The 57671-nt window shown below is 60.5% G+C and carries 45 protein-coding genes, 2 pseudogenes and 1 riboswitch (2 of these 48 cut by a window edge); all 47 genes and pseudogenes read left to right on the top strand.

The annotated features are described in order from the left end of the window. Positions 1–281 carry the end of an ABC transporter permease gene (locus tag C1713_RS10085; RefSeq protein WP_102493831.1) on the top strand. It extends 457 nt beyond the left edge of the window, so only the last 281 of its 738 coding nucleotides appear in the window; its start codon lies off the left edge, out of view; the stop codon is at positions 279–281. Positions 282–311: 30 nt separating this feature from the next. Further along, positions 312–1139 carry a metal ABC transporter ATP-binding protein gene (locus C1713_RS10080; protein WP_061944181.1) on the top strand — a complete coding sequence of 276 codons (828 nt, stop codon included), beginning with the start codon at positions 312–314 and terminating at the stop codon, positions 1137–1139. After that, a complete protein-coding gene (locus C1713_RS10075; RefSeq protein ID WP_102493830.1) occupies positions 1130–1972 on the top strand; it encodes a metal ABC transporter permease in 843 nt (280 codons plus the stop codon). The genes C1713_RS10080 and C1713_RS10075 overlap by 10 nt, the downstream gene beginning before the upstream one ends. A 66-nt stretch (positions 1973–2038) precedes the next feature. Continuing rightward, positions 2039–2491 carry a ribose 5-phosphate isomerase B gene (gene rpiB / locus C1713_RS10070; RefSeq protein ID WP_102493829.1) on the top strand — a complete coding sequence of 151 codons (453 nt, stop codon included), beginning with the start codon at positions 2039–2041 and terminating at the stop codon, positions 2489–2491. Positions 2492–2510: 19 nt separating this feature from the next. Next, a complete protein-coding gene (gene glyA, locus C1713_RS10065) occupies positions 2511–3773 on the top strand; it encodes a serine hydroxymethyltransferase (protein WP_102493828.1) in 1263 nt (420 codons plus the stop codon). Positions 3774–3798: 25 nt separating this feature from the next. After that, positions 3799–4455, top strand: a complete 657-nt coding sequence (gene upp, locus C1713_RS10060) for a uracil phosphoribosyltransferase (RefSeq protein WP_039981014.1) — start codon at positions 3799–3801, stop codon at positions 4453–4455. A gap of 252 nt (positions 4456–4707) precedes the next feature. Further along, a complete protein-coding gene (locus tag C1713_RS10055) occupies positions 4708–6342 on the top strand; it encodes a ShlB/FhaC/HecB family hemolysin secretion/activation protein (RefSeq protein WP_102493827.1) in 1635 nt (544 codons plus the stop codon). A gap of 294 nt (positions 6343–6636) precedes the next feature. Continuing rightward, a pseudogene (locus C1713_RS12620) lies at positions 6637–7413 on the top strand (two-partner secretion domain-containing protein); the annotation flags it as partial. Positions 7414–7537: 124 nt separating this feature from the next. Next, positions 7538–15088, top strand: a complete 7551-nt coding sequence (locus C1713_RS10050; protein ID WP_245871102.1) for a beta strand repeat-containing protein — start codon at positions 7538–7540, stop codon at positions 15086–15088. Continuing rightward, positions 15003–15599, top strand: coding sequence for a hypothetical protein (locus tag C1713_RS10045; RefSeq protein ID WP_102493826.1), 597 nt, complete (start codon positions 15003–15005; stop codon positions 15597–15599). Before C1713_RS10050 ends, C1713_RS10045 begins: the two co-directional genes overlap by 86 nt. A 34-nt stretch (positions 15600–15633) precedes the next feature. Then, positions 15634–16914: a hypothetical protein gene (locus C1713_RS12010; RefSeq protein ID WP_138774485.1), complete on the top strand. Its 1281-nt coding sequence runs from the start codon at positions 15634–15636 to the stop codon at positions 16912–16914. A 253-nt stretch (positions 16915–17167) separates the two neighbouring features. After that, a complete protein-coding gene (hrcA, locus tag C1713_RS10035) occupies positions 17168–18202 on the top strand; it encodes a heat-inducible transcriptional repressor HrcA (RefSeq protein WP_102493824.1) in 1035 nt (344 codons plus the stop codon). Continuing rightward, positions 18196–18786: a nucleotide exchange factor GrpE gene (gene grpE, locus C1713_RS10030; protein ID WP_009442846.1), complete on the top strand. Its 591-nt coding sequence runs from the start codon at positions 18196–18198 to the stop codon at positions 18784–18786. The genes hrcA and grpE overlap by 7 nt, the downstream gene beginning before the upstream one ends. A 37-nt stretch (positions 18787–18823) precedes the next feature. Further along, positions 18824–20689, top strand: coding sequence for a molecular chaperone DnaK (gene dnaK / locus C1713_RS10025; protein ID WP_102493823.1), 1866 nt, complete (start codon positions 18824–18826; stop codon positions 20687–20689). 9 nt (positions 20690–20698) lie between these two features. After that, a pseudogene (locus tag C1713_RS10020) lies at positions 20699–21936 on the top strand (molecular chaperone DnaJ). 128 nt (positions 21937–22064) lie between these two features. Continuing rightward, entirely contained in the window at positions 22065–23630 is a 1566-nt protein-coding gene (locus C1713_RS10015) for a hypothetical protein (RefSeq protein WP_102493822.1), read from the top strand. A gap of 14 nt (positions 23631–23644) precedes the next feature. Further along, positions 23645–24004: a hypothetical protein gene (locus C1713_RS10010; protein ID WP_050343150.1), complete on the top strand. Its 360-nt coding sequence runs from the start codon at positions 23645–23647 to the stop codon at positions 24002–24004. A gap of 13 nt (positions 24005–24017) precedes the next feature. After that, positions 24018–24779, top strand: coding sequence for a zinc-ribbon domain-containing protein (locus tag C1713_RS10005; RefSeq protein ID WP_102493821.1), 762 nt, complete (start codon positions 24018–24020; stop codon positions 24777–24779). 123 nt (positions 24780–24902) lie between these two features. After that, complete coding sequence (locus C1713_RS10000) at positions 24903–25352, top strand: ribosome maturation factor RimP (protein WP_050749694.1); 450 nt, start codon at positions 24903–24905, stop codon at positions 25350–25352. Between the two features lie 12 nt (positions 25353–25364). Next, on the top strand, positions 25365–26498 hold the full coding sequence (nusA, locus tag C1713_RS09995; protein ID WP_061944150.1) for a transcription termination factor NusA: 1134 nt from the start codon (positions 25365–25367) through the stop codon (positions 26496–26498). Then, entirely contained in the window at positions 26499–26789 is a 291-nt protein-coding gene (rnpM, locus tag C1713_RS09990) for an RNase P modulator RnpM (protein ID WP_061944148.1), read from the top strand. Then, positions 26773–27105, top strand: a complete 333-nt coding sequence (locus C1713_RS09985; protein WP_102493820.1) for a L7Ae/L30e/S12e/Gadd45 family ribosomal protein — start codon at positions 26773–26775, stop codon at positions 27103–27105. The genes rnpM and C1713_RS09985 overlap by 17 nt, the downstream gene beginning before the upstream one ends. Next, positions 27105–29624 (top strand): translation initiation factor IF-2, encoded by a 2520-nt coding sequence (gene infB / locus C1713_RS09980; protein WP_102493819.1) that lies wholly within the window; start codon positions 27105–27107, stop codon positions 29622–29624. Before C1713_RS09985 ends, infB begins: the two co-directional genes overlap by 1 nt. A gap of 109 nt (positions 29625–29733) precedes the next feature. Further along, the gene (rbfA, locus tag C1713_RS09975; protein WP_050343159.1) at positions 29734–30105 is read left to right on the top strand and encodes a 30S ribosome-binding factor RbfA; all 372 of its coding nucleotides are present in this window, start codon (positions 29734–29736) and stop codon (positions 30103–30105) included. Next, the gene (locus tag C1713_RS09970; RefSeq protein WP_102493818.1) at positions 30102–31049 is read left to right on the top strand and encodes a DHH family phosphoesterase; all 948 of its coding nucleotides are present in this window, start codon (positions 30102–30104) and stop codon (positions 31047–31049) included. Before rbfA ends, C1713_RS09970 begins: the two co-directional genes overlap by 4 nt. A 3-nt stretch (positions 31050–31052) precedes the next feature. Then, entirely contained in the window at positions 31053–31925 is an 873-nt protein-coding gene (truB, locus tag C1713_RS09965; protein WP_102493817.1) for a tRNA pseudouridine(55) synthase TruB, read from the top strand. 120 nt (positions 31926–32045) lie between these two features. Then, positions 32046–34967, top strand: a complete 2922-nt coding sequence (locus C1713_RS09960) for an insulinase family protein (RefSeq protein ID WP_170950814.1) — start codon at positions 32046–32048, stop codon at positions 34965–34967. A gap of 76 nt (positions 34968–35043) precedes the next feature. Beyond that, positions 35044–35931: a 4-hydroxy-tetrahydrodipicolinate synthase gene (dapA, locus tag C1713_RS09955; RefSeq protein WP_102493815.1), complete on the top strand. Its 888-nt coding sequence runs from the start codon at positions 35044–35046 to the stop codon at positions 35929–35931. A 75-nt stretch (positions 35932–36006) separates the two neighbouring features. After that, positions 36007–37005 carry a homocysteine S-methyltransferase gene (gene mmuM / locus C1713_RS09950; RefSeq protein WP_102494073.1) on the top strand — a complete coding sequence of 333 codons (999 nt, stop codon included), beginning with the start codon at positions 36007–36009 and terminating at the stop codon, positions 37003–37005. Next, the gene (gene folE, locus C1713_RS09945; protein WP_102493814.1) at positions 36953–37573 is read left to right on the top strand and encodes a GTP cyclohydrolase I; all 621 of its coding nucleotides are present in this window, start codon (positions 36953–36955) and stop codon (positions 37571–37573) included. The genes mmuM and folE overlap by 53 nt, the downstream gene beginning before the upstream one ends. Next, positions 37542–38390, top strand: a complete 849-nt coding sequence (gene folP, locus C1713_RS09940) for a dihydropteroate synthase (RefSeq protein WP_102493813.1) — start codon at positions 37542–37544, stop codon at positions 38388–38390. Before folE ends, folP begins: the two co-directional genes overlap by 32 nt. 1 nt (position 38391) lies before the next feature. Continuing rightward, positions 38392–38757 (top strand): dihydroneopterin aldolase, encoded by a 366-nt coding sequence (gene folB, locus C1713_RS09935; protein ID WP_102493812.1) that lies wholly within the window; start codon positions 38392–38394, stop codon positions 38755–38757. Beyond that, positions 38757–39725, top strand: a complete 969-nt coding sequence (folK, locus tag C1713_RS09930) for a 2-amino-4-hydroxy-6-hydroxymethyldihydropteridine diphosphokinase (RefSeq protein WP_102493811.1) — start codon at positions 38757–38759, stop codon at positions 39723–39725. The genes folB and folK overlap by 1 nt, the downstream gene beginning before the upstream one ends. A 1-nt stretch (position 39726) precedes the next feature. Continuing rightward, on the top strand, positions 39727–40422 hold the full coding sequence (locus C1713_RS09925; RefSeq protein ID WP_102493810.1) for a uracil-DNA glycosylase: 696 nt from the start codon (positions 39727–39729) through the stop codon (positions 40420–40422). Between the two features lie 29 nt (positions 40423–40451). Beyond that, a complete protein-coding gene (gene msrB, locus C1713_RS09920) occupies positions 40452–41570 on the top strand; it encodes a peptide-methionine (R)-S-oxide reductase MsrB (protein ID WP_102493809.1) in 1119 nt (372 codons plus the stop codon). Positions 41571–41672: 102 nt separating this feature from the next. Next, positions 41673–41912: riboswitch (cobalamin riboswitch) on the top strand. 203 nt (positions 41913–42115) lie between these two features. After that, on the top strand, positions 42116–43078 hold the full coding sequence (locus tag C1713_RS09915) for an ABC transporter substrate-binding protein (RefSeq protein ID WP_102493808.1): 963 nt from the start codon (positions 42116–42118) through the stop codon (positions 43076–43078). Positions 43079–43091: 13 nt separating this feature from the next. Then, positions 43092–44150, top strand: a complete 1059-nt coding sequence (locus C1713_RS09910; protein ID WP_102494072.1) for a radical SAM/SPASM domain-containing protein — start codon at positions 43092–43094, stop codon at positions 44148–44150. Beyond that, positions 44147–45175: a magnesium chelatase ATPase subunit I gene (locus C1713_RS09905; protein ID WP_102493807.1), complete on the top strand. Its 1029-nt coding sequence runs from the start codon at positions 44147–44149 to the stop codon at positions 45173–45175. The genes C1713_RS09910 and C1713_RS09905 overlap by 4 nt, the downstream gene beginning before the upstream one ends. A gap of 22 nt (positions 45176–45197) precedes the next feature. Next, positions 45198–47078: a VWA domain-containing protein gene (locus C1713_RS09900; protein ID WP_102493806.1), complete on the top strand. Its 1881-nt coding sequence runs from the start codon at positions 45198–45200 to the stop codon at positions 47076–47078. 26 nt (positions 47079–47104) lie between these two features. Beyond that, positions 47105–50788: a cobaltochelatase subunit CobN gene (cobN, locus tag C1713_RS09895; protein WP_102494071.1), complete on the top strand. Its 3684-nt coding sequence runs from the start codon at positions 47105–47107 to the stop codon at positions 50786–50788. An 18-nt stretch (positions 50789–50806) separates the two neighbouring features. Continuing rightward, on the top strand, positions 50807–51619 hold the full coding sequence (locus C1713_RS09890) for a nucleotide-binding protein (RefSeq protein ID WP_102493805.1): 813 nt from the start codon (positions 50807–50809) through the stop codon (positions 51617–51619). Continuing rightward, positions 51609–52913: a nitrogenase component 1 gene (locus tag C1713_RS09885; protein ID WP_102493804.1), complete on the top strand. Its 1305-nt coding sequence runs from the start codon at positions 51609–51611 to the stop codon at positions 52911–52913. Before C1713_RS09890 ends, C1713_RS09885 begins: the two co-directional genes overlap by 11 nt. Continuing rightward, complete coding sequence (locus C1713_RS09880) at positions 52906–54183, top strand: nitrogenase component 1 (protein WP_102493803.1); 1278 nt, start codon at positions 52906–52908, stop codon at positions 54181–54183. Before C1713_RS09885 ends, C1713_RS09880 begins: the two co-directional genes overlap by 8 nt. A gap of 93 nt (positions 54184–54276) precedes the next feature. Continuing rightward, positions 54277–55242: an ABC transporter substrate-binding protein gene (locus C1713_RS09875; RefSeq protein ID WP_170950836.1), complete on the top strand. Its 966-nt coding sequence runs from the start codon at positions 54277–54279 to the stop codon at positions 55240–55242. 15 nt (positions 55243–55257) lie between these two features. Then, entirely contained in the window at positions 55258–56112 is an 855-nt protein-coding gene (locus tag C1713_RS09870; RefSeq protein ID WP_102493801.1) for an ABC transporter ATP-binding protein, read from the top strand. Beyond that, positions 56109–57131 (top strand): FecCD family ABC transporter permease, encoded by a 1023-nt coding sequence (locus tag C1713_RS09865; RefSeq protein ID WP_102493800.1) that lies wholly within the window; start codon positions 56109–56111, stop codon positions 57129–57131. Before C1713_RS09870 ends, C1713_RS09865 begins: the two co-directional genes overlap by 4 nt. A 1-nt stretch (position 57132) precedes the next feature. Next, positions 57133–57671, top strand: partial view of an energy transducer TonB gene (locus C1713_RS12485; protein ID WP_245871095.1) — the 5' portion only. It continues 418 nt past the right edge of the window; the window shows 539 of its 957 coding nt (coding positions 1–539); its start codon is at positions 57133–57135; its stop codon lies beyond the right edge, outside the window.

The following is a 57671-nucleotide window of genomic DNA, read 5'->3' as shown; positions in this document are numbered from 1 at the left end:
TCGCGGCGATGTATATCTCCACCTACGAGGAGATGGGACAGGTCAACCTCTACGTCCTCCTGCCCATGTCGTTCCTCTGCGGGACATTCTTCTCCACGGCGGCACTGCCGGATGCGGTGCGCTATCTCGTGGAGATCCTCCCACTGACACATACGAGCTACCTCCTGCGCAGCCTCAGCGGGGCAGGGGACTACTCCGTTATCTCGCTTGCCGTCGTCGTGCTCTACGCCATCCTCGGCATCGTCGCCGGTACATGGAAATTCCGCCGACTGACTGACTAAGCAATCACTCATATCACTCAGAGGACAATCATGCTCAGGCATATCTTTCATCACAGCGGCGCAGCAGAGGGCTGCGCGCACTTCTGCTGCACGCGCGTCGAGGACTTTGGCGTCTCCTACGGGACATTTGACGTCTTCTCGCACGTCAATCTGCACTTTCACTGCGGTGAGCTCACCGCCATCATCGGCCCGAACGGCGCGGGAAAATCAACCCTCCTGCGCGCCATCCTCGGCGAGGTGCCGCACACGGGACACATCCGCTTCGTCGACGCCGAGGGGCGCCATACCGGCCGCCCCGTCATCGGCTACGTCCCGCAGTACCTCCGCCTCGACGTGAGCGCACCGACCACCGTCATGGATCTCTTTATGGCGTGCATCACGGCGCGCCCCGTCTGGCTCTGCCCCGCACGTCGCTATCGTGCACGTGCCACGCAGAGCCTTGCGCGCGTGCGGGCGGAGCACCTCATCGACCGCCGCCTCGGCGCACTCTCGGGCGGAGAACTGCAGCGCGTTCTCCTCGCGCTCGCGCTCGACCCCATCCCGAACCTGCTCCTCCTCGATGAGCCCGTCTCGGGCGTTGATCAGCGCGGATTGGCACTCTTCTACGAGATCGTCGCGGAGCTGCGCGCCAAGGAGGATCTCGCGATCCTCCTCATCTCGCATGACCTCGGCATGACGGCACGCCATGCGGACAAGGTTGTCCTGATGAACCACGGCATCGCGGCGGCCGGTACGCCCGAGGAGGTCTATCGCTCTCCGGCGATGGAGCAGATCTTCGGCATTCTGCCCGACCTCAGCAGCCTGCGCGCGCCGACGGAGAAGCGCACGGCAGGAGAGGAGGGGACGGCATGGAACTGATCTATCACGTCATGGACACACTCCTGCCCTTTTCGTGGACAGAGTATACCTTTATGAAGAATGCGCTTCTCGCCGTCCTACTCATGACGCCGCTCTTCGGGCTCCTCTCGACCATGGTCGTCTCAAGCCGCATGGCGTTCTTCTCGGACTCGCTCGGCCACGGCGCATTCACGGGTATTGCCGTCGGCGCGCTCGTCGGCATCGTCTCGCCGCTCACCGCGCTCATCACCTTCTCGATCGCCTTTGCCCTCCTCATCACCTACATCAAGCATCGGACGGCGGCATCGGCAGACACCGTCATTGGCGTATTCTCCTCGACTGCCATTGCCGTCGGCCTCATGGTCATGAGCCGAGGCGGCGGTTTCTCGAAATTCTCCCCGCTCCTGATCGGCGACATCCTGAGCATCACGCCGTCCGACCTCGCGGGACTGCTCGCCGTCGACCTCCTCGTCGTACTGGTCTGGGCCGTCCTCTTCAACCATCTGCTCCTGCTCTCCGTCAACCCGTCACTCGCGCACAGCCGCGGCATCTCCGTCGTGCGCATCGAGGCGGCGTTTGCCGCCCTGCTCGCCGTCGTCGTCGCCGTCAGCATCCAGTGGGTCGGCATCCTCATCATCAATGCACTCCTCGTCCTGCCGGGGGCAGCCGCGCGCAACGTGGCGCGCAGCGTCAAGGAGTACCACCTCATCGCCATCCTCACCGCCCTCGTTGCGGGCATCGTCGGGCTCTTCTCCGCCTACTACCTCGGCATCGCGGCCGGCGCGGCCATCGTCGCCGCCGCCGCCCTCATCTTCTTCCTCTCGCTCGCACTCCGTACACGCGTGCAGCGGTGATCTGTTTTTTTTTATCAAATTATGCTAAAATGGGCAGAAATAAAACATCTAAAGGAGGCCGTTCGGATGAAAATAACGATTGGCAGCGATCATGGGGCAGTGGAGCTGAAAGAGGAAGTCAAGATGGTGCTCCACGAGTTTGAGGATGTCCGCGTCACGGACGTCGGCACCTTCGGCACGGAGTCGGTCGACTATCCCGACATCGCGGAGAAGGTCTGCGCTGATGTCGTCTCCGGCAAGGCGGATCGTGGCATCGTCCTCTGCGGCACGGGGATCGGCATCTCCATCGCGGCAAACAAGATCGACGGCATCCGCGCCGCACTCTGCGGCGACGTCTACTCGGCGATCATGTCGCGGAAACACAACGACGCAAACGTCCTCGCCATGGGCGGACGCGTCACGGGCATCGGCCCGGCGGGTGAAGTCGTGCGCGCATGGGTCTGCACGGAGTTCGAGGGCGGCCGCCACGCCCGCCGCGTCGACAAGATCATGGCACTTGAGCAGCAGAAAGACAGCTAACAGCTAGGGGAGAGCACACATGAGCATTATGGACACGCTGAAACAGTCAGACCCGCAGGTCGCGGAGGCAATTGATCACGAGCTCAACCGTCAGCGGACAAAGCTCGAACTCATCGCCTCGGAGAACATCGTCAGCCGTGCCGTCATGGAGGCACAGGGCAGCGTCCTCACCAACAAATACGCCGAGGGCTACCCCGGCAAGCGCTACTACGGCGGCTGCGAGTACGTCGATGTCGCAGAGCAGCTCGCCATCGACCGCGCAAAGGAACTCTTCGGCGCGGCATGGGCGAACGTTCAGCCCCACTCGGGCGCACAGGCGAACATGGCGGTATTCTTCGCCCTCCTGCAGCCGGGCGACACCATCCTCGGCATGAACCTCACGGACGGCGGACACCTCACGCACGGCAGCCCCGTCAACATCTCCGGCACCTACTACAAGGTCATCCCCTACGGCGTTGACCGCGAGACCGAGCGCATCGACTACGACGCCCTCGAAAAACTCGCTGCCGAGCACCATCCGCGCATGATCATCGCGGGCGCATCGGCGTATGCACGCATCATCGACTTTGAGCGCATCGCCGCCATCGCCAAAAGCGTCGATGCCATCTTCATGGTCGACATGGCACATATCGCGGGGCTCGTCGCAGCGGGGCAGCACCCCAGCCCCGTCCCCTACGCCGACATCGTCACCACGACCACGCACAAAACCCTGCGCGGCCCGCGCGGCGGCCTCATCCTCGGACGCGACGAAGAACTCGGGAAAAAGATCAACAAGGCCGTATTCCCCGGCATCCAGGGCGGCCCTCTGATGCACGTCATCGCGGCCAAGGCCGTCGCCCTCGGCGAGGCACTGCAGCCCTCGTTCAAGGAGTACGGCGCACAGGTCGTCAAGAACGCCGCCACGCTCGCCGACGAACTCACGAAGCTCGGCTACCGCATCGTCTCGGGCGGCACGGACACGCACGTCATGCTCGTTGACCTCACGAACAAGGACATCACGGGCAAGGAAGCGCAGACCCTCCTCGACGAGGTCAACATCACAGCGAACCGCAACACCATCCCGTTCGAGCCGCGCAGCCCGTTCGTCACGAGCGGCATCCGTCTCGGCTCGCCCGCACTCACCACGCGCGGCTTCCGCGAGGAGGACATGCGTGAGGTCGCACGCATCATCGCGCACGTCCTCGATGCACCGACGGACGAGAGCCGCCGCGCAGAGGCACGCCGCCGCGTCGATGCATTCTGCAAAAAATATCCGATCTATGAACATCTCGGGGAGAACTGACCTCCCCGTGGAAAGGAAACATCCCATGGCTGACACATTCCGCCCGTCCGACATACCGACACTCCACCTCGTCGATCATCCGCTCATCCAGCACAAACTGACCATCATGCGCCGCAAGGAAACGGGGACAAAGGAATTCCGCGAACTGCTCTCGGAGATCGCCATGCTCATGGCATACGAGATCACGCGCGACTTCCCCCTGCGCGACGTGGAGATCGAGACCCCTGTCGCACATTGCCATGCAAAAATGCTCGCAGGCAAAAAACTCGGCATCGTCCCGATCCTACGCGCAGGCCTCGGGATGCTCGACGGCATCCTGAACCTCATCCCTGCGGCACGCGTCGGACACATCGGACTCTATCGCGACCCCGAGACACTTGCCCCCGTCGAGTACTATGCAAAGCTCCCGCGCGGCATCGAGGATCGCACACTCATCGTACCTGACCCCATGCTCGCCACGGGCGGCAGTGCGTCGGCAGCACTCACCATGCTCAAGGACAAGGGCGCGCGCAGCATCATCCTCATGTGCCTCGTCTCCGCTCCTGAGGGCATCCGCCGCGTCGCGGCAGACCACCCCGACGTACCGATCTACGTTGCGGCAGTGGACGACTGCCTCAACGAGCACGGCTACATTGTACCGGGGCTCGGCGATGCGGGCGACCGCATCTTCGGAACACTCTAAGCTGCCCACCCTCGCGCGCGAGCGGTGGAGGGGGCGCCTGTCGGATAAGACATTAAAGCCTGTTGCATGAAGCTTTTTAGCTTCGTGTAACGGGCTTTTCTATTGTTATCTGATTCATTAAAAAGCGGAACCGTAACATTTGTTTCTAGGAATAAAGTCATGAATGTGTTAATATAAAGTATAAACTGGCGATAACTATATTAAGAGTATCTATAAGGACAGCAATACGCGCAGACAGAAGGAAATGTGCGAATGAATCAGATGAACATAAAACATGTAACGAACGCGCATCGCGTGAAAAAACGACTGCTGACCGCAGGTCTTGCCGCCCTCTGTGCCGTGAGCTGCACCCCCGCCGCGCACGCCGCCGAAAAGGCAGCAGAGAAGACGACAGAGAGTATATGGGTCGCACGCTATACATTTGACGGAGAAAACCCCGTGACCGATGCGGAGCTGCGGGACATCCTCGCGCCGCATCGCCACCATGAGGCGACGCTCTCCGACCTTGAGGCGCAGGCGGAGGAGATCACGAAGTATCTGCGGGACAAGGGCTACTTTGTCGCGTTTGCCTACCTCGCACCGCAGGAATTTCGCGACGGCGTCGTCACCTTTACCATCGTGCCGGGACGCTATGGCGAGATCATCGTCAACAACGAGACCTACGTGCACGATCGGGCGATCCTGCGCGAGATGGGCGTCGCACCGGGGCAGATCATCGACAAGAATAAACTCAGCCGCGGCGTCTGGCTCACCAACGACATGAACCGCATCGAGGCAAACACCAAACTCAAGGCGGGCAGCGAGCCGGGGACGACCGACCTCATCGTCAACGTCAAGAACAAGGGACACCGCATGTGGGGCTACCTTGGCGTGGACAACGGCGGCTACCGCTACACGGGGCGCTATCAGTACAGCGCATTCTTCAACTACGCGAGCCCCTTCCGCGAGGGGGACATCTTCTCCATCGGCGGCGTCATGTCAAACGGCAAAATGTGGTCGGGCTCCGTCTCCTACAGCACGCCGTTCTGGCGGCAGGGCGAGCGGTTCGGCATCAGCTGCACACGATCCTTCTACTCTCTCGGCGGCGCATTTTCCTCCATGGATTTCGTGGGCTCGTCACAGAGCATCGGATTCAACTGGCAGCACAACTTCCGCCGCAGCCGTGACCTCAACCTCTACGGCTCCGTGCGGCTCGACTTCAAGAGCTTGGGCAGCGAGGCACGGCAGATGTCCTTCCGTGACCCGAAACACGCCCGCAACTGGGTGTTCGGCATCAATGGGGACAACCTCGACCGCTTCCTGACGGGAGGGCGCAACACCTTCTCGCTCTCCTATACGCGCGGCAATGTCATGATCGACGAGCCCATGCAGCGGCTCAACGACGCGGTGACGGGGCGCACGGCAGGGCATTTCGGCAAGTGGAACCTCGACCTCACGCGGCTCCAGCACATCGACGATCGGCTTGCCCTCTACCTCAGCTACAGCCGCCAGTGGGCGGAGAAAAACCTCGACTCCTCGGAGAAATTCTCCCTCGGCGGGCCGAGCGGCGTACGCGCCTATCCCGTCAGTGAGGCGTCGGGCGACGACGGCTGGAAATGGACGGCGGAGCTGCGGTGGAACGTACCGACGCGCGAGGGCGATACCAACGTCTGGCAGATGATCGTATTCGTCGATGGAGGACATGTGAGCATCTACCATGAGGGCTATCCCGGCTATACGGGACCGGACAGCCGCAGCCTGTATGGGGCAGGCCTCGGCGTCAACTGGAGCAATGATGATAACTGGGTCGCTCGTGTAAACTACGCGTGGAAGCTTGGGCACGAGCCTGCGGTCTCGGACAGTGACCGCAGCGGACGCTTCTGGTTTCAGGTCTATAAATTCTTCTAAACGGTGATCTTCCTTGAGATTTCACCAGCCCCCATAGCCTCCTCGTTCGACGGGAGAAGCTAACGGCAACACCACAGCCTCTCCCGTTCGATGGGAGGCAGAACGGCAAACACACCCATAGCCTCCCCCGTTTGACGGGAGGCAGCACGGCACACCACAATAGCCTCCCCCCGTTTGACGGGGGAGGGGGACCGCTTGCGGTGGTGGGAGCACCATAAGGAAGAATCAACAGAGGACAGAGTATAGGGATTCCGACGCACGTCGGACGGTCTTTGGGATAAAGGGGATACGACAATGAGCATCATGAACAGACACCGTCGCGGACGCCTGCGACACGCCCTGCGCAGCGGCGTCAGTTTCTTTGCAGCAGGGACATTATTGGCGAGCACGGCAGAGCCCGTACTTGCCCTTCCGCAGGGCGGACAGGTCGCGGCCGGCGACGCACAGATCGCCTCGAACGCGGCAGAGATGGCGATCCATCAGAACTCGCAGAATGCCGTCATCAACTGGCAGAGCTTCAACATCGCAGCGGGCGAGCGCGTGAGCGTCCTCCAGCCGAACGCACAGGCGGCCCTCCTGAACCGTGTCCTCGGCAGCAACCCGTCCGAGATCTTCGGACAGCTGCAGGCGAACGGACGCGTCTTCCTCGTCAACCCGGCGGGCGTCTACTTCGCCCCGGGCGCACAGGTCGATGCGGGCGCGATCATCGCCTCCACCATGAACATCACGAATGCGGACTTCATGGCGGGACGCTATAACTTCGTCGGCACAGAGCACGGCGGCAAGGTCATCAACAAGGCATCACTCGCCGCCCAGAACGGCGGGCTCATCGCCCTCCTCGGCAAGGACGTCGTCAACGAGGGCGTCGTCGTCGCGAAGAAGGGCACGGCAGTCCTCGCCGCGGGCGAGGCGGTCACACTCGACTTTGGCGGCGACGGCAAGGTCGAGGTCGTCCCCACCAAGGCGGCACTGGAGCAGGCAGTCACGAACAAAGGTCTCGTCGAGGCAGACGGAGGCCTTGTCTTTATGTCTGCGGCGACGGGCGAAATGCTCACGCGCTCGGCGGTCAATCAGGACGGCGTCGTCCGTGCCTCCTCCCTCGCAGACGCACCGGGCGCGATCCGCATCACGGCGCATGACGTGAACCTCGGCACGGGCAGCTTGACGGATGCGAGCGGCATGCAGGGCGGCACGATTGAGATCGGCGGCGGCTGGCAGGGCTCGGGGACGCTCGCACACGCCCAGAACGTCAATATCGAGCACGGCGCGGCTCCTGACGGGCGGCGCGGCGGCGCTCAAGAACGGCGCGGGCGCACTGAAGCTCAAGGCGTCGGGCACCCTCGCCGTAGAAGGCGGCGCCCAGATCGCCTCGACCGGTGCGGCTCAGACCGCCTTCGAGGCGAACAGCGTCTCCCTCGGCACGGGGGCGAAGGTCAAGACCGCCGGCGGAACGATCAATGTCAAGACGGATGCGCTGTCTCTCCCTGCGGGAGAGACCGGCGTCCTTTCGAGTGCGAACGGCGCGGTCACGATCGAGACGCGGACGGCGGGCAAGACGATGTCGGTCAATGCGCCGGCGGCGTCGCCCGCGGCGGATATCGCCATGGCGGACCTCTCCTTCATCGACTCGGGCACGGGCACAGTGCAGATCGGCAATGCCCAGACGGGCAACATCGAGATCGGCACGACCACCGTGCAGGCGCCGCTCGCCGTCATCTCCCGCGACACGGTCAAGGTCACGGGCGCGGTCACGAACACGAACAACAAGGACATGGCGTTTACGGGAAGCACCGTGAACTTCGATGCGGGATCGTCCCTTGCCGCAGGATCGGGCAAGACGAAGATCACCGCCGATGCCGTGAATCTGAATGGCACGTTCTCCGGAACGGGCGTCTTTGCTGTGCAGAAAAAGACGGCGGGCAACTTCACCGTCGGCGGCACGAGCGCCTTCCTCTCGGATGCGGCCATCGGCAAGCTGGCGGCAGGCAACTTCTACAACGTCGCCATCGGCTCGAAGGACAACGCGGGCACGGCGACGATCGGCGAGATCACGGCTCTGCCGAAGTATACGAGTATCCTGACGAACGGCGCCCTCGCCTTCACCGGCACGGTGCATGGCGCGGCGACGGACACGCTAGCCGTGCACGGCGTCGGCTTGACACAGACGTCGGCGGCGGGCTTCGAGGTCGGCAAGCTCCTGCTCTTCGGCAAGGGCGACATGGTGATCGACTCGCAGCACAACAAGATCGGGGGCATTGCCGCCGACCTCACGGACACGGGAACGCTCACGCTGACCAACAAGACCGATATGAAGGTCACCAAGATCGAGAACCGCAACGTCGATCCCAAGAAGGACGTCGAGGGCATCGAGGCGAAGTCCACGCATATCAAGCTCGACGCGGGCAAGAAGCTCAACGTCGAAGAGAAGATCAAGACGAAGGACGATGCAAAGCTCGAAGCCGACGACATGAACCTCGGCAGCAAGATCAACGTCGGCAAGACGCTCACGCTCGAAAAGAGCGACAAGACGCAGGCGGTCAGTGTCGGCACGGGCCCGAACGACTGGAACGTCAACAACGCCCAGTACGGCAATATCAAGATCGGCGGCAACGGCCAGAGCGGCGACATCAAGGTCAAGGACACGACCTTCAAGAATCCGTCGGACATCGAGACGACGGGTCATGTCAAGCTCGAAGGAACGAACAAGGCGGGCGCGGACGGCAAGTCCGACATGGTGATCACGGCGCAGACGGCGGAGCTGCCGAATGCAACCGATACGCTCGCCGTCAAGAACCTCGACCTCGACCTCTCGGGCGGCATCGACCTCGGAAACGGCAAGGTCAAGGGCGCCGAGGGCGGCAAGATCACGACGAAGGGCGCGTCGAACTCGCAGGACATCGTCATCAGCGACAATGCTGCGCACGCATCGCACGGGGAGTATCGTATCTCCTACCGCACAATCAACGAGACGCTCGACGGCTTCAGCAGCTTCGACGTCGCGGGCAATCAGCACCTCTATTTCTACGGCGGCACCGTCAAGAAGTCCATTAACGCGGCGGGCAGGCTTGGCGTCGTGGTAAAGGATGATGTCACCATTGTGGGGCAGGGGACGAAGCTCAAAATCGGTGCGGACACGTCGAAGGCGGGCTACGATCCGGATACGGTCATCACGGGCGGCTTCACCGTGGAACAGGGAAAGACCGTTCACGTCAAGGGCGATGGCGGCACATCGAAGGACAACGGTGCGGAGATCAACATCCAGACGGACGGCGATATTCACCTGGAGCAGGGGGCTGCACTCAAGGTCGAGGGCAACTACGCACAGGCGACGCTCAACTCGCGCGGCGGCAATGTCATTCTGAATGAGGACGCCAAGGTAAAGGTTGTTGATGGCTCTACGCCTGTCTGGGTCGATGTTACGGGCAACAACGTGCAGCTTGACGCAAGGGCGCAGCTCGACTCCGGCACGGACACGGTCGGCGCTCTTCGCGTGCACACGGACAAGATCATCACGCCGACGGCGGACGACAATACGACGAACATCGTCGGCAAGAGCGGCCTCGTCATCACGCGAAAGACGCAGGGCGACCTGACGCTCAATAGCACCACGTCGGGCGCGGGGCTCCACATCACGAGCGAGCAGCTCAACGGCAAGCTCTTCGGCAACGAGTTCTCGGAGCTTGTCCTCGGCGACCAGAGGAGCGACACCGTCACGATCGACGGCCTTAAGGCGAACAACCGCGTCGTCGTCAAGACGGCGGAGTCGGGCAAGGCGGTCATCGGCGCGGGCGGCCTCAAGGTCGGCACGGGCTACAAGGTCACGCTCACGACGGGCGCGATCGAGAACACGGGCGGCGCGGGCAAGATGGAGATCGCCACGGGCAGCGCGCTGAACCTCTACACGAACAATATAGCGAACCTCGTCGCGGGTGCGTCGGGCCCCTCCGTCACCGGCGCGGGCACGCTCGGCATCGGCACCTACAGCGGGGCGAAGTCCATCGGCGTCGGCGACGGCGCGGCGGGTGACCTGAAGCTGACGAACGACAAGATGACGAACGTGTTCGGCCCGAACTTCTCGCATTACAGCATCGGCAACATCGATCCAAAGGGCGGGGCGACCACGCAGGATACGATCAACGTGGCAGGCTCTTCGCTCGGGCAGAACACGACCCTGCAGGCGAAGCACATCAACTTCACGGGCGACATGACGCTTGCCTCGGGCAAGATCCTGACCGTGAACGCATTGCAGGACGCCAGACAGACGGCGGGCAAGATCAAGACGGACAATCTCGCCGTGATCTCCTCCAGCCTGAACCGCGACAACACGGTGGCTGCCGCAGCCAGCAGCATCACCCTCGACAAGGACAACGAGATCGGCACGCTTGCGGCGGACGCCTATGCGGTCAACGTGAAATCGAACAAGCTGACGATCGGCACGATCACGACGCCCGCGGGGGCGCCGGTTCCTTCGCGTACCATTTCGGGCGTCAAGGCGGGTTCTGTCACCTCGGGCGGGACGACGAACAACGGCAACATCAAGCTCGCGGCGGACGAGATGACCTTCAATGCAGCAGTCTCCGGCAAGGGCGCGCTGGAGCTTGAGCAGGCGACGGCGGGAACCGACATCAACATCGGCAAGTCCGGCACGGGGCTGACGGGGCTGACGCTCGGCGCGGACCTCTTCGGCGGCAACAAGATCAAGGACGGCTTCGAGCACGTCTACCTCGGCAGACAGGACGTCTCCGGCAAAGTCAATGTCGGCGGCACCCTGAACTTTGTCGATGCGACGACGATCCGCACCAAGCCTGACGCGGGCACGGTCGACCTCGACGCTTCGACGAAGATCAATACGAACGGGAATGCGCTGAATCTGGAAGGGAACAAACTGAACACGGCGGAGGGCAGCGAGGTCAACACGGGCACGGGCGCTCTCACGCTCAAGGCGGACGCCGTCGACCTCAACGGCAAGATGACGGGCAGCAAAGCCCTGAACATCCTGCCCGCGACGCATGGTCGCGACCTCAAGATGGGCGGCAATGTGAATGACCCGGCGAAGCTCTCCCTGCTCGACAAGTATTTCAGCGGCAACAACCGCCAGTTCTGGGGCTACGAGATCATCAACATCGGCGACCGCGAAGGCGGTGGAAGGTTATGGCAGAGCGGCTCGATCGATATGCCGTTCCGCGTGAACATCCAGCAGGCGGTCAACAGCAGCTCGGGCAGCGTCAATCTTGCAGGCAATATCAATACGCATGGGCGGGACTTCACCATCGGCAGCCGTGAGGTCAATCTCGACGATACGCATATCAATGCGGACGGCGCAGATCGGAATCATGACGGCAATGTCTCCATCCAGGCGGATACGCTCAATGTGACGAACGGCAGCAGCATCTCGGGGCACGGCGAAGTCTCCTTCGACACCTATACGCCGGGCAAGAGCATCTCCTTCGGTACGCCGGGGGCCGGCGGTACGCCGTCCGGCCTCGTGCTGGGCAACGATGTCTTCGGCCCGAACGGCCTTTTGAAGAACACGGACGGCGCGAAGTTCAAGAAGATTCGCGTCGGCGGCGACAATGCAGGAAACATCAGCGTCGGCAATGTCGATATTCCCGATACGCTCACGGACGGCCTTGAGATCAAGACGGGGGGCGACGTGACTTCGACGGGCGTCATGAAGAGCGTCCCCGTTCTCGACGTCACGGCGAACAACGTGAACCTCACGGGCGCGAACGAGATCAAGAAGATCGGCAATGTCACGTCGAAGCACGGCGTCAACATCGAGACGGCGAAGGGCACGACGATCTCGGGCAAGGTCACGGGCGAGACGACGCCCATCAGCATCAAGAACTCGGGCGGCGGCGATGTGACCATCGCTTCGGGCGGACAGATCATCGGCTCGGGCACGTCCGACGTCGTCATCGAGGCGAGGGGCGGATCCTTCAAGAACAAGGCGGGCGCGGACGCCATCAAGACGGCACCCGGCCACAAGTACGTCGTCCATACGGAAGACTCGGTGAACAATGAGATCAACGGTCTCGTCTTCCAGTTCCGCAAATACGGCATGGCCTACGATGATCCGCATAAGCCGCAGCCGCCGGCGGGGCAGAACGCGATGTACTACAACTACCAGCCGACGCTCAAGTTCTACGCAGTGCGCACCTACGGCGACGACAACAACACGTTCTTCAACGCATCGACCGCAGGATTCCACATCGAGGACGACGGCAACGCGGCGCGCCGTGCGCTCGACAAGGATGAGGTCGACTACATCCGCGCCCATGTGAAGGACTCGGGAACGCACGAATTCGGCACGACGAAGCTGACGAATGCCAACGCCGACATCATATCAGAGGACGGCACGGTGAAGAATGCGATGACCGACGTCAGGATGCGCACGGGTGCGCACACCTATGGCTCGGACTCGACGATCGCCAATGAGAAGATCACCTACAAGGGTCACAACGAACTCAACTACAAGATCGAGGTCGACTACCGCATCGTGCCGCGCACGGTCACGGTTCGCGGCAAGACGGAAACGAAGACCTACGACGGCAATGCACAAAACTATACGGGCAACAACGGCGTCACGTTTGAGAACTTCGCGAACAGCCAGACGATCGCGAACTCCGGGACGACGGGGGCTGTTTTCTATACCCCGATTGCGGACGCGAAGAATACGTCGGGTTTTGCGCAGGGCGCACTCCATGCGGGCGAGTACGCGACGGATGTCTCAAACAGCACGCTCAAGGCGTCCAACTACAATTTCAAATATGTTGCGGGCAAGCTCACGATCAATCCCATCAACATCCATTTCACCGCACCGAACGGCGAGCGCATCTACGGCGCGTCGAACGACACGGTCGTCATGGGCTCCTCGACGACGCACACCGGCTCGCTCGTCACCGGTGACAGCTTTGCCTCCTACAGCGTTGTGGCGATGGACGGCACCAATGCCGTCACGGAGCGCACGGGCGTCGGCAATCATTACACGATGACGCTGCAGGGAGCGAAGCTGGCAGAAGGAAGCCGCAGCCTTGACTCGGACTACAAGATCACGGCGGCCGCCGGCACTCTGACGATCAAGCCGCGCGCCCTCACGATCACGGCGGGCGACAAGAGCCGCGTCTACGGCGACGCCAACGCGATGGCAGGCTACGTGAACGGCACGGGCAAGGTCAACGTCGGTGCGACGACGGCGACGTCGGGACTCGTCAACGGCGATACCATCGATGACGTCACGGAGACGATCGACCCCGCTGCGCTCGTCACGACGAACGCGGGCACGACGGGGCTTTGGACGAAGGTGGACAGTGCGAATTTTACATCGGGTAGTGCCAATAACTACACGATCACCTACGCCCCCGGCACGTTCAGCATCACGAAGCGTGCGCTGACGCTCGCTGCAGGCGACAAGAGCCGCATCTACGGTACGGCAAACAATACGGCGACCTATGTGAACGGCACGAGCTCCTTCCGCGTCAAGACGGGCAGCCTCGTCAACGGCGATGCGATTTCCTCCGTCACGGAGACGATCGACCCCGCTGCGACCGTCACGACGGATGCGGGCACGGCAGGCCTCAAGACGAAGATCGCGGGCGCCGTCTTCGGCACGGGACTGGCGTCGAACTATGACATCAGCTACGACGACGGCAGCTTTGCCATCACGAAGCGCGATCTGACGCTCCATGCGGGCGACAAGACGCGCGTCTACGGTGCGGAGAACAGCACGGCGACCTATACGGGCGGCACGTCGAAGTTCCGCGCCGACGCCGCGACGGGGACGACGGGCCTCGTGAACGGCGACACGGTCACCGACGTCACGGAGTCGACGAACGCCCTCATCACGACGGATGCGGGAACGACGGGTCTCAAGACGCAGATCACGGGGGCAAGTTTCGGCACGGGCAAGGCGTCGAACTACAACATCACCTACGTCGACGGCGGCTTCGACATCACGAAGCGCGACCTCTTTATCAAGGCGGGAGACAAGAGCCGCGCCTATGGTGCGGACAATTCGCTCGCCTCGTATGTGAACGGCACAAGCCGCATCAACGTGCGCGCGAAGGATGCGACGACGGGTCTCGCCAATGGCGATACGATTTCTGCCGTCACGGAGACGATTGATCCGACGGTGACCGTCACGACGGATGCAGGAACGACAGGTCTCTGGACGCGGGTCTCGGGCGCAACGTTCGGTACGGGGCTGGATTCCAACTACACGATTCACTACGGAGATGGTAATTTCGCCATCACGCCGCGTGAGGTAAAGGTGACGGCGGGCAATGCCGAGCGTAACTACGGGCAGCCGAATCCCGTCGTGACGGCATACACCGTCGAGCACGGAACGAGTGCAACAAATCGCGGGCTGCTCCCGGTGGATAGCATTCCCATTACGGGAATCACGTCGACCTATGCGCCGTCGATAACGACAACGACCAATGCGGGGACGTATAACAACGTAATCACCATTGACCCATCCTCTGTTACGGGCAGCTATACCGGTGCGACGAATCTTGCAAACTATCGTTTTGTATATGAGCCCGGCACGCTGACCATCAAACCGACGGGCTTTACGCCGAGCACGCCGGGCGGTGCAGCAGTGACGACGAGCACGACGACATCGTCACAGACGACATCCAGCATGACGACGGGCGGCGGCGGTGCATCTGTCGGCACACAGACGGGCGGCTCCGGCAGCATCGGCGGCGGCCCCGGACCCAGCATCCGCCGAGCACCGGCGGTGTAACTGGCGGCACAACGCCAAGCACCGGTGGTGTTACGGGTGGAACGACGCCAAGCACAGGCGGACTTACCGGTGGTTCGACACCGAGCACAGGTACATCCACGGGCGGTACGGGGACAACCCCGGGCGGCTCGACGGGCTCGACACCGAGTGCAGGAACGACCACAGGCGGGTCAACCCCCAGCACGGAAACAACAACCGGTGGCACCACGACGGGCACAGTCGGCTCGTCTACTTCGAGTACAACAACAGGTGGCGGCACGACCGGCTCAACCACGGGTACGGGCGGCACGTCGACCACAACAGGAGGTTCTTCCTCCAGTTCGGGTGGTTCGTCTACAACTGGTGGATCTTCCTCCAGCTCGGGCGGCTCGTCCACAAGCGGCGGTTCATCCTCCAGCTCGGGTGGATCTTCTTCCGGCACGGGCACGTCGACCAGCGGCGGCTCTACGCCGGGCACGGGCACAGTCCCGGGCTCTACACCGACACCGGGCGGCAGCACGGGAGGCTTTAGCTTCACGAGCGGCGGTTCCGGCTCTGTTCCAGGAATGCCCGGCGGCAGCGTCGGCGGCGGCACGGCAATCCCGGGCGGCAGCTCGGGCGGCATCAGCGTTGTTGGCGGCGGCACGGGCAGCATCACGGGCAATCCGGGCGGCCTGACGGGTGGCACGGCGATTCCGGGTGGCAACTCGGGCGGTGGCGTCAGCCTTGGCGGCGGTGGCCTCACGGGAGGTTCCACACCTAGCACGGGCGGCCTGACTGGTGGCTCAACGCCGAGCACCGGCGGTGTAACTGGCGGCACAACGCCAAGCACCGGTGGTGTTACGGGTGGAACGACGCCAAGCACAGGCGGACTTACCGGTGGTTCGACACCGAGCACAGGTACATCCACGGGCGGCACGGGGACAACTCCGGGCGGGTCGACGGGCTCTACGCCGAGTGCAGGAACGACCACAGGCGGGGCAACCCCCAGCACGGGCACAACAACCGGTGGCACAACGCCGAGTACGAGTGGCTCGTCCACAACGGGCGGCGGCACAACACTGGGCACGACAACAGGCACAACGACGGGCTCGACCACGGGCACGGGCGGAACGTCGACCACAACGGGTGGATCGTCTACCACGACAGGCGGCTCTTCGACCAGCACGGGTGGATCGTCCACAAGCGGCGGAAGCTCCTCCTCGGGCGGCGGCTCGTCTAGCTCGGGTGGATCTTCTTCCAGTTCGGGCACGTCGACAGGCGGCTCCGAGACGAATACGCCGCAGGGGGCGACGCAGGTGCCGACCAGCGACAAGGTCATTGTCACGATGGGGAACAACCCTGAGACACATGACTATGTTGAGGGCTCGGACGGCTCGTTCGGCTTTGACCTCGGGAAGACACGCGGGATTCGTGGTGTGCACCACGAGGAGATCCCCAACAGCACGGCTGAGGCAATCCCCGTCCTCTTTACGGACGGCGGCTCGCGCGATCTCGACGGCATCTATACGATCAACTATAGTCCCGTACGTCTGACGATCAAGCCTGCCTCAAAGAAGGTGGACATTCCGGATCCGAAGGAAATCCGCAATATGTCTGAGCAGAGGCTCAACTTCCTCTATCAGACAGCAAACGGAGCCTATGAGGTGACGTTTGGCAACGGCATTGTGACGCTTTATCCGAAGGATGAACCGGCACTTACGATTGTGACGAGTTCAGACCGCAAGGCGGAACGCGCCGTGCTGGCATCGGGACTTCTCACAGCAATTGAGAATCTCGGCGTAACGCCGGTAGAGATCCGCGCGGTCTACATCTTCAAGGTCTTTGCGGATAAACCGACTGCGTAGTAGTTTATTCCATCCTATGGAGCGGTACGGGACAGTTTGTTTTCGTGTCGCTCTTTTCTTGTGTCCTGTCACGGTAAGGAATCCTGCGATCTTTTGGATGGCAGGGGACGCTAAAAGAGATATCCGCAATAAAAAATTTGACTTTTTGTCATTTTGCTATTGACTTTTTGTTTTTTACGCTGTATATTCTTTATAGATTTTGATTAGCACTCAGACCAATAGAGTGCTAACAGAATTGAAAGGAGAGGGGTGAATGTCGAACGATCTGGATGAGCGCAAGAGCCAAATCCTATGGGCGGTCGTCGATGACTACATCGCATCGGCGGAGCCGGTCGGGTCACGGACGCTTGCGCAGAAGTACAATCTCGGCATCAGCCCTGCCACCATTCGCAACGAAATGGCGGATCTGGAAATGCTCGGTTATCTGGAGCATCCGCACACATCCGCCGGACGCATTCCGTCGTCGAAGGGCTATCGCTTCTACGTCGACGGGCTGCAGCCTATCGCTCCGGTGACGGATGCCGAGAAGACAAAGATTCATGATTGGTACAAAGGGCGCGTGCGGCGGCTCGATGAGGTGTTTCAGGAAACGGCGCGCCTCATCGCCGATGTGACACATAACCTGTCGCTCGTGCTTGCACCGCAGGCCGCACAGTCCACGTTCCGCATGCTGCAGTTCCTGCCGCTTGATCTCGGTCACGCGATTGCCGTCCTCATGACGGATGCAGGGTTCGTCGAAAACCGTATCGTCGAGATTCCAGACGGTGCGACGTTCGCAGACTTCCAGCGGATGGCGGGCGCGGTGAATCAGACGCTCTCGGGCAAGGCACTCCGTGCTGTGACAAAGCAGGATATGCGCCGCATCCGCGATGCGATCGGCGATGAGTCGATCTTCGTCGCGGCGGTGGAGGTGATGCACCGCGCGCTCGAAGGGCGTGAGGATGGTCGTCTCTATCTTGGTGGGACAGCGCAGCTCCTCAGCAATCCCGAGTTTCAGGATCTCGATCGCGTACGCGCAATGCTGCTCGTCCTTGAGCGCGAGGATCTTGTGAAGGATATCCTGCATACCCATGCGGGAGAGGGCCTGACAGTCACGATCGGGCGAGAGAACGAGAGCAGTACGTTTTGGGACAGCAGCTTCATCACGGCGACCTATCATGTCGACGGAAAGCTGCTCGGAACGATTGCCGTGCTCGGGCCGACGCGGATGGAATATGCGAAAGCAATGCGCATCCTTGACTATGTCAATACGAACTTGACAGAAATGATCTATCAATTAAAGTGGTAGGAGAGGTGAACGGCTTGCAGGAAGAAGAGAAGGTACAGGACACGGCAGAGGGGCAGCCTGAGGCTGCTGCGGATGCTGTGACTGAGACGGATGCGGCGGACACACCCGCAGGGGAGGAGGACAGCGCCCCGACCGAGGCGGATAAAATTGCCGCACTCGAGGCGGAGCTGAAGGAAAAGAGTGATCGTGTCCTGCGCCTGCAGGCGGATTTTGAAAATTTCCGCCGCCGCACGGCGAAGGAAAAAGAAGAACTCGCCGCCGTCATTACGCAGAATATGCTCGGCGATCTGTTGCCGCTCCTCGATAATTTTGAGCGGGCACTCGCCGTGGAGCAGACGGATGTCGAGGCGTTCCAGAAGGGCGTCGAGATGATTCACACGCAGCTGCGTGAGGTCATGCAGAAGCACGGCCTTGAGGCCATCGAGGCAGAGGGCCAGCCCTTCGATCCGAATTTTCACCAGGCGGTGATGCGCGTGGAGGATGCGGATGCAGAGGACGGAACGATCACACAGGTGCTCCAGAAGGGCTACCAGGCAAAAGGACGTGTGATCCGCCCCGCGATGGTGCAGGTCGCCGGTAACTAACGAAATAATATCTTTATGATTTTTGGGGGAATATAACATGGCTAAAGTAATTGGTATTGATCTTGGTACGACGAACTCGGTTGTCTCCGTGATGGAGGGTGGCGAGCCGGTCGTTATTACGAATCCTGAGGGCAGCCGCATCACGCCGTCTGTTGTCGGTTTTACGAAGGACGGCCAGCGTCTCGTCGGCCGCCTCGCGAAGAATCAGGCGGTGTCGAATCCTGACCGCACGATCTCGTCGATCAAGCGTCACATGGGTGATCCGAACTATCATGTCACGATTGATGGAAAGAGCTACACGCCGCCCGAGATCTCAGCAATGATTCTGCAGAAGCTCAAGAGCGATGCAGAGGCATATCTCGGCGAGACGGTCTCGCAGGCGGTCATCACGGTGCCGGCGTACTTCAATGACAGCCAGCGTCAGGCGACGAAGGATGCGGGTAAGATCGCAGGCCTTGAGGTGCTGCGTATCATCAACGAGCCGACGGCGGCGGCACTCGCCTATGGCTTGGATAAGGATCAGGATGAGACGGTGCTCGTCTTCGACCTTGGCGGCGGCACATTCGATGTCTCCATTCTTGAGCTGAGCGAGGGCGTGTTCGAAGTCAAGGCGACGAACGGCGATACAATGCTCGGCGGCGACGATTTCGATAAGAAGATCATGGACTGGATGGTCGAGGAGTTCAAGAAGGAGAACGGCATCGACCTCTCGCAGGACAAGATGAGCGCACAGCGTCTCATCGAGGCGGCTGAAAAGGCGAAGATCGAACTCTCGAGCATGAGCCAGACGAACATCAACCTGCCGTTCATCACGGCAGATGCCACGGGCCCGAAGCATCTCGATCTGACGCTCTCGCGTGCGAAGTTCGATGAGCTGACAGCTGACCTCGTGGAACGCACGATGGTGCCGACGCGCAAGGCTATGGAGGATGCGGGGCTCTCGGGCAGCGACATCGACAAGATCATTCTCGTCGGCGGCTCGTCCCGTATCCCTGCGGTACAGGAAGCCATCCGCAAGATCCTTGGCAAAGAGCCCTCGAAGGGCGTCAACCCGGATGAGTGCGTCTCCATCGGCGCCGCGATCCAGGGCGGTGTCCTCGTCGGTGAGGTCAAGGATGTCCTGCTCCTCGACGTTACCCCGCTTTCGCTCGGCATCGAGACCCTCGGCGGCGTCTGCACGAAGATCATCGAGCGTAACACGACGATCCCGACCTCGAAGAGCCAGGTGTTCTCGACGGCGGCGGACAATCAGCCGGGCGTTGAGATCCATGTCCTGCAGGGCGAGCGCGAAATGGCAGCGGGCAACAAGACCCTCGGCCGTTTCCAGCTGACGGACATCCCGCCCGCACCGCGCGGCGTACCCCAGATCGAAGTCAAGTTCGACATCGATGCAAACGGCATCGTCAATGTGTCGGCAAAGGATCTCGGCACGGGCAAGGAGCAGAAGATTACGATTCAGTCCGACAGCGGCATGAGCAAAGAGGACATCGACCGCATGGTCAAGGAGGCCGAGGCACACGCTGCCGAGGATAAGGCGCAGAAGGAAGCCGTCGATGCGCGCAACACGGGCGACTCCCTTGTCTATCAGGCAGAGAAGGCGATCAAGGATCTCGGCGAGAATGCGGACAAGGCCCTCGTCTCCAAGGTACAGGCAGGCATTGATAAGCTGAAAGAGGCTCTCAAGGGCTCTGATCTCGAAGCGATCAAGTCTGCGACGGAGGAGGTTCGCCAGCCGCTCTATGAGCTCTCTGCGGCGGCCTATCAGCAGGCACAGCAGGCAGCGGGTGCCGCCGGTGCCGCACCGGGCGCAGAGGCGAATGCCGGCGCAGGCTCACAGGGAGCCCAGCAGGACGACAACGTCGTCGATGCGGAGTTCACCGAAGTCAAGGACGATAAGAAGTAAGGTGGTATCGTGAGCGAGAAACGCGATTACTACGAAGTCCTAGGGCTCAAAAAGGGAGCCTCGGACGACGAGATCAAAAAAGCATACAAGAAACTCGCGCGCAAGTATCACCCCGACCTCAACCGTGACGACCCGAAGACCGCTGAGGAGAAATTCAAGGAGGTCAACGAGGCGTACGATGTGCTGAAGGATCCGAAGAAGAAGGCGACGTATGACCAGTTCGGTCACGATGCCTTTGACCCGCGCCGCGGCGGTGCGGGGGCCGGAGGGGGCAGCCCCTTCGGCGGCGGATTCGAAGGCTTCGATATGAACGATATCTTCGATATGTTCGGCATGGGCGGCGGCGGTCGCCGTGCACGCAGACAGGGCCCCGAGCGCGGGGCTGATCTGCGCTATGATCTGGAGATTTCGTTTGAGGAGGCAGCATTCGGCAAGGAGGTCGAGTTGTCTATCCCGCGTGAGGAGAACTGCCCGACCTGCGGCGGCTCCGGCGCGGCAAAGGGCTCTGCGGCAGAGACCTGTCCGACGTGTCATGGCTCCGGGCAGGAGCAGGTGATGCAGCGGACAATGTTCGGCAGCATGATGACCTCGCGTACGTGTAGCCAGTGCCACGGCACGGGCAAGATCATCAAGACGCCGTGTCCCGACTGCCATGGTACGGGTCGCAAGCGCGTGACGAAGACGATCAAGGTCAACATTCCGCGCGGCGTGGACGACGGCCAGCGCGTCCGTGTGACGGGCACGCCTCTTATACACCTCTGGATGTGTCTCAGGGACCGGATCGCAGGCCTTGCGGTGCTGCGTATCACCAGCGCGTCCGTGTGACGGGCAGCGGCGAGGCGGGGGTACGCGGCGGGGCGAACGGCGACCTCTACGTCTACATCTTCATCCGTCCGCATAAGCTGTTTCAGCGGCGCGGCAACGATGTCATCATCGAGATCCCGATCACATTTGTGCAGGCATCGCTCGGCGCAGTTGTGCAGGTGCCGACGCTCGACGGAGCGGTTGATCTTAAGATCCCCGCAGGCATCCAGACGGGCACGGTGCTGCGTGTCAAGGGCAAGGGTATCCCAAGTCTGCGCGGCACGGGACGCGGCGATGAGCACGTCCGTGTCAAGGTTACGACACCGCAGAAACTCTCGGCGAAGCAGAAGGAGCTCCTCAAGGAGTTCGCGGAGCTGAGCGGCGATGCGGTGAATCCGGAGCAGAAGAGTTTTACGGAGAAGTTCAAGGATCTGTTTACCTGATCTATTTCAGCGAGGCGGCTACAGCGTTTGCTGCGGCCGCCTCACTGCGCATTGACATCGTTTCCTACTTTTGTTAGGATAAAAGGAATTGAAATTTGTATTGAGGGCGCATGGCATCGGGAGGGTTCATGGAAAATGTCTACGCGTTCGTCAAGCGCTTTTACTTGGCGCATGGACGCGCACAGATTTTTGTTCCGCGCACACTGACGGAGCGGTATTTGCGTGAGGCGGCGTGGCGAGGCGAGAGTGCTGAGGGGCTGTGTACGGACTGGTACTGCATTGAGGACTTTCTCACGGTCATCATGCGGCGAGATGATTCGCTCGCACGGCTTTTGATCCATATCGACTATCTTGCGCTCTTTTTCCGCTTTGCCGACGCGCATATTGATCGTCGTCCGCTGAAACGCCATGCGGAGGATTATTTTAAACGTATGAATGACTTCCTCACGTATCTGGATGAGACGGGGAAGTATGAAATCGATTTCGGTGAGCTGGATGCCGATCTGGAGATGTTCTACCTTACGGGGCGTTTTCGTCTGCCGGAGCGTGTGGAGTGGGAGGAGATCGAAGGGCTGACCCTTGAAGATATCGAGGAGGATGAGCGCATCGAGATGGAGGAGCTGAATCTGCAGCTTAACGAGCTCCTCCACGAGATCGGCGAGTATTTCCGTCGCCCCATGTACCAGCGGGAGATCGGGCGCGCGGCGATGATCTATACGGGCAATCTCTACGACGCGAGTGCCTACGAGCAGTCTTCTGATGAGGAAAAAGAGGCATTCTGGCTGCGGTTCTGGGACTATTTCTTCTTTGACTATCATCTGATCAGTACGGATGAGACACCGATCGAGCACTTCTGTACGAAGGAGGATAAGACGCTGCGGCAGGATGAACGCGAGATCCTGCGCGATCTCCTCGCGGCACGGTTCGCTGTGCTGACGGTGGAGGAGACGTATGAGGATCACATCGTCTGCAGCGATCTTTTGCGTGAGGAGGAGGTTGTTCTGCCGCGGCCCGACATCCCGGGGGCGCTCGAGAAGAACATTCTGTTCGGGCACATCTGTGATGAGGGCATGATGATGCTCAACTATATCACGGCCGTGCCCGCGAGCAGACCGCTGCAGCGGCGCATCAAGGATACAATTCAGCAGGAGTATGAGCTCTTTCTCTATCAGTCGCCCAAGGCGGATATGGATGATTTTCTCGCACGCGAGGCGGCGCTCGTGCGTCATACGATTCACATGCTCGCGTCGCGTGCACGGCTGAACGTCCTGCCGCAGCATGCACTGCCGCCGAGGCGCCCGAAATGGACGCTTTCGCAGCGTACGTGTGCGGAGGAGTTCAGTGCACTCGCTGTCGTATCGGAGGCACTCGGATTCAGCCACCATGCGCGGGATTTGCTCGGGACGATGTTCTTTGACTACGCGCAGTTTGATCTGAAGCGGGCACAGACGGCGGAGATGCTGACGGCAGCGATTTTCCTCTTTGCCGAGATCAATGGCATTGATCTCACGTCGCTCACGGAGCTGTATCGTGTACTCGGTTCGAATAAGCGGAGTGTCAATGCCGCGTATCGCCGCATGCGGGAGACGCTCGGCTGCGTTCCGTTCGACCCGCGCTATCTGAGCGAGGAGGGGTTCGTGACGATGTTGTGCGGTGCGGCGATGCGCAAGGTGGATGAGAAAAAAGAGTCGTGAAGGGAGGAGACCCCATGGAACAGGATCCGCGTATCCGGCCGATGAGTCCGGAGGAGAATGCCGCCTATCGCGGTGTGACGGTGGATGAGAGCGGCGCAGAGCCGCAGGATGAGGCACGGCATGGCTCTGCCTATGGCGGCGGGCGCGGCTCTGTGCGCTATGTCCGCATCGGGACAGGGATACCGCGCCGTTCGCTGTTTTCGAGCATTGTATGGGCGGCTGTGTTTGCGGCACTCCTTGCAGCGTTCCTCTTTGTCGCGCTGCCCGCGATTGCCATGATTCTCGTGGCCGTCCTGATTGCAGGAACGATCCTCCGTCTCATCGGTCCGAGCCGCGTGATGTCGTGGATCGTACGGCGGCTATACGGGAGATAGAAAGGTGGATCCAATGAAATTATGTGAAAAATGCGGAGCTTCCATTGATGAGAATGTCAAGTTCTGCCCACACTGCGGCGCGTCCCAAGAGCAGCTGCCGGATGCAGCGGAAAACCCTGTGAAAATGGCGGATGCAGAAGATGTGCAGCAGCCTGTGCAGACGGCAGAGGCTGAGGAGAACACGAAGAAGATCACGAAGCTGCGTGAAAACCTGGTTGTTACTTCTTACATCAGCGTCGGTGCCATTGTGGTTTCTGTGTTTATGCCGTGGATTTCCCTCGGGAAAATGATTGACGTGTCCATCATGGATATCAGCAAAGGTCTGATGCTTGCCCTTATCTTTGTCGGTGCAGCTTCTGCTCATGCACTTCTGAAAAAGAAAAATTATGTTTTGGCAGCGGCAATGGGGCACTCTCTGCTCATTTTTTCTGTCATTGCATTTATTCGATATCAGAGTGCGATTTCGGAACTGAAGAAGACATTTCTTGGTGCAATGGCGGGTGCGGCAATCTCGATCGACTTGGGAGCAATTTTTTTCTTTGTTGGAGCAATCAATCTGTGTGCAGGGAGTGTTCTGTTGTATGTGACCGATCAGCTGCTTTCGCAGGGCACTGCACTGACAGGTGATATTATTTTCCGTGCGTGGAAGGGACTGGTTTGCGCAAAGGTGAAGGTCGCCTCGATTGAGGTGAGCGGGTGGATTTATTCTCTCGTCATCGGTATCCTGCTGATCATGCTGTTCTCGCAGTCGAGTCTCAGCCGTATGGTCCATTGACGAAAATCACTGTGAGGGCTTTACAAAAGTCCTACCCTATGCTATACTGCAAGAAATACATTTAAGTTTCGGAAAGAGTGGGTGGAAGCCCACTCTTTCATTACGTATGAGAAGAGGGAGAGCATGAGCGCGAAGATCGAGGAGCGCGTCGAGGAGATGGTGCGCGGACTGCTGACGGATTCGCCCGCCATCGAGCTGGTGGATGTCGAGTACGTGAAGGAGCGTGACTACTATCTGCGCGTCTACATCGACAAGGCGGGCGGCATCGATATCGACGACTGCCAGCGTCTCAGTGAGCGCCTGGAGGAGATTCTCGATCGGGAGGACGTTATTCCCGACGCATACACTCTGGAGGTTTCGTCACCGGGGCTTGACCGTGTCCTACGCAAGGAACGCGACTTTGTACGTGAGCATGGACGCGTCGTCGATGTGACGCTCTATGCTCCGTTTGAGGGAAAGAAACAGTGGACCGGGACGCTCGCGGGGTATGACGGTGAGACGTTGACACTGGATGATGGGATACGAATTCCCATGCAGCAGGTCTCACAGGTGCGCCTGCATATCGATTTTTAGGAGGCTTTGGGGTTGGCAAGAAAAAATACCAAGGAGAAGGACAGCGGCAAGGAATTTTTGCAGACGCTGAAGGAGCTGGCGTACGAGAAGGGCATCGATGAGGAGCTCCTCTTTGAGACGATCGAGGCGGCACTGATCTCGGCGTACCGCCGTAACTTCGGTGCGGCACAGAATGTCCGCATTTCCCTGTCACGTGAGACGGGTGCGTTCCATGTTTTCGCCATTAAGACGGTGGTGGATGAGGTGGAGAGCGATGTCACGGAGATTGGACTTGCACAGGCCAGAGCCATCAATCCGGACTATGTGGTCGGCGACGTGGTCGAGATCGAGATGACGCCGGCGAACTTCGGACGTATTGCCGCACAGACGGCGAAGCAGGTCGTCATGCAGCGACTGCGTGAGGCAGAGCGCGGCATCGTCTACGAGGAGTACATGAACCGCTCCTCGGAGATCGTCACGGGGATCGTCCAGCGCGTCGAGGGGCATAATGTGTTCGTGGACATCGGGCGCGCCGAGGCAGTGCTCATGGCGACAGAGCAACTGCCGAATGAGACGTACAACTACGGCGACACGGTGCGCGCCTACATCATCGAGGTCAAGCGTACGAGCCGCGGCCCGCAGATCATGCTCTCACGGACGCATCCGGGACTGCTCAAAAAGCTCTTTGAACTGCAGGTGCCGGAGATTCAGGAGGGGGTCGTCGAGATTCGCTCCATCGCTCGTGAGGCGGGCAGCCGCTCCAAGGTGGCGGTCTGGTCGTCCGAGGAGCGCGTCGATCCCATTGGCGCCTGCGTGGGCCCGCACTATATGCGCGTACAGGCGGTTGTCGATGAACTGGCGGGGGAGAAGATCGACATTGTCAAATGGAGTGACGATCCCGCGACCTATATCGCCAACTCGCTGAACCCCGCCAAGGTGATCTCGGTCGCGGTGAACGAGGCGGAAAAAATCTCCCGCGTTGTGGTGCCCGACTACCAGCTCTCGCTTGCCATCGGCAAGGAGGGGCAGAATGCCCGCCTTGCCGCAAAACTCACGGGATGGAAGATCGACATCAAGAGTGAGACGCAGGCACGGGAAACAGAGCAGGCCGATGGTGCGCCTACAGATGCGCCGTCCGAAGACCAAGCGGCGCCAGAGGAGGCCTAAATGGGGCGGGCGAAACAGCCCGAGCGGCTGTGTGTCGGCTGTCGAATGCTGCATCCCAAGGACAAACTGCTGCGTGTTGTGCGTCATGCGGATGGAACCGTCGGTATTGATCCGACCGGAAAGAGCCCGGGACGGGGGGCCTATCTCTGTCGCTCTGTCGCCTGTGTGCAGGAGGCACGGCGTCATGGCGGTCTTTCGTGGTCACTGAAAGGCCGCGTTGCACCTGCGGTCTACGATGCGGCGGAGGCGGCGGTCTCCGGAGAGGAGTGTGCTCATGGACGCAGCGACTGAAACGCGCGTACAGAATCTCCTCAGTATGGCGGCACGCGCGCGGCGTATTGTCTCGGGAGCATTCATGGCGGAGGAGATGCTGCGGAAGAAGCGTGGCGCCTATCTCCTGCTCGCGCGGGATGCGTCGGAGGAGACGAAGGATAAATTTACCCGCATGGCGGCACAGATGGACGTGCCGGCGGCGGAACTGCTGACGATGCAGCAGCTGGGACACTGTCTTGGCAAGGAATACCGTGCTGTTGCACTGCTGATAGATAGAGGATTTGCAAAGAGGCTCGCCGCCTGCTTGCATGATATACTGACGGGGGTGGATTGATGTCAGAAGCGAAATACAGAATCACCGATTTGGCGAAGGAATTTAAGATGGACAAAGGTACCATTATTGACATCTTGAAGAGCAAGAACTACAAAGTAAAAAATATGTTCAGTGCCGTCGGTGAGGAGGAGCGCGCAGCCGTCAAGGCGGAGCTCGGACGTACGGCGAAGCCCGTGCGTAAGGAGGCGCTGCCGAGCAAGGCAGCAGCGAAATCTGCGGCACCGAAGACGACTGCGCCCAAGAAGCCTGCGGAGAAGGCTGACGACGCGGAAAAGTCGGCAGAACAGCCGGAGGTAAAGGCGCCGAGTGCGCCCGCTGAGGAGAAGGAGCGCCCTGTTCTTCGTGCGCGCACGAAGGCGCCCGGCATCGTCATCGTTCGGCAGGCACCTGCCAAGACTGCGGCCGAGACGCCGCAGCGTCGGAGCGGTACAGGGGCAGCAGGCAGCTCTGCGAGCCGCAGCTCCCGTCCGGCAGGGCGCCCCGGCGGTGCACGCCCGGCAGCGCCGGCAATGCCTGCGATGCCGCCGACGGAGGGACGCGGTGAGAGCCGTGGCGCGCGACGCGATCGTGAGGAGCGCAGCGATCTGCGTCAGAACGACCGCAGCCGCGGCGGCGCACGCAAGGGACGCAAGGGGGGACGCGGCACAGCGGCGTCTGCTCCCGCAGCAAAGGTGGAGATCGCACGGCCGAAGCACATCAAGCTGCCGGAGACGATTGCCGTCAAGGATCTCGCATCCAAGATGAGCTACACCGCATCGGACATCATCAAAAAGCTTATGCTCATGGGCGTCATGGCGAGCATCAATCAGGAGATTGACTTTGATACGGCAACGCTTGTGGCAGGGGAGTTCGGTGTCACCACCGAGGAACTGCCGCCGGATATCGATCCGACCCTGATCCCCGAGATCGTGGATGATCCGAAGACGCTGAAGGAGCGTCCGCCCGTCGTTACGGTTATGGGTCACGTCGATCACGGCAAAACGTCGCTGCTCGACGCCATCCGCAATACCTCGGTCAGCACGCATGAGGCGGGCGGCATTACGCAGCACATTGGTGCCTATCAGGTCGTCTGCAAGGGGAAGAAGATTGTCTTCCTCGATACGCCGGGACATGAGGCGTTTACAGCAATGCGTGCACGCGGTGCGCAGATCACGGACGTTGCGATCCTCGTGGTCGCGGCGGATGACGGCGTGATGCCGCAGACGGTCGAGGCAATCGACCACGCGAAGTCGGCGAATGTGCCGATCATCATCGCCATCAACAAGATCGATAAGCCCGGGGCAAATCCCGAGCGCGTCAAGCAGGAGCTGATGGAGTACGGGCTCGTCGCCGAGGAGTACGGCGGAGACACCATCATGGTGCCCGTCTCGGCAAAGCAGCACACGGGCATTGACGATCTGCTTGAGAACATCCTGCTTGTCGCTGAAGTCGAGGAGCTGAAGGCAAACCCGAACCGCGAGGCGCGCGGCGTCATCATCGAGGCAAAGCTCGACAAGGGCCGCGGCTCCGTGGCGACGGTGCTCGTTCAGAGCGGTACGCTGCGCATCGGAGACTCTATCGTCGTCGGTACGGCGTACGGACATGTCCGTGCGATGATCAACGACCGCGGCGACAACGTCAAGAAGGCGGGGCCGTCGATGCCGGTCGAGATCCTCGGCCTCAACGATGTGCCCTCGGCAGGTGACATCCTTGCCGCCGTCGATGAGAAGCAGGCACGTTCTATTGCTGAGGCGCGTCTTGGCAATCAGCGCCGCGATCTCATCAAATCGAAGAGCGTCTCGCTCGATGCGCTCTTCCAGCAGATTCAGGAAGGCGACATCAAGGATCTCAACATCCTTGTCAAGGCGGACGTGCAGGGCTCGGTCGAGGCACTGAACTCGGCCCTCCTCGGGCTCAACAAGAACGACGAAGTGCGCGTGAGCATCGTGCATTCGGGCGTCGGTGCGGTCAGCGAGTCCGACATCATGCTCGCCTCCGCATCACAGGCAATCGTCATCGCGTTCAACGTGCGTCCCGATGCGAACGCGCGGCGTCTTGCCGATACGGAGGACGTTGACATCCGTACCTACCGTGTCATCTACGATGCGCTCAACGATGTCAAGGATGCGATGAGCGGCATGCTGAAGCCGAAGTACAAGGAAGTCATTCAGGGACGCGTCGAGATTCGTCAGGTCATGCGATTCTCCAAGGCACTGGTCGCGGGCTCATACGTTCTAGAGGGCAAGATCAAGAGCAACTCCAAGATCCGTATCCTGCGCGACAATGTCGAACTGTTCGACGGAGAGATCGACTCGCTGCGCCGCTTCAAGGATGAGGTGAAGGAAGTTGCCGCCGGCTATGAGTGCGGGATCTCGATCGTCGACTTCCGTGACTTTGCCGAGGGTGACATCATCGAGGCATATACGATGGAGGAAATTGAGACCTCCATTGCTGAGGCAAACAAAGCGGCAGAGCAAAAGCGTGAGGAACAGGCTGCTGCTGCCGCTGCCAAAGCAGAAGAACACAGCGAAGAAGAATAGTCATAACAGTGCAGTCTACCGCCTGTCATATCGGCGGATGGTGGGCTGCGCTCTTTTGTCTGAGCGGCGGCGGGGAATCCTTGCCGTTTATCCATAGGAGGAACAGGCCTTGAGTAAGGTTCGTGTGGAAAAGGTTCAGGAGCTGATGAAACAGGAAGTCAGCGATATTATTTTCAATGAGTTAAAAGACCCCCGCATCGGCTTCGTGACGGTCACCTCCGTTGCGTGTACAGAGGATCTGCGTGAGGCGAAGATCTACGTCAGCGTCATGGGGGATGAGAAGAAGGCGCGTGATACGCTGAACGGACTAAATAGCTCGCTCGGTTTTGTACGGCGCGAGATCGGGAAGCGTATCCGTCTGCGCTTTACGCCCGAGATCAGCTTTGCGCTCGATACATCACTGAATTACAGCGACCACATCCAGCGTCTGCTCAACGAGATCCATGAGGAGCAGCCGAATGGGAAGAAGGAGGACGTATGAAGATCACTATGGACGATGCGGTGCAGATGCTCCGCGATGCGCAGACTGTCGTTCTCACTTCGCATATCCGTCCCGATGGGGATGCCATCGGATCGACGCTTGGACTCATGCACGTCCTGCGTGCGCAGGGGAAAGAAGTTCGTATCCTGATTGACGATGAGATTCCCCGAATTTTCAGCATTCTGCCGGGCGTTGACCAAATTGAGCGTCCCATAGAGAGTCAGCGTTATACCGCTGACCTGCTTGTCGTCTGCGATGTTGAACTCGGCAGGACGGGGGCGTCGGTATCCGCTGTGGATGCCGTTCATCTGCTTAATATTGATCACCATGTGACGAATGATGAGAAGGCGGAGCATCTCTGCCTGAACCCGAAAGCCGCCGCTACCTGTGAGATAGTTTATGACCTTGTACGCATCCTCGGCATCATGCCGATGCTCGATGCGGCGGTCTGCCTTTATACGGGGATGGCGACGGATACGGGCTTTTTCCGATTCTCCAATACGACGCCGCATACGATGCGCGCGGCGGCGGATCTCCTTGAGATCGGCGTGAAGCCGAATATCGTTTCCGCAGCGATGGAGATGAAGTCATACGATGAAGTGATGGCACAGGTCAGAGCCATCCGAAACCTCGAGATGTTCTTTGACGGCAGGGTTGCCGCTGTCTTTATCGACGAGGAGCGGGCACGCGGGGTCACGACGACGGAGGGACTGCTCGACGAGCTGCGCGTGATCGAGGGGACACAGATTGTATTCTTTATGAAGTGGCTGGAAAAGGATACCTACCGCATCAGTATGCGCTCAAAGGGGACGAACGTCTCGCGCATCGCGCAGAAATTCGACGGCGGCGGACATATCCGTGCAGCGGGATGCACGATCCACGCGCCGTTTGCCGAGGCTCGTACGGCGATCCTCGATGCCATCGGGGAGGAGCTGAATGCGTAAACCGTGGATGGATTCATCAATGTACTGAAGCCGACAGGGATGTCCTCGCACGATGTCGTCGATGTCGTGCGGCGCATCTTTCACCAGAAACGTGTCGGTCATGCGGGGACGCTCGATCCCGCGGCGGCTGGGATTCTCCCCATCGCCCTTGGGCGCGCTGCACGGCTCGTGGAGTACCTTGAGGGGGCGGATAAGTCCTACCGTGCCGAGATCGCCTTTGGCTATGCGACGGACACAGGGGATGTCTACGGGACGGTAACGGAGCGTGCAGAGCACCCCGTTCTGCCGGCGGAGGAGGAGATTGAGGCGGTGCTCGCACGCTTTCGCGGGTGCATCACGCAGCGCCCGCCCGCCTACTCAGCAATCAAGGTCGGCGGGAAGCGTGCCGCCGATCTTGTGCGGCAGGGACGAGCAGTGGATATCCCGACGCGCAAGGTCACTATTCACCGATTGGAGCTCCTGCACATCGATGCCGTGCGGCAGCGCATCCGGATCGACGTGGACTGCTCCAAGGGGACCTATATCCGGTCCCTCTGCGCCGACATCGGTGCGGGACTGCATCTGCCCGCGACGATGCGCTTCCTTCTGCGCAGCCGCGTCGGCGCGTTTACCCTTGCGGATGCCTATACGCCCGAGGAACTCGCGGAGGCGGGGGAGGATGCGGTCTGCGCGGCAGACCGCGCCCTGTCGCTCCCCTGCTACGAGCTGGCACAGCAGCGTGTCAAGGCGTTCTACAGCGGGCTCTCAACCACGGAACGGCGCCCTCTCACTGCAGGGCTTTATCGTGTCTATGCCGCCGGCGTTTTTCTCGGTATCGGACGCTATGATGCCAATGCACAGGAGATGTACCCGGAGAAGGCGTTTCCGCCGGTTTGAGATTTAGGGGAATTTATTCATATTTCCCTTGTTGGGCTGTCGTATCGACAGTCCTTTTGTTTTGAGAATCTCCCTCTCTATGGTATAATGGCAGGCGTAACGATAAGGAGGATACATTTCATGAAAATAGATGATGTGATTCACGGTTTCCGCCTGCTTCGCTCGGAGCAGATTACAGAGGCAGAGGGGACGGCATACACGTTCGTGCATGAGAAGACGGGGGCGCAGCTGTTCTTTTTGGAGACGGCAGACGACAACAAGGTGTTTTCGATCAGCTTCCGTACGCCGCCGGTCGATGATACGGGGGTGGCACATATCGTGGAGCACTCCGTGCTCTGCGGCTCGCGCAAGTATCCGCTGAAGGAGCCGTTCGTGGAGCTCGTGAAGGGCTCGCTCAATACGTTCCTCAATGCGATGACGTTCCCTGATAAGACGATGTACCCTGTGGCAAGCCGCAACGACCGCGATTTCCAAAATCTGATGGATGTCTATCTGGATGCAGTGTTTTACCCGGCAATGCGTGAGAATCCGCAGGTGCTCATGCAGGAGGGGTGGCACTACGAGCTTGAAAATACAGATGCGCCGCTGACGTACAGCGGAGTGGTCTACAATGAGATGAAGGGCGCGCTCTCCGCGCCGGATGATCTCCTCGGCAGTCGCATCATGGCGGCACTCTATCCTGATACAACATATGGCTATGAGTCGGGCGGCGATCCCGAGGCGATTCCCGCGCTGACGCAGGAGCAGTTCCTCGCGTTTCATGCGCGCTACTATCATCCGTCCAACAGCTATATTTATCTCTATGGCAATCTCGACATCGAGGAGAAGCTGGCGTATCTCGACCGTGCCTACCTCTCGCATTTTGACCGCATTCCCGTGCCGTCGCGCATTGATCGTCAGTCTGCATTCCCGGCGTGCGTCCGCAAGGATCATTTCTATCCCATCGGCGCGGAGGAGCCGCTCGCAGAGAATGCCTTTCTTTCGCTTAGCTGGGTGATCGGCGATACGTCGGATATGAAGCGTGTCATGGCATTGCAGATTCTCGACCATGCGCTGCTGCGGATGCAGGGCGCGCCGCTGCGGCAGGCGCTCATCGACGCGGGGCTCGGACGCGATGTGGATTCGAACTACGAGAGTGACATCCTTCAGCCGTTCTTCAGCATCGTGGTCAGCAAGTCGGAGACGGCGCGCGCGGAGGAGTTCGCACGGGTTGTGCGGGAGACGCTGACGCAGCTCGCGGATGGGGGACTCAATCATCAGCTCGTACAGGCATCGCTCAATACGCTTGAGTTCCGTCTGCGCGAGTCGGACTTCGGCTCATCACCCAAGGGACTGATCTACGGAATTCGTCTGATGAAGACGTGGCTCTACGGCGGTGCGCCTGAGGACTATCTGCGCTATGAGAATACTCTTGCCGCGCTCAAAAAAGGACTCAAGGACGGCTACTTCGAGCAGCTGATTCGCGAGGCGTTCCTCGACAATCCGCACGCCGCTCTCGTGACACTCGCGCCGAGCCGTACACTCGGTGCGGAACGGGCGGCAGTCCAGGCGGCGGAGCTGGCGGAGAAGAAGGCTGCGATGAGTGCAGACGAGGTTGCGGAGGTTATGCGCTCCTGTACGGCGCTGAAGGCGGCGCAGGAGGCTCCTGACACGGAGGAGGCACTGCGCTCGATCCCTATCCTTGCACGGTCGGACATTCGCAAGGATGCGGAGCGTCTGCCGCTCGAGGTGCGCGATCTCGCGGGGACGAAGGTGCTCTTTTCGGATCTCGAGACGAACGGCATTGTCTATCTGAATTTCTACTTCCCGATGGCAGCCGTTTCGCAGGAGGATCTGCCGTACGCATATCTGCTCGCCGAGATGTTCGGCGCGGTCGATACGGCGGAGCACAGCTATGCAGAGCTGGCGATGCTGCGCAGTCTCTATACGGGCGGCATCGGGGCGGACATTGTCGCCTATACGCGTGCGGGTGAGGCGGACTCACTCATGCCGCGCTTCAAGCTGCGCGCCAAGGTGCTGCGTGAGAATCTGCCGCGTCTGTTTGAGCTTCTCACGGAGATCATCGGCACGAGCGACTTCTCGGGCAGCAAGCGTATCCGCGAGCTGGTCGATGAGGAGAAGACGGGCATGGAGCTCTCGCTCCAGCGTGCGGCAAATCAGGTTGTCGCCTCACGCATTGCTGCCTACCTGACACCGGCGGGCGCCTATGCGGAGGTCGGCGGACTGCCGTTCCACGATTTTCTCTCTGCATTCAAGGAGAACTTTGACGCGGATCATGCGAAGATGCAGGCGGCATTTGCACGCATCCTGCCGCAGATCTTTAACCGCAATGATCTGATCCTCAGTGTGACGGCACCCGCCTCCATATATGATGAGACGGCAGAGCAGCTCGCCGCGTTCAGGGACACGCTCTCTGCGGCAGTGTTCCCGCCTGCGCCGTACACGTGGAACATCTGCGCACGCAACGAGGGACTGACGACGCAGAGCCGCGTGCAGTATGTGGCAAAGGGGGCGAATTTCCTCAAGCTGGGCTATCGCTACACGGGGACGATGCGCGTGCTCGAAACACTGCTCCGCTACGACTATTTCTGGACACGCATCCGTGTGCAGGGCGGAGCCTACGGTGCGATGACGCAGTTCAACCGCAACGGTTTCATGGTGTTTTCTTCCTACCGTGATCCGAACCTCGCCGAGACGCTGGATGTGCTCGATGAGACGGCGGACTATGTGCGCACGTTCGATGTGTCCGACCGTGAGATGGATAAATTCATCATCGGCACGATGAGCGGCGTGGATGCGCCGATGACGCCGCAGATGAAGGGGGATATTGCCGCAACGTTCCATCTGCGCGGCATCACGCAGGAGGATCGCCAGCGTGCGCGCGATGAGATCCTCACAGCACAGCAGGCGGACATCCGTGCGCTTGCACCGCTTGTTGCGGATGCGATGCAGGCGAATGTGCGCTGTGTGCTCGGCGGAGAGGAGAAGATTCGCGAAAATGCCGTTCTCTTTGATGCGGTGCGGCCTGCGCTGCGGATGTGACAGATCAACAAAGCTTTTGACTTTTCGCGCGGCACGTGGGATAATGATGACAGAATAAATAAAGGGGGAGCTTGCCATGAGAAAAGAGATTTTTCGCGGTGCGGGCGTTGCCATTATTACGCCGTTTACGGAGACTGGGGTCAACTACAACGAGCTTGGACGCATCATTGAGGATCAGATTGCGGGCGGGACGGATGCCATCGTCATCACGGGGACGACAGGCGAGTCCGCGACGATGACAGATGCAGAGCATCGCGAGGCAATTCGCTATACTGTGGAGAAGGTGGACGGGCGCATTCCCGTTGTTGCAGGTACGGGCTCGAATGAGACGTCCTACGCGATCGAGCTGTCGCAGTATGCCGAAAAGGTCGGTGCAGATGCGCTCCTCCTCGTCACGCCGTACTACAACAAATGCACGCAGAATGGTCTCGTTGCCCACTATACGAAGATCGCAGACAGCGTCAGCATTCCGGCGATTCTCTACAATGTGCCGTCGCGCACGGGGGTCGGCATCAAGACGGAGACGTATGCAAAGCTTTCGCAGCATCCCCGCATCGTCGGCGTGAAGGAGGCGAGCGGCGATCTCTCGGCGATCCTGCGTTTGCGCGCAGCGACGGGCGATGATTTTGCGGTCTACTCTGGCAACGATGACCAGATTGTGCCGATTCTGTCGCTCGGTGGTTCGGGTGTGATCTCCGTGCTGTCGAATGTTGCGCCGCGCGCGGCACATGATATATGTCAACATTATTTTGACGGCGATGTGCGCACGGCGGCAAAGATGCAGATCGACTATACAGATCTCATCGATGCGCTCTTCTGTGAGGTCAACCCCATCCCCGTCAAGACGGCGATGCGCCGCCTCGGCTACGATGCGGGACCGCTGCGCATGCCGCTCGCGGAGATGGAGCCGGCGCATGCGGCACAGCTCGATGCGGCACTGCGTAAGCATGGCCTGCTGAAGTGACACCATCTCTCGCTCTCCTGCCGCATGAACTGTGTTCCGTGTGCAGGGGGGCGTTTTTTGGCATGGGGGGATGGGATGAATGTCTTAGAGGCGCGGCTTGCTGTGCAGGATGTGCTCGTCCTTGACGGAGCACTGGCAACGGAGCTGGAGGCGCGCGGTTTCTCCGTCGATGATCCGCTCTGGTCGGCAAAGGCGCTCTTTGAACGCCCCAACCTCGTGCGTGAGATTCATCTGGATTATCTGCGTGCGGGTGCAGATGTCCTGACAAGCGCAAGCTATCAGGCGACCGTCGCCGGTTTTATGCGGCGCGGCTTTACGGCGGAGAAGGCAGCAGAGCTGCTGCGCCGCTCCGTGCGGCTGGCGCAGGAGGCGCGCGATCTCTATCGTGCAGAGTGCGGCGGAGATGCCGCTGTGCCGCTCGTGGCGGCGTCCGTCGGACCGTACGGAGCGTATCTTGCCGACGGTTCGGAGTATCGCGGCGACTATGACGTGGATGAGGACACGCTCACAGCGTTTCACGCACAGCGACTGCGGATTCTCGCCTCCGCTGCGCCCGATCTTCTCGCCTGTGAGACCCTGCCGTGCCTCCATGAGGCATGCGCCATCGTCCGCGCACTGCGGGCGGAGGGGATCCGCATCTCCGCGTATTTCTCGTTCTCCTGCCGAGACGGTGCGCACATCAGCGACGGGACGGAGATTGCGGAATGTGCTCGTGTGCTCGATGCTGCACCCGAGGCATCGGCCATTGGCGTAAACTGCACAGCACCGCAGTATGTGAGCGGTCTGATCCGAATGATTCGGCAGGAGACCGATAAGCCCCTCGTCGTCTATCCGAACTCCGGTGAGTACTATGATGCGGCGGCACGGGTGTGGCGCGGTACGGCGGAGGATTTTGGCGCACGGTCGCGGGAATACGCAGCGGCGGGGGCTCGCATCATCGGCGGCTGCTGCCGTACGACGCCGCACGATACGGCGTCGATTGCGGCGTGGGTAAAGGCCGGCAGGAAACGGGGGGACGGAGATGGAGACAGAGTACGCGGCGGATCTTCCGCGCGCCGTACGCGCCATGCGTGAATTTCTCGCAGCACTTGGCGTAGACACTGCGGCGCAGGGGATGGAGGAGACGCCGCAGCGTGCCGCACAGCTCTATGCGGAGCTCTTTGCGGGGCTGCATGAAGATACGGCGGAACTTTGGGCGGATGTCCTGACGGAGGAGACGGACGGTCTCGTTGCCGTACGCGCCATTCCGTTTTATTCGATGTGTGAGCATCATTTGCTGCCGTTCTTCGGCACGGCGCACATCGTCTACCAGCCCCATGCGGGCCGCGTGGCGGGCTTTGGCGTATTTGCGCGGCTGGTCGCGTCGATGGCGCGCCGTCCTCAGCTGCAGGAACGGCTGACGGGGGACATCGCGCGTGAGATCGAGTGCGGACTTGGGGCGGAAGGCGTGCTTGTCGTCCTCGATGCGCAGCAGCTCTGCATGATGATGCGCGGCGCGCGAGCACATGGTGCACAGACAACGACGTCGGCGTCCTGCGGCATATTTCGCACGGATGCAGCATCACGGATGCAGGCATGGACGATGCTTGGGATGGAGAGAGGAGCACAGGATGACGGCGAATCGACACTATCGCTTTGCTGACGGGAAGGAACTGACCCTTGGCGGGCGGACGCTTGTCATGGGGATTCTGAACGTGACGCCGGACTCGTTTTCTGACGGCGGCAAGTGGAACACGCGCGACGATGCGCTCCGCCACATGGAGGAGATGGTGCGGGACGGGGCGGACATCATCGACGTCGGGGCGGAGTCCAGCCGTCCCGGCTTTGTGCCGATGAGCGCGGCGGAGGAGACGGAGCGGTTGCTGCCGTTCCTCGAAGCCGTTTTGCCCGCATGCCCCGTGCCCGTTTCCGTGGATACGTTCAAGGCGGAGACAGCGCGCGCGGCGCTGCGTGCGGGCGCGCATCTCCTGAATGATATATGGGGGCTTCAGTACGCCGAGGAGCCGGGGGCGATGGCGCATGCGGCGGCAGAGATGCATGCGCCCGTCGTCGTGATGCACAATCAGAACGGAACGGCATACGCGGGAGACATCATCGAAGCAATGCGGGATTTTTTCACGCGTTCCTTTGCAGCGGCGGATGCGGCAGGACTGGCACGGGACAATCTCATCCTCGACCCCGGCATCGGCTTCGGCAAGACGGCAGAGCAGAATATGCACGTTCTTCGGCGCATGGACGAGCTCATTTCCTATGATGGGACAGACTATCCTGTGCTGCTCGGTGCGAGCCGCAAAAGCTTTATCGGGGCGGCGCTTGGTCTGCCCGTCACGGAACGCATGGAGGCGACGGGGGCGGTGTGCGTCCTTGGTATTCTGCGCGGTGCATCCATGGTGCGCGTGCATGATGTGAAGCCGATTGCGCGAATGTGCCGCATGACGGATGCAATATTGGGGGCGTAGGATGGATTGTATTTTTCTGCACGGTATGCGCTTTATAGCTTGTCATGGTGTCCTTCCTCATGAGCGGGAAGTGCCGCAGTCGTTCGAGGCGGATGTGGAGCTGGGGCTTGATCTGCGTGCGGCAGGGGAGACGGACGATCTTCGGAACACCGTGAACTACGCTGAGGTCTATGAGCTGATACGTCGGGTGATCGAGGGAGCACCGAAGGCGTTGCTTGAGACCCTTGCGGAGGATGCTGCGGCACAGATTCTTGCGGCATTCCCTCGGGTCCATTCCATTACGCTCACCGTGCATAAACCTGCTGCGCCGATCGCGGGTATCTTTGCGGATGTCGGGATCTCCATCACGCGGGACAGGGGACAGTGATGGCACGGACAGCGTATATCGGGCTTGGGGCAAATCTCGGCGAACGCGGTGAGACGATGCGCGCGGCACTGCGGCGGCTGTCGAAACAGGACGGCATTCGTGTGGAGCGTGTCTCTGCATTTTATGAGACGCCGCCATGGGGCAAGACAGATCAGCCGCCTTTTTTGAATGCCGCCGCGCGCATCACGTTTGACCGTACGCCCGAGGAACTGCTCGCGGCGATGCAGTGCATCGAACGGGAACTCGGACGCGTGCGGCATGAGCATTGGGGCGCACGTACGATAGATCTCGATCTGCTCCATGTGGACGGCGTCACGTCTGCACAGAAGCGGCTGACTCTGCCGCACCCCTATCTGACGGAGCGTGCCTTTGTGCTCGTTCCGCTGGCGGAGATCGCACCGACGCTCTGCGTTGACGGCAGACCAATTTCCGCATGGCGGGAGGAGGCGGATGCGTCTGGGATTGTGCGTGCCCCCGAAGTATCTGCCCCGTACCCGCTCGAACTCATCGCAGCAGTGGATGATGCGGGCGGGATCGGACGGGCGGGGCATCTGCTCACCGACTGCCCCGAGGATATGGCACATTTTCGCCGTATGACGATGGGCAGCATCGTCGTTATGGGACGGCGTACAATGGAGAGTCTGCCGGGGAGGCGTCCGCTCGTGGGGCGTGCGAATATCGTCCTCTCACGAACGATGCAGAAGATAGACGGATTCTATGCAGCAGCCGACATCTTGGCACTCTGGCGTCTTCTGGGGCGCCTGACGGCGGAGGAGGCGCGTCCGATCTTTGTGATCGGCGGCGCAGCATGCTACCGCCTCCTTCTGCCGTATGTATGGCGGGCGTATGTGACGCGCCTTTCGGGCAGCTACGATGCAGATGCCTTTTTTCCTTCGCTGGATGGATTTTCCATGACAAGCAGCAGCACAGGGCAAGACTGCATATTTGAAGTTTACGAGAGAGTTTAGCATGGCAAAGGCAATTTTCCAAAACGATTGGCAGGAACTCCTTGCGGATGAGATGGCGCATCCCTACTATCGTGAGCTGCGCGCATTCCTCATCGAGGAGTACCGTACACGGCGTGTGTACCCCGATATGTATTCGATCTTTAATGCACTGCACTACACAAGCTTTGTCGATACGAAGGTCGTCATTCTTGGTCAGGATCCCTACCATGGAGACGGGCAGGCGCATGGGCTGTCATTTTCCGTGCAGGTCGGCGTTGATCCACCGCCGTCGCTGCTGAATATCTACAAGGAGATGCAGGACGATATCGGGATCGTCCCACCCGATCACGGCTGTCTCATCCCGTGGGCGCGGCAGGGCGTGCTCCTCCTCAACACCGTTCTTACCGTGCGCGCTCATGCGGCGGCATCGCACGCGGGACACGGGTGGGAACGGTTCACTGATACCATCATTCGCCTCCTCGGAGCACGTGAGAAACCGCTCGCCTTCATCCTCTGGGGCAGTCCTGCACGGAAGAAACGCAGCCTGATCACGAATCCGCGCCATCTCATCGTCGAGTCGCCGCATCCGAGCCCGCTCTCGGCGCACCGCGGCTTCTTCGGCAGTCATCCATTCTCGCGTGTCAACGACTTCCTCACGCGTGTGGGGGAGATGCCCATCGACTGGCAGCTCCCTCCGGCAAGTGAGATCAAGCCGTAATCTTTGATTCTTGTTGAAAGGAGATTATCATGAATGCATTACTGCTGCGCGGTATCTGTGCCTTTGTCCTGCTCAGCTGCATCGGCGGCTGCGGTGCATCCGCATCGTCGTCGAGTGAGATGCCGCGTGAGATCGTGCAGGAGAACAAAGCTGCCGCAGGACAGAAGGAGATCTATCTCGCCGGCGGCTGCTTCTGGGGGACGGAACTCTACCTCAGTCTGGTGCCGGGCGTTGTCTCTGCAGAATGCGGCTATGCAAACGGCATGAGTGCCCATCCTTCCTATGCGGAGGTATGCAGCGGCAGCGGGCATGCGGAGGCGGTTCACGTTATCTATGACCCGCACATCATTTCGCTCGATCAGCTTCTTACCGCATTTTACGACTCCATCGACCCGACAGCAGTCGATCGGCAGGGCAACGACGTCGGGCGGCAGTATCGTTCGGGCATTTACTATGTGAAGGCAGACGGCGGCAAGGATGCATCGATCATCCGTGCGTCGTTGGACGCACTGCAGAATCGTCTCGGTCAGAAGACGGCTGTCGAGATGGGACCGATCGTGAACTTTTATCGTGCAGAAGACGATCATCAGGAGTATCTCGAGAAGCATCCCAACGGTTACTGCCATATCTCCCCTGCGCTCATCGCTGCGATGCGTGAGAAACGTGCGGAAGCCGAACCGATGGGGGAGAAGAAAAACGTGCGCCATGATGAAAAGCCGACAAAGGCTGAACTCAGAGAACGTCTCACGGATCTGCAGTACGCCGTTACCCAGGAGAAGGCGACAGAGCCGCCCTTCCGCAACGAATACGATCACGAGTTCCGTGCGGGTATCTACTGTGACATCACGACGGGCGAGCCGCTCTTTGTCTCCACGGATAAATATGACTCGGGCTGCGGCTGGCCGGCGTTCTCACGTCCGATCGATGCGGCGCTGATTGCAGAGCAGGAAGATCGCTCGCACGGCATGGTGCGTACCGAGGTTACGGCGGCGAACAGCGGCGCGCATCTCGGGCATGTATTTGACGATGGCCCCGCCGCAACGGGTGGGCTGCGCTACTGCATCAACAGTGCGTCCCTGCGGTTCATCCCGAAGGAGGACATGGAGGAGGAGGGCTATGGGGACTATCTCTATTTGCTGGAAAAATAGACTCGGAAAAATCCCAGCGTATTGAGATGATTTGTAAAATATCCCTTTGTCGTATTGACAAGCAATTCTTCCAATGTTACTATAAATGCGTTTTATGAAAACTTTATATGAAGTGGATCAGGTATCGGCGCGAACTGCCAGGTCGTTTGACAGTTTGCAGAGATATAATAGAGAATCCGGTAAGGAAACGTATTTTCCCATCAAGCCGGAGCGGTCACGCCACTGTATCAGTGAGCAACCCTGCATGGAGCCATTGTCTCCGTCACTGAGAGATTTCTCTCGGGAAGGCGCAGGTGCGCGAGGAACTGGAGCCAGGAGAACTGCCTGATTGACAATCGCCGTTTGACCTGCGAGTGATAGGGATGGGGATTCCAGTGTGTCTGCGGATACAGCGTGATCCTTTGTTGTGTAAAAACCCCTTCTGTGTATGCAGGAGGGGTCTTTTGATGTGCGTCTTCTCGTTTTGCGTGCAGGTTCATCGATGCAGGATGAAGAAAGGTGACGAAGAATGAAGCATGCAAAGAAACTGCAATACGCATATACCCATGCCTTCTAAGTGGCTGCTCTATGCACTCTTTGTCGCGGGCTGGCTTCTCCTCTTTGCAGGCTGTGGGAACGGGACGCGGGCAGGGGGCGATGGAGAGGTGTTCTATCGCGGACCGGACGATACCGGGGCGGAGATCGTTGTCGCGGAAAGGCCGCATCGGATCGTGTCGCTGGGACGGGGGATGGATGAGATTCTCCTTGGGATCGCACCGCCGGAGCAGATCGCGGGGCTCACCTCCACGGTGGATGATCCGGGAATATCCTGCATGACGGAAGAGGCTCGCGCCGTATCCGTCAAACTCAAGGACAGAAGCCCTGAGCGCGTTGCGGCACTGGATCCAGACCTTGTCCTTGCGATTGACGGCATACCGAAGGAGCTGGTGGATAGCCTGCGCGATTTGGGGATTCCCGTCTTTGTCTCACGTACGCCGAATAACCTCGAGGACATCTTTGCGCGCATTGAGACGGTTGGACGCCTGATTGGACAGGAGGAAAATGCTGCCGCACTCATTGCCGAAAAGCGTACTCTTCTTGCTGATGTGGAGCGGCGTGTTGGAGACATCCCGGAGGAGGAGCGCCCCATCGTCGTTGCATTTGCGTTCAGCGGTGTGTTTGGACGCAAGGATGGGCTCTTTGACGATATGTGCCGCCGTGCCTCCCTGCGCAATGGTGTGGCGATGGCGGGGCTGACGGCGACGACTGCGGTCTCGATGGAGCAGGTCGTCGCACTCAATCCCGATGTATTTCTCCTGCCAACGTGGAGTACGGAGGGGAAAACGACGGAGGAATTTCGCGAAAAACTCTGCAGAGACCCATTGTTTATCCATGTGAAGGCCGTGCAGGAAAATCACCTCTATGTGGTTCCGGATCGGTATCGTTACAATACTTCACAGAATGCGGCAGATGCTGTCTACGCACTGGCGCGCGCGGTCTATCCGGAGCGCTTTGCCGATGAAAGGTGAGGAGATCGGGACGATGCCGCTGCGCATGCTCGTCATGAGCCTTACCGGAAGTTGTAACCTTGCGTGTCGCTACTGCTATGCCGCAGCGCAGGACAGACGCACGATGACGTGGGAGACGGCGCGGCGTGCCATCGACCTCGCGGCGACGGGCAAAATGCCCTTTATCCTGCAGTTCTCGGGGGGAGAACCCCTCCTTGCACTGCCGCTGCTGCGTCAGATGGCAGACTACGTGCACAGTAAGCGTATCCCGGCACGCATGGATTTGCAGACCAACGGGACATTGCTGACCGAGGAGACGGCGACTTTTCTGCGTCGTGCGCGCATTGGGATCGGCGTCAGCCTTGACGGCAGACCTGCTGTGCACGATGCGCTTCGCTGTTATCCTGACGGCAGAGGAACGGCAGCGGATGTTGTCGCAGGGATTCGCCAGCTTGCGCAGTGCGGCATGGAGATCGGCCTGACCACAGTCGTCACGGCGGACAATGTTGCAGAGCTTTCCGGTGTTGTCGAGATGGCATACTATCTCGGCAATGTGCGCCGTGTGGGCTTTGATCTCCTGCGGCCGCAGGGGCGGGGCTCTGCTGTCCGCAGCGCACGGGCGGAGGACATGGCGCAGGCGATGGAAGCGGTTTTTGCACTGAACCGCAAACTCGGGCGAATGACCGGCCGCACGATGGCGATCACCCAGATGGAGCAGGCGGCGTGTCTTGCCCAGCGCACAGGCGGCGGGTTTTCCCACTGCCACGCGATGAACGGGGCAGGGGTACACGTTGACGCGCTTGGAAATATCTACGCCTGTTCCTCCTTTGTCGGCGATGCGCACTTTCTGCTCGGCGATGTGGAACGTGGCATTGATGTGCAGCGCCAGAAAGAGGTGGCGCAGGAGATGCAGAATGCTGTGGCGTTCTGCAGGACGTGTGTGGATTTTTCCGCCTGCGGCGGCGCGTGCTATGCGCGCAGGGCTGGGCAGGGACATCTCGCCGCCTCCGATGCCGAATGTGCATTGAAGCGTGCGGCGATGAAGGAGTCGCTGAACGTAGCTGTACAATGCAATAAGAGGACAGGTCAATGAAACATAGAACAGTTTACCCGTTTACTGCAATCGTTGGGCAGGAAGAGATGAAGACGGCTCTTCTCCTCAGTATAGTCATGCCGTCTCTCGGCGGTGTGCTCATCAAGGGAGAGAAGGGAACGGCAAAATCCACTGCCGTACGTGCTGCCGCTGCGCTCCTGCCGGATCTGCACGCCGTGCACGGCTGTGCCTGTCACTGTGATCCCGCACGCCCCGAGCTCTACTGTGATGCCTGTCAAGAGAGAAGCGCAGAGGGAAAGCTGCTGCAGGAAGAAGTTCCGATGTGCGTGGTGGAGCTGCCCGTCAGTGCGACAGAGGACCGTGTGGTCGGGACACTCGACATGGAGGCGGCGATCCAGCATGGACGCAAGGCGTTCGAGCCCGGTATTCTGGCGGCCGCGAACCGCAATATCCTCTATGTGGATGAGATCAACCTGCTTGAGGATCATATCGTCGATATTCTACTCGACTCGGCTGCAATGGGCGTCAACACCGTGGAGCGCGAGGGGATTTCCTATGCGCACCCGGCACGCTTCGTTCTCATCGGTACGATGAATCCGGAGGAGGGGGATATCCGTCCGCAGCTTCTCGACCGTTTTGCACTCTCCGTGACCGTTGTGGGGGAGCAGGATGCCGAAAGCCGCGTTGAGGTGATCCGTCGTCGGATTGCCTACGAGCGGGATGCAGATGCCTTTGCTGAGACATACGCGGCAGAGCAGGAGCAGCTGCGCACGCAGATTGTCGCGGCACGTCGGCGCGTTGCCAATGTGGCAGTGCCCGACGACATCCTTGGGCTGGCGGCGCAGGTCTCGTTGACGCTCGGCGTTGACGGGCATCGTGCCGATATTACCCTCATCAAGGCAGGGATTGCGCACGCGGCACTTGCAGGACGAACTGCTGTCAACGCAGAGGACTTGCTGCGCGTCAGCCGACTTGTCCTCGCACACCGTATGCGCCGCCGTCCCTTCGAGGAAGGGGCGGTCGACTGGAGCGCGGTGGATGCGATCTTAGGAGAATCTGTGTAAATCGCATTTCGGAGGCAAGAGCTTGAATATCCCGCATTATCCACTGACTGCTGTGGTCGGGCAGGAGCACGCGACGCGCGCACTTGCGGCTGTATTGGTGAACCCGCGTGCCGGCGCCCTTCTGATCTCCGGTACGAGCGGAACGGCAAAATCCGTCCTTGTCCGTGCGGCAGCACCCTTTACGGTGACGGGACGCATGGCGGAACTGCCGCTCGGTGCGTCGGAGGATATGATCTTCGGCACGATCGACATGGAGGCTGCCCTGCAGCAGGGAGAACGGCGTCTGCGGCATGGGCTTCTTCATCGTGCACGCCATACCTTCCTCTATATGGACGAGGTGAATCTCCTGCGCGAGGACATTCTGTCCACGGTTCTGAAATGTGCGGAGGATCGATTCTTTCGCCTTGAGCGGGACGGGCTTTCATTTACCGAAGAAGTTTCTTATACCCCTGTCGGCACGATGGATCCCGCAGAGGGGACACTCCGCCCCACGCTGCTGGATGCCTTCGGGCTTTTTGTGTCGATGGAGGATGTGACTGACCCTGCACAGCGCAGGGAGATCGCCGCACGGGTACTCGCCTTTGAGCGCGACCCGGCGGCGTTTCGTGCGTCCTATGCCGCACAGGAGGAGGAATTCGCGGCCGCGATTTGCCGTGCACGTGAGCTCCTGCCGCGCGTGGCGGTGCCGTCTGCCATTCTGCACTTTGCGGCCGCCTGCGTCCTGCGTGCGCACTGTGTCGGCAACCATGCGGAGATCTATCTCATCGAGGCAGCGCGTGCGCTTGCGGCACTCGCGGGCAGGGCATTCGTTATGCCCATGGATGTGGAGGAGGCGGCGGAGTTTGTACTCGTGCATCGGATGAGCCGCCCGCCGGAGGAACAGCAGCCACCGCCTGACAACACGAATGTGCCGGAGCAGGGCAATAGCGATGTACCGGATGACGCGCAGGATGAGGGCGCAGCGGATGAGCGGCAGGAGCCCATGCAGGGCGATGAACAGCAGAACGCCTCGCAGGATGAGATGGATGATGCATCACCGTCGGAGGACTCTCCCCGTGCTGATGAGGAGGATCGCATTTCTGCCCCGCTCGAAGGCGTCATGGCGCGGCTCTCGCTTCTCTCCATGACAATGCGTGCACAGGGCGGAAAGAGCGGCAAGCGTGACATCCTCCAAACGCATACAGCGGATGGGCGCGGGCTGCGAACGGAGATGCCGCGTGCCGGCCGCCGTCCCGATCTCGCACTCTCTGCGACACTGCGCGCAGCCGCGCCCCATCAGCATAACCGCCATGGCCGTCCGGCGGTTGTCATTCGCCCCGAGGATGTGCGCGTCTGGGTACGGGCAAAGCGCACAGCAGCGAACATTCTCTTCCTCGTTGATGCCAGCGGCTCGATGGGCGCACGTGAGCGTATGCGCATGGTGAAGGGCGCGATTCTTTCCCTCCTGCAGGAGGCGTATCAAAAGCGGGATCGCGTGGGGCTCATTGCCTTTCGGCGCGACCGTGCAGAGACCCTCCTGCCGATGACGCGCAGCGTGGAACTGGCGGAAAAGCAGCTGCGTGAGCTGCCGACGGGCGGACGAACCCCGCTTGCCGAGGGACTTGCCCATGCCCTGCAGATGCTGCATGAATTGGAGCGCAGGGGCGGCGGGAAAAATGTTCTCGTGCTGGTCACGGATGGTCGGGCGAACGCCAAAGAGGGGGACGCGGGGGTGCAGCGCGCCCTGCAGGCGGCGGAGGAGGTTGCCGGGACACAGGCGCTCAGTCTTGTCCTTGATACGGAGCGCGCCGTCCCGCGCGTCGGTATTGCGCCGGAGCTCGCCCGCCGCATGGACGCACGATATTACACCTTGGAGCAGCTCTCGACGGAGGGTGTGCTTGAGATTGTCCGCGCATCCCGTTGAATGAAGATCCTGGAGCAGTGAAGAAGATGAAGATTGCAGTTTACACCAATATCTTGCGCGTTACTGTACTCGCGCGTCGTTGTGCTGCGTATCTGGAAGCACCAGAGGTACGCGTGTGTGCTGTCAACGGTATGGATCGCTGGGAGGAAAGGCGTGCGGCGGCGGATCTCCATCTCTTTCTCTGGATGGGTACGGGGCTGGACAATGATTTCCTGAAGCAGGCGTCGCGCGATTTGCAGAAGCATCGGATTTTGCATCTGATTGTCGTGGATCATGCGGAGCATGACAAGGTGACGTATGGCTTCTCGGAGGAGCAGATTCAGCGGACGTGGGCGTATTTTCGCTATGACGGCGAGGAGAATATGCGCAATCTCTTCCGCTGGCTCGGCGGAGCGTTCGGGGGGATTCCCTGCACGCCGGAGCAGCCCGCCCCGCTCGCATGGAACGGTGTCTATCATCCGGCATGGGCGGGAGATCCTGAGGATATCGCGGGCTATCTTGGCGCGTATTACGTGGAGGGACGACCGACGGTCGGTGTGCTCTTCTATCGCTCGGAGTGGATTACGGGGGACTTTACTTATCATACGGCGCTTATCCGTGCGATCGAGGCGGAGGGGATGAACGCGGTCGCCGTGTTCTCAAACGCCTATCGCGACGCACGCGTGGAGTCTCCGACGCTGATGGCGGCGATCGAGAAATACTTTTGCAGGGACGGACAGCCCCTTGTCGATGTCATCATCAGCACGATGAAGTTCTCTCTCAAGGCAGGCGGTACGCGCCCCGAGGCTCTCTATGCGCTCGGTGTGCCCATTCTTGAGGCGTATACCGTTCTCGCACCAAAGGAGGAGTGGGAGCGCTCTCCGGCGGGGCTCGATCCGATGGAGGTCTCGATGAGCGTCGCTATGCCGGAGTTTGACGGTGTGATCCACGCCGTTCCGATCGCGGCGAAGGTGCGTGACGAGAGCGGTGAGATCAGCTACGCGGCACTGGATGAGCGCATGGAGCGGATTGCCCGAAAGGCGCGAAAGTGGGCGGCTCTGCGTCATAAGCCGAACGCGGAGAAGAAAGTCGCGATTGTATTCCACAACTATCCGGCGACGAATGCAAACATCGGCAGCGCGGCAGGGCTGGACTCGCCCGAGAGCGTGCTCTCTTTGCTGCGAGCAATGCAGGCGGCAGGCTATGTCATGGATGAGATCCCGGAGAGCGGCAAGGCGTTCATGAATCTGCTGACGGATCACGCGACGAATGACCGCCGCTTTATGAGTGCGGCGCAGGCAGCGTCTGCCGATGGCCAGCTGACGGCAGAGCAGTATGGTGCGTTTTTTACGGAACTGCCCGAGCAGGTGCGAATGCAGCTCATAAAGGACTGGGGCGATGCGCCCGGTGATGTGTTCAATTACGATGGAACACTGCTCATCCCGGGCACGCTGAACGGGAATCTCTTTATCACGGTGCAGCCCCCGCGCGGTTTTGGCGAGGATCCCGGCAAGCTGCTCCACTCGCCGGACGCCGCTCCCACACACCACTACATCGGGTACTATCACTGGCTGCGCGACATCTGGCAGGCGGATGCGGTCATTCACGTCGGGACGCACGGCTCTCTCGAGTGGCTGCCGGGCAAGAGCACGGCGCTCTCGAACCGCTGCTGGCCGGATGTGTCGCTGGGCGACCTGCCGGATATCTATCCCTACTGGATTACGATTGTCGGGGAGGGGATTCAGGCAAAGCGGCGCGGTGCGGCGTGCCTCATCAGTCACCTCTCGCCGCCGATGGAACTCGCGGGAGAGTTTGAGGAGATCGAGGAACTGGAGCAGGCTCTTGATGAGTACGTCCATTTTCGTGCAGCACAGCCGGACAACATCGAGGCGGCGCAGGAGCTTGTCCGTGAGAAAGCTGCCGCCTGTCATTTCGAGGGGGAAATCGACGAAGGCGATTCCTTTGACGACTATGCCGATGCCCTCCACAACTATGTGACCGACCTCAAGAATATGCAGATTCGCACGGGGCTGCACATCCTCGGACGTGCGCCTGCGGGCGAGGCGCTGATCGATTTTCTGTGCGCGCTCGTGCGCATGGAGCATGGTGGGGAGAAATCCCTCGTCCATCTCATTGCCGAGCAGTCGGGGTACGACTATGAGGAGCTGCTCACACACAGCGAGCGCATGACGGCGGACGGCATGACCTATGGGCGAAAGCTGGACGCTGTCGAGGCAGAGATGCGTGCGCTCATCTCATTCCTTGCGGCGCATGACTATGCACCGGAGGCCGTCGCGCGGGCGATGGAGCTGCCCGTGATAGCCGGCTCCTCGGAGGAGATGTACGCCGCCTTTGCCCATGCGCTGCATGAGGTCGTGGAGGATATGGTGCCGCGCCTGCGCCGCACGGAGGGGGAGATCACGGAGACGTTGCGTGCTCTCACGGGGCGTTACATCGAGCCGAGCCCTGCGGGCGCACCGACGACAAACGGCGTCGATGTACTGCCGACGGGGCGCAATTTCTACGGGCTCGATCCGCGCTGTATGCCGACGCCCGCTGCATGGGAGTATGGCAAACAGCTGGGGGATGCGCTCATCGAGCAGTATATCAGCGATGAGGGGCGCTATCCCGAGGCGGTCGGCATCGTCTTCTGGGCGGGCTCGAACATGCGCAGTCATGGACAGTGTATCGCGGAGCTCTTCTACCTCATGGGCGTGCGCCCTGTCTGGCGGCGTCCGTCGCAGCGTGTCTGCGGGCTTGAGATCATCCCCCTCGCAGAGCTCCAGCGGCCGCGCATCGACGTGACGGCACGCATCAGCGGGCTGTTCCGTGATGCAGTGCCGAACGCCATACGCTGGGTGGATCAGGCAGTGCGCATGGTGCGCGATCTCGAGGAAAGCGATGCGGAGAACTATGTGCGCAAGCACGTCCTCTCCGATACGGCATGGCTTAAGGAGCAGGGCGAGACGCAGGAGAGCGCGTGGGAACGTGCCTGTGTACGCATCTTTGGCGATCCGCCGGGGGTGTATGGCGCAGGTGTCGCTGACCTGCTCGAGTCAAAGGCATGGGAGACCCTCGACGATCTTGCCGCGGTCTATACGCGGTTCTCGGGAACGGCATACGGCGGCGACGGGTTGGCACGTGCGTATGATCCGGAGGTCTTTCAGCGGCGCATGGCGGGGCTGGACGTCACGGTAAAAAATGAGGATACGCGTGAGACGCACATGTTCAGCTCGGATGACTACAACGCCTACCACGGCGGTATGATTGCGACCGTGCGGGCACTGACGGGCAAGGCACCGCGCTCCTATACGGGCGATTCGAGCGACCGGCAGCGTATTGTCCTGCGCAGCGTTGCGGAGGAGGCGGCGCGTCTGTTCCGTGGAGAGGCGATGAATCCGAAGTTCATCGAGGGGATGAAACAGCACGGCTACAAGGGAGCCTCCGATCTCGCCAACTATCTGGCGCACAGCTATCAGTGGGACGCGACGAGTGCCGTGATGAAGGACTGGATGTACGAGGGTTACGCACGCAAATATGTCCTCGATGCGGGGATGCAGGAGTGGATGCAGGAGGTCAATCCGTGGGCGCTCCACCGCATGGCAGAGACCTTGCTTGAGGCACAGCAGCGCGGCCTGTGGAACGCCTCACAGGAAACGCTGGACGAGCTGCGCAGCCTCTATCTCTCCATTGAGGGGGATTTGGAGGAACGGGCGGAGGGCAGTATATGAGTAAGAATAGGTGAGCTTATGAAAAAAATTGCGTTCTATGGCAAGGGCGGCATCGGTAAATCCACGACAGCCGCGAATGTATCTGCGGCATTTGCCCAGATGGGGCGGCGTGTCTGTCAGATCGGCTGTGATCCGAAAAACGACTCGACGCGTCTGCTGCTCGGGCATATTGCCCCGTCCACGATCCTCGATCTCGAGCGTGAGAAGAAGGGCGCGGCACTCACGCTTGACGAAATCGTCCATGAGGGTGCCGGCGGCGTACACTGCATCGAGGCGGGCGGCCCCGATCCGGGGGTCGGCTGTGCCGGGCGCGGGATCATCGTGGCACTTGAGCGCCTGAAGGCACTGCATGCCTTTGACGATCTGGATGTCGTGCTCTACGACGTCCTCGGCGATGTGGTCTGCGGCGGATTTGCCGTTCCCATTCGCGAGGGATACGCCGAGGAGATCTACATTGTCTCCTCGGGCGAGCTCATGTCGCTGTATGCAGCGAACAATATTGCAAAGGGCGTGTGCCGCTTTGCTGCGCGCGGTGCGGTAAAGCTCGGCGGCATCATCGGCAACGGGCGCGACGTGCACAACGAGCGCGAACTCCTTGCGGCGTTTGCCGCGCGTATCGGGACGCAGCTCATCACCTATATCCCGCGTTCGCGCGCCGTGCACGAGGCGGAGATCCATCGGCAGACGCTCATTGCCTACGCACCGGAGTCAGAGCAGGCGCAGCACTACAAGGCACTCGCGCGTGCGATTGATACGAATGAAATGCTGACCGTGCCGACGCCGATGGCGTTCGAGGAGCTCGAGGAACTGGTGGAGAGCTATGGGGATTGAGGTCAAACGCGTCGGAGTGCGCCGTACGAACTGCAGCTGCAGCATGCCCGGTGTCTGGCGTGCGCTCTCCTTCGTGCGCGGTGCGCTCGTCATCTTTCACAGTCCGCGTCCATGCGCCCACATCGCGCACGGGATGGACGTGAGCAGCTTCCATCGGCTGACGGCGGCGGGTACATCGGTGCGGCTCTCTCCTGTGCCGCTCCTGACGAGCGGTCTTAGCGAGAACGAGGCGGTCTTTGGCGGCGAGGAGCGTCTGCGGGAGTGCATTCGCTTTGCCGCGCAGAAATATCATCCGCAGGCAGTGTTTATCGCCAACTCATGCGTGAGCGGTGTGATTGGCGACGATACACAGGCGATCGCGGCAGAGATGGAGGAGGAACTGGGGCTCCCGGTCACGGCAGTCTCGGCACACGGCTTTCTCGATGGAGAGTACTATGCAGGCTATCTCGATGCTGCACGGGCACTCGTGGATCGTTTTATGCAGCCCGCCGAACGCAAGGAAGGAACCGTGGTGCTCCTCGGCGACTGCGGGGGGATGCACGGCGAATATGTCAAGGAACTGCGGCGGCTGCTCTCCCTGCTCGGCCTGCGCGTGACGGGACAGTTCCCGTCCTATCTCGCGCTCGATGAACTGCAGGCGGTGCCGGAGGCGGAGCTCGTCATCCTCCTCGGCCGCCGCATGGACGACGAAAAGCAGGCGCAGCTGGCGGCACTCGCCGCGCATATCAGAGAGCGCCTCGGGACGCCCTATCTTGCCGATGTCTACGCCGTGGGGGCGGAGGAGACGGCGCGGTGGCTGCGGTGCGTCGGTCAGCTCTGTCATTGCGAGGAGGCGGCGGAACGCGCCATTGTGGCGGAGGAGGCTTCCTTTGCCGCTGCCGTGGAAAAGGCACGCAATGATCTTGCGGGACGCAGATGTGCCCTTGCCATCGGCCGTGACCTCACATGGTTCCAGCCGGAGATCGTTTTGCGGCTCTTGGACAAGGCGGGGATTGAACTGATCGGCATCGTCCTGCTGGACTGCTTCATGCCCGAGCGGCGTGCGGTGATGGAAGAGGAACTGCAGCGCCGCACCGATGTCCCCATTCATCATGAGGGGGATGTTGCGGCAGAGGAGCTGCTGCACCGTGTGGATTTTGTCCTCACGACACATGAACTCGTCGATACGAAGCTGCGCCAGCTCTTCCTTGCGCTGCTGCCGTCGGTCGGCTGGTCGATGGAGCGCCGCCTGCTGGATGATATGCGGCGGATTCTGCATCGGCACGAGAGCAGGGGAGGGCTGATCTATGGATGATCGTGAAAAATCCTTCGACGATGTCTGTATGTGTACGGATACCTGTGCGCTGGCAGGGGCAGCGGCATTTTTTGCTGGGATCAAGGATGCGGTGATCGTCGTCAACGGTCCCCTCTGGTGCCATTTCTTTGCCATGCGTCACATTGAGCACAGTCAGGCGACGATCTCCCATCGTATGCTCTGTACGCAGCTTGACAATGATGCGATTGTCTTCGGTGCGGAGGAGTATCTGAACGAGGCTCTTGCTCCCTATGTGGAGCAGCCGCCCGCACTGCTTGCGATTATCAGCAGCTGTGCGGCAGGGCTCATCGGCGACGATGTTGAGGCGATTGCACGCGAAGCGGGGATCAATTGCCCAATCGTCGCCCTCGATACGAGCGGGCTTACCGGCAGCTTTGCCGACGGCTGGGACAAGGCAGCGTGCACCGCGCTGCCGCTGCTTCTGGCAGGGCGGCAGGAGATACAGGCGCATACGGTCAATTTGATCGGTATGACGAGTACCTACTGCAATGGCGGCAACGATATGTGTGAACTCGTGCGTCTGCTTGAGATGGCGGGCTATCATGTGAATGCCGTCCTCGGCAGCGATCTGTCCGCTGCGGGAATGGGCACACTGTCGCGTGCGGCACTGAATATCGTCGTGCATGATGAGCTCGGACTTGGGAGCGCCCGCCTGCTCAATGAGCTCTGCGGCACCCCCTATCTCGCAATGCTGCCGCCGTATGGGCGTGCAGGGACGCGGCACTGGCTGCAGGAGATCGCCCGTGTGCTGCCGCCCCTGCATGGAGACGCGGCAGAGGCTGAGATTGCGCGCGTGATGCGTGAGGACTTTCTGCGCATCAACGAATGCAAGAGCCTCTGGGGGGAGCTCTGCTATGACACAGCGCTGATCCGTGCTCCGCGTTCCGTTGCTTGGGGGCTTGCTCAGGCACTTCGGACGGAGTGGGCAGATGTCTGCCATCTCGCGGTTGCGGCAGATGCGGCAGGGGCACGGGAGGCCCTGCCTCTCGCGGATGAAATATTGGGCGAGACGGATGCGGTACGGATACGAGAACTCCTTGCGGAGATGGAGGGCGGGCTGCTGCTCGGGAGCAGCAACGAATCTGCCCATATTGATCCGCTGGGGACGCAGTATCTTCCCGTTGCCTATCCCATGCAGGATGCGCTGTGCTTGTCGGAAAGCCCGTTCATGGGACTGCGCGGCGCACGTCATATCGAGGAACTGCTGTGGAATGGAAATATTTTGCGGCGCAAGCAAATGATTCGATAAAAATAAAACAAAGAACAACCAAAACGATAGAAAATTATGCTATAATTCATATTTGCGTCTGAAGGGAAGGAGACTATCTTGTCGAGAAAATACATGGCATTCCTCCTCTGCGTGCTGAGTCTTCTGCTTGCGGCGTGCAGTCCGTCGGGATCCCGTTCGTCAGAGCCTGTCGCATATCAGGTGACAGATGTTGAGGGGACAGTCACCGCGTTTCCTGCGCCGCCCAAACGCATCGTCACATTGTCGATGAGCACGGATGAGGTGATACTGGGGCTGGTCGAGCCGGAGCGCATGGCGGCGGTGAATGGACTCCTTGACGATCCTGTGAGCTCCAATGTGACAGCGCTCGTAAAAGCGATTCCACACCGCATCGGAAATCCGACCGTGGAGGAGATCATGGCGCTGCAGCCCGATCTCGTCGTTGTACCGGACTGGGGGGATCTCTCCATCGTGCCGTCTCTGCGCGAGGCGGGGGTGAAGGTGGTTGTCTGCAAAGGGGCAAAGAATCTCACAGAAATCCGTGAGACGATCGCGCTGCTCGCGGCAGCGGCGGATGAAGAGGAGCGCGGTGCACGGCTGCAGTCCATGATGGATGAAAAACTGGCGGAGATTGAGGCAAAGGTGCAGCAGATTCCTCCGGAGCAGCGCAAGAGCGTCGTCCTCATCTCACTCATGAGTGCCTACGGCGGCATCGGCAGCAGTTTTGACGAGGCCTGTTCTCTCGCAGGGGTTACGAATGGGCGCGCCGCATTCGGCATACGTGATGGACAAGTGATGACGAAAGAGCAGCTTGTCACGATTAATCCCGACATTCTCTTCCTGCCAACGTACAACGATCACGGGAACTATGATGTGGATAAGTTCCGCAGGGAGTATCTTGGAGACCCCTCTCTGCGGACGATGAAGGCGATTCGGAACCAGGCGTTTGCCGAACCGTTCGAGGGGTATATCTATAACTGCTCACAGGACTTCGTCTTCGGCGTGCAGGAGATTGCCTACCGCGTCTATGGCGACGCGTTTCGGCAGCCTGCGGATGAGCATCTTTCGGCCGTGGACTGAGTACGAGGGGGGACGATGTTGGAGGAAATCATTCGCGTTGAGAAACTCTATGCCGGCTATCATGGCAAGGTGATCCTCGAGGATGTATCGTTCTCCGTGGGGGCGGGGGAGATCATCGGCCTGATCGGACCGAACGGCGCGGGGAAGAGTACACTGCTCAAGACACTGCGCGGAATCCTGCCGCCGCTCGCGGGGCAGGTGACACTGATGGGCCTGCCGATTCAGCTGCTCTCGCCGCGTGACTTTGCGCAGCGTGCGGCATACCTCCGCCAGGGCGGAGATATTGCCTTTGACTACACGGCGCTGGATGTCGTGCTGGCGGGACGCTATCCCTACCTTTCGTGGTGGCAGCAGGAAAAGGAATCGGACCGCGCCATTGCGGCAGCGTGTATGGCCTATACGGGGGTCTCGGAACTTGCTGACAAGCCCCTCCACGCCATGTCAGGCGGACAGCGGCAGCGCGTCCTGCTCGCAAAGGTACTCGCACAGCAGACCCCCGTGCTCTTCCTCGATGAACCGGCGACGGGGCTGGACGTGATCTATCAGGAGGAAATCTTCCGTTTTTGTCGTGAGCTTTGCGCGGCAGGCAAGACCGTGCTTCTCGTCGCACATGAGCTGAGCCTGGCGGCGCGGTTCTGCTCACGTCTCCTTCTCATCGGAGGCGGCGGGCTGCTCGCGGACGGGCGGCCACAGGACGTACTGACGGACGCGCTCTTAACCCATGCGTACGGTGCGCCTGTGCGGGTCGCCGAGAATCCGCTGACGCATCACCTGGAGGTCTATACGGAGGCAGATGAAAGCCGATCGGAGAAAGAGGCACTCCTCCGCGTGATCCTTGGGACTTCGGCAGAGGGGAGGACGGCACAATGAAACAGCGTGTTTTTTTCGCAGGGCTCGTTGGGGCGCTCGCTGCGGTTGTCATTCTGTCTCTGTGCTCGGGGCAGTATGACATCAGCGCGGAGTACGTCGTCGCGTACTTCGCTCATGCCGTGGGGCTGCCCATTCTCCCGCACGTCATCCTCACACCGGAGCAGGAGGCGGTACTTCTGCACATCCGTCTGCCGCGCACGCTCGTCGGCTTGATGGTCGGTGCCGGGCTGGGCATATCGGGGGCGGTGCTCCAGGGAATCTTCAGCAATCCGCTTGCCGATCCCGGCATCATCGGCGTGTCGAGCGGGGCATCGGTCGGTGCCGTGCTTGCCATCGGTCTCGGTGTCGGTGCATCGAGCGTGCTCCTGCTCCCTGCCTTTGCCTTTGTCGGGGCGATGCTCGCAGTGGGGCTGACCGTATCCCTCTCCATGCGCCACGGACGAATCCCAGTCATGACACTGCTCCTCTCGGGCGTTGTGGTGGGGATGTTCCTCGCCGCGTGTACGGCGGCGATCCTCACGGTTCTCAACGAGCAGAAGATGCAGCAGTATCTCTTCTGGACGATTGGCGGCTTAGACTATCGCCGCTGGGATCATGTCCTCTTGGGGATTGGGCCGATCGGGGTCGGTGCGTCGGTGATGCTGCTCCTCGCGCGGCATCTGAATCTCCTCGCATTCGGCGAGGTGGAGGCGCGCACGGCGGGGATGTCTGTGACGCCGTTCCGCCTGCTGTTCCTCGTGCTTGCGGCACTCACCACGGCGACGGGGGTCTGCATCAGCGGCAACATCGGATTCGTTGGACTGGTTGTCCCGCACATGATGCGCCTGCTCGTCGGCCCCGATCATCGGCGGCTGCTTCCTGCGAGCCTTCTCGCGGGGGCGACATTTCTCGTGCTTTGCGACTCCATCGGGCGGATTCTTCTCCCCGGGATGGAGATTCGCGTCGGCATCATGACGGCATTTATCGGTACGCCGTACTTCCTGTATCTGCTGCGGCGTCGTGTGAAACTGGAGGGGTGAAATGGATACGGTAATGGAGGAAAAACGGGGGACATACACCGCACTCAGCCTGTCACTGGCGTTGCATGTGATTCTCCTCTTGGCGGCGGGGGCATTGGGACTGTTCTCGATTGCCGTGCCGCAGACGGGGGATACCCCTGTGGAGGTCACGCTCTACGATGCGGGACCTCCCGCCGCGGCTGCCGCAGGTGATTCGGCAGCCGCTCCGGCAGTGAGTGCGGTGAGCGACGTTGTGATCGTCGATAAGACATTGCCGCCCGAAACGCCGCAGGAGACACTGAAGCAGACGAGCAATCCCCAAACGTCTGCCACATCGTCAAAACCGTCAGACGGGACGCAGACGGGGACGGTGGAGGTCGAGCTGCCGTACTTTGGCAACGACCGCGAAAAGCGCACGCTGACGCGTGCACTCCCCGTGCGCAGCGTCAAGACCGCAGACGGCGAGGTGCTCGTCACGACGGTCTACGATCTGACGCTCGCGAACTATGCGATTGACCGCGGCATCGGCGGCGAGAGTGCGGGCTCCTACGAGGACGATAC

This window comes from Centipeda felix (genome assembly GCF_900186465.1).
GTDB classification, from domain to species: Bacteria; Bacillota; Negativicutes; order Selenomonadales; family Selenomonadaceae; genus Centipeda; species Centipeda felix.
This window is presented reverse-complemented; position numbering and strand designations above follow the sequence as displayed.

What these genes read in the sequence shown, in the direction of transcription:
- C1713_RS09960 (WP_170950814.1), top strand. Translation starts at nt 32,046, where the DNA reads ATGAAAATAGATGATGTGATTCACGGTTTCCGCCTGCTTCGCTCGGAG.
- C1713_RS09885 (WP_102493804.1), top strand. Translation starts at nt 51,609, where the DNA reads ATGGGGATTGAGGTCAAACGCGTCGGAGTGCGCCGTACGAACTGCAGC.
- C1713_RS09890 (WP_102493805.1), top strand. Translation starts at nt 50,807, where the DNA reads ATGAAAAAAATTGCGTTCTATGGCAAGGGCGGCATCGGTAAATCCACG.
- dnaK (WP_102493823.1), top strand. Translation starts at nt 18,824, where the DNA reads ATGGCTAAAGTAATTGGTATTGATCTTGGTACGACGAACTCGGTTGTC.
- folP (WP_102493813.1), top strand. Translation starts at nt 37,542, where the DNA reads ATGACGGCGAATCGACACTATCGCTTTGCTGACGGGAAGGAACTGACC.
- C1713_RS09875 (WP_170950836.1), top strand. Translation starts at nt 54,277, where the DNA reads ATGGCATTCCTCCTCTGCGTGCTGAGTCTTCTGCTTGCGGCGTGCAGT.
- msrB (WP_102493809.1), top strand. Translation starts at nt 40,452, where the DNA reads ATGAATGCATTACTGCTGCGCGGTATCTGTGCCTTTGTCCTGCTCAGC.
- glyA (WP_102493828.1), top strand. Translation starts at nt 2,511, where the DNA reads ATGAGCATTATGGACACGCTGAAACAGTCAGACCCGCAGGTCGCGGAG.
- folK (WP_102493811.1), top strand. Translation starts at nt 38,757, where the DNA reads ATGGCACGGACAGCGTATATCGGGCTTGGGGCAAATCTCGGCGAACGC.
- rnpM (WP_061944148.1), top strand. Translation starts at nt 26,499, where the DNA reads ATGGGGCGGGCGAAACAGCCCGAGCGGCTGTGTGTCGGCTGTCGAATG.
- C1713_RS10005 (WP_102493821.1), top strand. Translation starts at nt 24,018, where the DNA reads ATGAAATTATGTGAAAAATGCGGAGCTTCCATTGATGAGAATGTCAAG.
- folB (WP_102493812.1), top strand. Translation starts at nt 38,392, where the DNA reads ATGGATTGTATTTTTCTGCACGGTATGCGCTTTATAGCTTGTCATGGT.
- C1713_RS09915 (WP_102493808.1), top strand. Translation starts at nt 42,116, where the DNA reads ATGCCTTCTAAGTGGCTGCTCTATGCACTCTTTGTCGCGGGCTGGCTT.
- C1713_RS10080 (WP_061944181.1), top strand. Translation starts at nt 312, where the DNA reads ATGCTCAGGCATATCTTTCATCACAGCGGCGCAGCAGAGGGCTGCGCG.
- folE (WP_102493814.1), top strand. Translation starts at nt 36,953, where the DNA reads ATGGAGACAGAGTACGCGGCGGATCTTCCGCGCGCCGTACGCGCCATG.
- infB (WP_102493819.1), top strand. Translation starts at nt 27,105, where the DNA reads ATGTCAGAAGCGAAATACAGAATCACCGATTTGGCGAAGGAATTTAAG.
- C1713_RS10000 (WP_050749694.1), top strand. Translation starts at nt 24,903, where the DNA reads ATGAGCGCGAAGATCGAGGAGCGCGTCGAGGAGATGGTGCGCGGACTG.
- upp (WP_039981014.1), top strand. Translation starts at nt 3,799, where the DNA reads ATGGCTGACACATTCCGCCCGTCCGACATACCGACACTCCACCTCGTC.
- C1713_RS09925 (WP_102493810.1), top strand. Translation starts at nt 39,727, where the DNA reads ATGGCAAAGGCAATTTTCCAAAACGATTGGCAGGAACTCCTTGCGGAT.
- C1713_RS09910 (WP_102494072.1), top strand. Translation starts at nt 43,092, where the DNA reads ATGCCGCTGCGCATGCTCGTCATGAGCCTTACCGGAAGTTGTAACCTT.
- hrcA (WP_102493824.1), top strand. Translation starts at nt 17,168, where the DNA reads ATGTCGAACGATCTGGATGAGCGCAAGAGCCAAATCCTATGGGCGGTC.
- C1713_RS09970 (WP_102493818.1), top strand. Translation starts at nt 30,102, where the DNA reads ATGAAGATCACTATGGACGATGCGGTGCAGATGCTCCGCGATGCGCAG.
- C1713_RS10075 (WP_102493830.1), top strand. Translation starts at nt 1,130, where the DNA reads ATGGAACTGATCTATCACGTCATGGACACACTCCTGCCCTTTTCGTGG.
- C1713_RS10010 (WP_050343150.1), top strand. Translation starts at nt 23,645, where the DNA reads ATGGAACAGGATCCGCGTATCCGGCCGATGAGTCCGGAGGAGAATGCC.
- dapA (WP_102493815.1), top strand. Translation starts at nt 35,044, where the DNA reads ATGAGAAAAGAGATTTTTCGCGGTGCGGGCGTTGCCATTATTACGCCG.
- mmuM (WP_102494073.1), top strand. Translation starts at nt 36,007, where the DNA reads ATGAATGTCTTAGAGGCGCGGCTTGCTGTGCAGGATGTGCTCGTCCTT.
- cobN (WP_102494071.1), top strand. Translation starts at nt 47,105, where the DNA reads ATGAAGATTGCAGTTTACACCAATATCTTGCGCGTTACTGTACTCGCG.
- C1713_RS10015 (WP_102493822.1), top strand. Translation starts at nt 22,065, where the DNA reads ATGGAAAATGTCTACGCGTTCGTCAAGCGCTTTTACTTGGCGCATGGA.
- rpiB (WP_102493829.1), top strand. Translation starts at nt 2,039, where the DNA reads ATGAAAATAACGATTGGCAGCGATCATGGGGCAGTGGAGCTGAAAGAG.
- C1713_RS09905 (WP_102493807.1), top strand. Translation starts at nt 44,147, where the DNA reads ATGAAACATAGAACAGTTTACCCGTTTACTGCAATCGTTGGGCAGGAA.
- C1713_RS09865 (WP_102493800.1), top strand. Translation starts at nt 56,109, where the DNA reads ATGAAACAGCGTGTTTTTTTCGCAGGGCTCGTTGGGGCGCTCGCTGCG.
- C1713_RS09870 (WP_102493801.1), top strand. Translation starts at nt 55,258, where the DNA reads ATGTTGGAGGAAATCATTCGCGTTGAGAAACTCTATGCCGGCTATCAT.
- C1713_RS10055 (WP_102493827.1), top strand. Translation starts at nt 4,708, where the DNA reads ATGAATCAGATGAACATAAAACATGTAACGAACGCGCATCGCGTGAAA.
- C1713_RS09880 (WP_102493803.1), top strand. Translation starts at nt 52,906, where the DNA reads ATGGATGATCGTGAAAAATCCTTCGACGATGTCTGTATGTGTACGGAT.
- C1713_RS09985 (WP_102493820.1), top strand. Translation starts at nt 26,773, where the DNA reads ATGGACGCAGCGACTGAAACGCGCGTACAGAATCTCCTCAGTATGGCG.
- C1713_RS12010 (WP_138774485.1), top strand. Translation starts at nt 15,634, where the DNA reads ATGCCCGGCGGCAGCGTCGGCGGCGGCACGGCAATCCCGGGCGGCAGC.